Annotated in this window: 50 protein-coding genes and 3 pseudogenes (1 of these 53 running past the window's edge); 2 read left to right on the top strand and 51 right to left on the bottom strand. The window is 59.9% G+C overall.

From position 1 onward, the window contains the following. From J5Y17_RS15790 to J5Y17_RS15870, 17 genes and pseudogenes are all read right to left on the bottom strand, one after another. On the bottom strand, positions 1-899 hold the 5' portion of the coding sequence (locus J5Y17_RS15790; RefSeq protein WP_219786411.1) for a branched-chain amino acid ABC transporter permease. It extends 148 nt beyond the left edge of the window; 899 of the gene's 1,047 nt are visible here — the first part of the coding sequence; the start codon lies at positions 897-899; its stop codon lies beyond the left edge, outside the window. Positions 900-943: 44 nt separating this feature from the next. After that, entirely contained in the window at positions 944-1,825 is an 882-nt protein-coding gene (locus tag J5Y17_RS15795; RefSeq protein WP_219786413.1) for a branched-chain amino acid ABC transporter permease, read from the bottom strand. Then, positions 1,822-2,523 (bottom strand): annotated as a pseudogene (locus J5Y17_RS15800) (ABC transporter ATP-binding protein); the annotation flags it as partial. The gene J5Y17_RS15795 and the pseudogene J5Y17_RS15800, both read right to left, overlap by 4 nt. Before the next feature lie 41 nt (positions 2,524-2,564). Next, the gene (locus J5Y17_RS15805) at positions 2,565-3,323 is read right to left on the bottom strand and encodes an ABC transporter ATP-binding protein (protein ID WP_219786417.1); all 759 of its coding nucleotides are present in this window, start codon (positions 3,321-3,323) and stop codon (positions 2,565-2,567) included. Between the two features lie 5 nt (positions 3,324-3,328). Next, a complete protein-coding gene (locus tag J5Y17_RS15810; protein ID WP_219786419.1) occupies positions 3,329-4,630 on the bottom strand; it encodes an ABC transporter substrate-binding protein in 1,302 nt (433 codons plus the stop codon). Between the two features lie 179 nt (positions 4,631-4,809). Beyond that, a complete protein-coding gene (locus J5Y17_RS15815) occupies positions 4,810-5,793 on the bottom strand; it encodes an asparaginase (protein WP_219786421.1) in 984 nt (327 codons plus the stop codon). 39 nt (positions 5,794-5,832) lie between these two features. Continuing rightward, complete coding sequence (locus J5Y17_RS15820) at positions 5,833-7,026, bottom strand: PotD/PotF family extracellular solute-binding protein (protein ID WP_219786423.1); 1,194 nt, start codon at positions 7,024-7,026, stop codon at positions 5,833-5,835. Then, complete coding sequence (locus J5Y17_RS15825) at positions 7,026-8,069, bottom strand: GTP-binding protein (protein ID WP_219786426.1); 1,044 nt, start codon at positions 8,067-8,069, stop codon at positions 7,026-7,028. Before J5Y17_RS15825 ends, J5Y17_RS15820 begins: the two co-directional genes overlap by 1 nt. Then, positions 8,066-8,398, bottom strand: coding sequence for a hypothetical protein (locus J5Y17_RS15830; protein WP_219786428.1), 333 nt, complete (start codon positions 8,396-8,398; stop codon positions 8,066-8,068). The genes J5Y17_RS15825 and J5Y17_RS15830 overlap by 4 nt, the downstream gene beginning before the upstream one ends. Positions 8,399-8,474: 76 nt before the next feature. After that, positions 8,475-9,353 carry a polysaccharide deacetylase gene (locus J5Y17_RS15835; protein ID WP_219786430.1) on the bottom strand — a complete coding sequence of 293 codons (879 nt, stop codon included), beginning with the start codon at positions 9,351-9,353 and terminating at the stop codon, positions 8,475-8,477. A 23-nt stretch (positions 9,354-9,376) separates the two neighbouring features. Continuing rightward, the gene (locus J5Y17_RS15840) at positions 9,377-10,444 is read right to left on the bottom strand and encodes an ABC transporter ATP-binding protein (RefSeq protein WP_219786432.1); all 1,068 of its coding nucleotides are present in this window, start codon (positions 10,442-10,444) and stop codon (positions 9,377-9,379) included. 80 nt (positions 10,445-10,524) lie between these two features. Continuing rightward, a complete protein-coding gene (locus J5Y17_RS15845; protein ID WP_066704823.1) occupies positions 10,525-11,745 on the bottom strand; it encodes a PotD/PotF family extracellular solute-binding protein in 1,221 nt (406 codons plus the stop codon). A 77-nt stretch (positions 11,746-11,822) separates the two neighbouring features. Continuing rightward, complete coding sequence (locus J5Y17_RS15850; protein WP_219786433.1) at positions 11,823-12,575, bottom strand: SDR family NAD(P)-dependent oxidoreductase; 753 nt, start codon at positions 12,573-12,575, stop codon at positions 11,823-11,825. Between the two features lie 24 nt (positions 12,576-12,599). Next, a complete protein-coding gene (locus J5Y17_RS15855; protein ID WP_255572145.1) occupies positions 12,600-13,331 on the bottom strand; it encodes an SDR family NAD(P)-dependent oxidoreductase in 732 nt (243 codons plus the stop codon). Next, positions 13,328-14,170, bottom strand: a complete 843-nt coding sequence (locus tag J5Y17_RS15860; RefSeq protein WP_066704814.1) for an ABC transporter permease — start codon at positions 14,168-14,170, stop codon at positions 13,328-13,330. The genes J5Y17_RS15855 and J5Y17_RS15860 overlap by 4 nt, the downstream gene beginning before the upstream one ends. A gap of 3 nt (positions 14,171-14,173) precedes the next feature. After that, positions 14,174-15,085: an ABC transporter permease gene (locus tag J5Y17_RS15865; protein ID WP_219786435.1), complete on the bottom strand. Its 912-nt coding sequence runs from the start codon at positions 15,083-15,085 to the stop codon at positions 14,174-14,176. Further along, positions 15,085-16,107, bottom strand: coding sequence for an ABC transporter ATP-binding protein (locus J5Y17_RS15870; RefSeq protein ID WP_370628980.1), 1,023 nt, complete (start codon positions 16,105-16,107; stop codon positions 15,085-15,087). The genes J5Y17_RS15865 and J5Y17_RS15870 overlap by 1 nt, the downstream gene beginning before the upstream one ends. 296 nt (positions 16,108-16,403) lie before the next feature. Here J5Y17_RS15870 and J5Y17_RS15875 point away from each other — a divergent pair, with 296 nt between their 5' ends. Next, positions 16,404-17,420 carry a GntR family transcriptional regulator gene (locus J5Y17_RS15875; RefSeq protein ID WP_219786437.1) on the top strand — a complete coding sequence of 339 codons (1,017 nt, stop codon included), beginning with the start codon at positions 16,404-16,406 and terminating at the stop codon, positions 17,418-17,420. A 16-nt stretch (positions 17,421-17,436) separates the two neighbouring features. Here the strand turns inward: J5Y17_RS15875 and hypE are convergent, their stop codons facing one another. From hypE to J5Y17_RS16025, 30 genes are all read right to left on the bottom strand, one after another. After that, entirely contained in the window at positions 17,437-18,462 is a 1,026-nt protein-coding gene (gene hypE, locus J5Y17_RS15880; RefSeq protein WP_219786439.1) for a hydrogenase expression/formation protein HypE, read from the bottom strand. 57 nt (positions 18,463-18,519) lie between these two features. After that, complete coding sequence (gene hypD, locus J5Y17_RS15885) at positions 18,520-19,662, bottom strand: hydrogenase formation protein HypD (RefSeq protein WP_219786441.1); 1,143 nt, start codon at positions 19,660-19,662, stop codon at positions 18,520-18,522. Further along, positions 19,659-19,949, bottom strand: a complete 291-nt coding sequence (hypC, locus tag J5Y17_RS15890) for a HypC/HybG/HupF family hydrogenase formation chaperone (protein ID WP_219786443.1) — start codon at positions 19,947-19,949, stop codon at positions 19,659-19,661. Before hypC ends, hypD begins: the two co-directional genes overlap by 4 nt. A 3-nt stretch (positions 19,950-19,952) precedes the next feature. Continuing rightward, positions 19,953-21,443 carry a sigma-54 dependent transcriptional regulator gene (locus tag J5Y17_RS15895; protein WP_219786444.1) on the bottom strand — a complete coding sequence of 497 codons (1,491 nt, stop codon included), beginning with the start codon at positions 21,441-21,443 and terminating at the stop codon, positions 19,953-19,955. A gap of 2 nt (positions 21,444-21,445) precedes the next feature. After that, positions 21,446-22,333, bottom strand: coding sequence for a hydrogenase nickel incorporation protein HypB (gene hypB, locus J5Y17_RS15900; protein WP_219786446.1), 888 nt, complete (start codon positions 22,331-22,333; stop codon positions 21,446-21,448). Further along, positions 22,333-22,674 (bottom strand): hydrogenase maturation nickel metallochaperone HypA, encoded by a 342-nt coding sequence (hypA, locus tag J5Y17_RS15905; RefSeq protein ID WP_219786448.1) that lies wholly within the window; start codon positions 22,672-22,674, stop codon positions 22,333-22,335. Before hypA ends, hypB begins: the two co-directional genes overlap by 1 nt. After that, on the bottom strand, positions 22,667-23,536 hold the full coding sequence (locus J5Y17_RS15910; protein WP_219786450.1) for a hydrogenase expression/formation protein HupK: 870 nt from the start codon (positions 23,534-23,536) through the stop codon (positions 22,667-22,669). The genes hypA and J5Y17_RS15910 overlap by 8 nt, the downstream gene beginning before the upstream one ends. A 3-nt stretch (positions 23,537-23,539) precedes the next feature. Then, the gene (hybE, locus tag J5Y17_RS15915; RefSeq protein WP_219786451.1) at positions 23,540-24,403 is read right to left on the bottom strand and encodes a [NiFe]-hydrogenase assembly chaperone HybE; all 864 of its coding nucleotides are present in this window, start codon (positions 24,401-24,403) and stop codon (positions 23,540-23,542) included. Then, the gene (locus tag J5Y17_RS15920; RefSeq protein ID WP_219786454.1) at positions 24,400-25,239 is read right to left on the bottom strand and encodes a hydrogenase expression/formation protein; all 840 of its coding nucleotides are present in this window, start codon (positions 25,237-25,239) and stop codon (positions 24,400-24,402) included. The genes hybE and J5Y17_RS15920 overlap by 4 nt, the downstream gene beginning before the upstream one ends. A gap of 25 nt (positions 25,240-25,264) precedes the next feature. Next, complete coding sequence (locus J5Y17_RS15925) at positions 25,265-25,651, bottom strand: hydrogenase accessory protein (protein WP_219786456.1); 387 nt, start codon at positions 25,649-25,651, stop codon at positions 25,265-25,267. Continuing rightward, positions 25,648-25,968, bottom strand: a complete 321-nt coding sequence (locus J5Y17_RS15930) for a HypC/HybG/HupF family hydrogenase formation chaperone (RefSeq protein WP_219786457.1) — start codon at positions 25,966-25,968, stop codon at positions 25,648-25,650. The genes J5Y17_RS15925 and J5Y17_RS15930 overlap by 4 nt, the downstream gene beginning before the upstream one ends. A 1-nt stretch (position 25,969) precedes the next feature. After that, positions 25,970-26,578 (bottom strand): HyaD/HybD family hydrogenase maturation endopeptidase, encoded by a 609-nt coding sequence (locus tag J5Y17_RS15935; protein ID WP_219786459.1) that lies wholly within the window; start codon positions 26,576-26,578, stop codon positions 25,970-25,972. A gap of 309 nt (positions 26,579-26,887) precedes the next feature. Next, positions 26,888-27,670 carry a Ni/Fe-hydrogenase, b-type cytochrome subunit gene (gene cybH, locus J5Y17_RS15940; RefSeq protein ID WP_219786461.1) on the bottom strand — a complete coding sequence of 261 codons (783 nt, stop codon included), beginning with the start codon at positions 27,668-27,670 and terminating at the stop codon, positions 26,888-26,890. Positions 27,671-27,672: 2 nt separating this feature from the next. Further along, complete coding sequence (locus J5Y17_RS15945; RefSeq protein WP_219786463.1) at positions 27,673-27,870, bottom strand: hypothetical protein; 198 nt, start codon at positions 27,868-27,870, stop codon at positions 27,673-27,675. A 14-nt stretch (positions 27,871-27,884) separates the two neighbouring features. Further along, entirely contained in the window at positions 27,885-29,675 is a 1,791-nt protein-coding gene (locus tag J5Y17_RS15950; RefSeq protein ID WP_219786465.1) for a nickel-dependent hydrogenase large subunit, read from the bottom strand. Positions 29,676-29,678: 3 nt separating this feature from the next. After that, positions 29,679-30,812, bottom strand: coding sequence for a hydrogenase small subunit (locus tag J5Y17_RS15955; RefSeq protein ID WP_255572146.1), 1,134 nt, complete (start codon positions 30,810-30,812; stop codon positions 29,679-29,681). Positions 30,813-31,046: 234 nt separating this feature from the next. Continuing rightward, a complete protein-coding gene (gene hypF / locus J5Y17_RS15960; RefSeq protein WP_255572147.1) occupies positions 31,047-33,308 on the bottom strand; it encodes a carbamoyltransferase HypF in 2,262 nt (753 codons plus the stop codon). Between the two features lie 12 nt (positions 33,309-33,320). Then, positions 33,321-34,754: a nickel-dependent hydrogenase large subunit gene (locus J5Y17_RS15965; protein WP_219786467.1), complete on the bottom strand. Its 1,434-nt coding sequence runs from the start codon at positions 34,752-34,754 to the stop codon at positions 33,321-33,323. Beyond that, positions 34,747-35,742, bottom strand: a complete 996-nt coding sequence (locus J5Y17_RS15970) for a HupU protein (protein ID WP_219786469.1) — start codon at positions 35,740-35,742, stop codon at positions 34,747-34,749. The genes J5Y17_RS15965 and J5Y17_RS15970 overlap by 8 nt, the downstream gene beginning before the upstream one ends. Then, the gene (locus tag J5Y17_RS15975) at positions 35,739-37,070 is read right to left on the bottom strand and encodes an ATP-binding protein (RefSeq protein WP_219786471.1); all 1,332 of its coding nucleotides are present in this window, start codon (positions 37,068-37,070) and stop codon (positions 35,739-35,741) included. Before J5Y17_RS15975 ends, J5Y17_RS15970 begins: the two co-directional genes overlap by 4 nt. 223 nt (positions 37,071-37,293) lie before the next feature. Beyond that, positions 37,294-38,271, bottom strand: coding sequence for a branched-chain amino acid ABC transporter permease (locus J5Y17_RS15980; RefSeq protein WP_219786473.1), 978 nt, complete (start codon positions 38,269-38,271; stop codon positions 37,294-37,296). Between the two features lie 4 nt (positions 38,272-38,275). Beyond that, positions 38,276-39,142: a branched-chain amino acid ABC transporter permease gene (locus J5Y17_RS15985; protein ID WP_219786474.1), complete on the bottom strand. Its 867-nt coding sequence runs from the start codon at positions 39,140-39,142 to the stop codon at positions 38,276-38,278. A gap of 2 nt (positions 39,143-39,144) precedes the next feature. Beyond that, positions 39,145-39,855, bottom strand: coding sequence for an ABC transporter ATP-binding protein (locus tag J5Y17_RS15990; protein ID WP_219786476.1), 711 nt, complete (start codon positions 39,853-39,855; stop codon positions 39,145-39,147). Continuing rightward, positions 39,852-40,580, bottom strand: a complete 729-nt coding sequence (locus J5Y17_RS15995) for an ABC transporter ATP-binding protein (protein WP_219786478.1) — start codon at positions 40,578-40,580, stop codon at positions 39,852-39,854. The genes J5Y17_RS15990 and J5Y17_RS15995 overlap by 4 nt, the downstream gene beginning before the upstream one ends. A 61-nt stretch (positions 40,581-40,641) precedes the next feature. Further along, a complete protein-coding gene (locus J5Y17_RS16000; protein ID WP_219786510.1) occupies positions 40,642-41,922 on the bottom strand; it encodes an ABC transporter substrate-binding protein in 1,281 nt (426 codons plus the stop codon). A 55-nt stretch (positions 41,923-41,977) separates the two neighbouring features. After that, a complete protein-coding gene (locus J5Y17_RS16005; protein ID WP_219786480.1) occupies positions 41,978-42,745 on the bottom strand; it encodes an SDR family NAD(P)-dependent oxidoreductase in 768 nt (255 codons plus the stop codon). 18 nt (positions 42,746-42,763) lie between these two features. After that, entirely contained in the window at positions 42,764-43,801 is a 1,038-nt protein-coding gene (locus J5Y17_RS16010) for a 2,3-butanediol dehydrogenase (RefSeq protein ID WP_219786482.1), read from the bottom strand. Continuing rightward, entirely contained in the window at positions 43,798-44,331 is a 534-nt protein-coding gene (locus J5Y17_RS16015) for a 2,4'-dihydroxyacetophenone dioxygenase family protein (protein WP_219786484.1), read from the bottom strand. Before J5Y17_RS16015 ends, J5Y17_RS16010 begins: the two co-directional genes overlap by 4 nt. Before the next feature lie 19 nt (positions 44,332-44,350). Then, entirely contained in the window at positions 44,351-45,097 is a 747-nt protein-coding gene (locus J5Y17_RS16020) for a GntR family transcriptional regulator (protein ID WP_219786486.1), read from the bottom strand. Positions 45,098-45,678: 581 nt separating this feature from the next. Next, a complete protein-coding gene (locus tag J5Y17_RS16025) occupies positions 45,679-46,845 on the bottom strand; it encodes a thiolase family protein (protein WP_219786488.1) in 1,167 nt (388 codons plus the stop codon). Positions 46,846-47,085: 240 nt separating this feature from the next. On the opposite strand from J5Y17_RS16025, the gene J5Y17_RS16030 reads away from it, so the two are divergent. Next, a complete protein-coding gene (locus J5Y17_RS16030; protein WP_255572148.1) occupies positions 47,086-48,153 on the top strand; it encodes an AbrB family transcriptional regulator in 1,068 nt (355 codons plus the stop codon). On the opposite strand, the gene J5Y17_RS16035 is transcribed toward J5Y17_RS16030, so the two are convergent. From J5Y17_RS16035 to J5Y17_RS16050, 4 genes and pseudogenes are all read right to left on the bottom strand, one after another. Then, entirely contained in the window at positions 48,150-49,580 is a 1,431-nt protein-coding gene (locus tag J5Y17_RS16035) for a 3-hydroxyacyl-CoA dehydrogenase NAD-binding domain-containing protein (protein ID WP_219786492.1), read from the bottom strand. The two genes, J5Y17_RS16030 and J5Y17_RS16035, sit on opposite strands and share 4 nt — an antisense overlap. A gap of 143 nt (positions 49,581-49,723) precedes the next feature. Next, a pseudogene (locus J5Y17_RS16040) lies at positions 49,724-50,707 on the bottom strand (CaiB/BaiF CoA transferase family protein); the annotation flags it as partial. Between the two features lie 407 nt (positions 50,708-51,114). Then, complete coding sequence (locus J5Y17_RS16045; RefSeq protein WP_219786496.1) at positions 51,115-52,116, bottom strand: ABC transporter substrate-binding protein; 1,002 nt, start codon at positions 52,114-52,116, stop codon at positions 51,115-51,117. 235 nt (positions 52,117-52,351) lie between these two features. Next, positions 52,352-52,477: pseudogene (locus J5Y17_RS16050) on the bottom strand (electron transfer flavoprotein subunit alpha/FixB family protein); the annotation flags it as partial.

The following is a 52,477-nucleotide window of genomic DNA, read 5'->3' on the forward strand; positions in this document are numbered from 1 at the left end:
GCCGAAGCACCGAGCACCAGAAGATACCAGACACCGTAACCGCCCAGAAAGGTTTCGAGGAGGAAAAAAACGATGGCTCCCAAAATCGCGCCCTCGAAGGTGCCGATGCCGCCGACGATCACCATGAAAATCGTGTAGGCCATCCATTGCACGGAGAAATAGGCTTTCGGCTGAAAGCTCACATTGCCCGCGAGCCAAAGCGCACCGGCGAGGGCCGCGCCGAAAGCCGCGAAGACAAAGATCACCTGTTTGGTGCGGAACACATTGACGCCCACCGAATGCGCCGCCGCCTCGTCATCGCGGATCGCCTGAAGCGCCGCCCCGATGCGCGAGCGCAGCAAGAGGAACATGGCGGAGATGACCGCCACAGCGGAGACCAGTGCCATGAGGTAGATCACCAGATTTCGGGTCTCGGCAGGCACGGCATTGAGCGCGATGAGCGACACGCCGGTCTCGCCCTGAATGAGCGGATCGAGATTGACGAGGAGGTGAAACAGGGTGGCGAGCACCCACATGCCGATGGCGAATTCGCCCTCCTTGAGCCGCAGCATGACGAAACTCACAGGAAGCGCGATGGCACCCACGACAAGAGCCGCGACGACGAGTGAGGGAAAGACCGGTAGCCCCGCGTCCGAGAGCCGGATGGTGACATAGGCGCCAAGGCCAAAGAAGCCCTGTTGCCCGACAGAGACCTGCCCCGCATAGCCCGCCAGTGCATTCCAGGTCACGGCCAAGAGGATGTAGACAAAGAGCGCCACCGCCCGGTCCATAAAGGCCGCGCCAGTGACCGCCGGGGCCAGCGCCAAAGCGGCGACGGCGACGGCAAAGAGCAGCACGGTGATCTTGGCACGCGGGGTCCAGCGGCGGACGCGGTAGGCGGGGGTGGGTGTATCGGCCATATGCGCGAACTCCGTGGAGGCAGAAGAAAAAGGAGAGGAGAGGCTCATGCCGCAGCCCTCCGCAACTTGGGCAGACGCAGCGTGCCGAATTGCAGACGCAGGAAAAGCGCCGCGAAGAACACGAGATGCCCACCGATGAGGAAGCCCTGGGTGTGAATGGTTGCGCCCAAGGTCTGGGCGAGACCCAAGACGATGCCGCCAAAGAGCGTGCCGCGCACGGAGGTCGAGCCACCGATGACGGCCGCCTGAAAGGCAAACAAAAGCTGGGTCACACCGGCATAGGGCGTGAATGTGGTGCGCATCCCAAGCGCCGCCCCCGCAACGCCAATGGCGACAAAGGCCAGCGCCGAAGCAATCGTGCGGGCGCGCCGCGCATCGACGCCCACAAGCCCCGCCGTGTCCGGATCAGTTGCTGTGGCCCGGATCGCGCGTCCCAAAGGCGTGCGTGCGATCAACAGTGTCAGCCCGGTCAAAAGCCCGACAGCGGTCAAGAGGATATAGACCGAGATCTTGCCCACCCAGAGCCCGCCAATTTCCCAAGACGCCCAGGCGAGATCCCCCAGAGCATTGGCCAGCGTGCGCGTGTTGGCGCCCCAAATTTGAAAGATCAGATTGTCGATCACGACAGAGAGACCGAAGGTCGCCAGCACCGACAAAAGCTGTCCACCCTTTTGCACCGGCTCGAAAATCAACCGATCCACCAGCGCGCCGATCACCGCCATGATTGGCAAGACAGCCAGCACCGCAAGCCAGACATTGATCCCCAAACTGTCGGCCATCGCCAAGACGAGATAGGCCGCGAGCACGGCAAAAGAGCCATGTGCGAGGTTGATGATCCCCATGATGGAATAGAGAAACGCAAGGCCCACGGCCAAAAGCGCATAATAGCCGCCCAAGAGGACGCCCTGCAGCAGAATATCGATCATGTCATGGCTCCCATGGCAGGATTGGCATGGTCTTCAGAACCGGGCGGAAGACCGAAATAAGCACCGATGATCTCCTCGCGGGAGAGGCTGTCGGCGCGGCCCTGAAGGACGATCTCGCCCTCCAACATACAAATCACCCGATCCGCCACCGACAGGGCGCGGCCGAGGTCTTGCTCGACCACAACAACGCCCGTGCCCGAAGCGCGGAGCTCCGGCAGCACGGCATAGACGCGGTCGACGATGGCCGGAGAAAGGCCCAGTGAAACCTCATCGAGCATGATGACATCGGGGTTGCTCACCAGCGCCCGGCCAATGGCCACCGCCTGTTGTTCACCGCCCGAGAGATGCGTACATGCGGAATAACGACGCTTTTGCAGATTGTCGAAAACGTCGAAAATCCGCTCCGGCGTCCAGTCGCCGGACCGCCCGACCTGTGCTCCGAGACAGAGGTTTTCCCAGACGTTCATTTGGCTGAAAAGCTTGCGCCCCTCGGGCACCAAAGCCAGACCGCGCTGCACCCGTTTGTGGGCGTCGCATCCGGTGAGGTCCTCGCCCTTGAGCGTGACCCTGCCGCCCTGATCCAAATGCGCGCCGGCGATGGACCGCAACAGCGTGGACTTGCCCGCCCCATTGGCGCCGACCAAAGCCACCACTTCGCCGGGCGCGACGGAAAAGGACACGCCTTTGACGGCGGTCAAAAGCCCGTGGCGGGCCGTCAGATCGGAAATTTCGAGAACGCTCATGCCACCCCCTGCCCCAGATAGGCTTCCATCACCAATGGATCGCGCATCACCGCTTGCGGCTCGCCATCGGCGATGATCCGGCCCATATCCATGCAGATCAGCCGCTCGGAGACCTGCAACAACACATGAACGATGTGCTCGATCCAGACGATGGCACAGCCCGAGGCGCGGATTTCGCGGATGATCTCGACCAACACTTCGGCCTCTGCATCCGTGAGCCCGCCGCCCACCTCGTCCAACAGGATCACGCGGGGCGAAGTCGCCAAAGCACGCGCCATTTCCAGACGTTTGCGGTCCAAAAGCCCGAGCCGATCCGCCTGCGTGTTGGCCAGCGGCAACATCCGGCAAAGCTTGAGCGCGTCATATGCCAGCGCATCTGCGTCGCCATTTTCCGGCCCTCCAAAACTCGCCGCGAGACGGGCGTTCTCGAACACCGTCAGCCCCCCGAAGGGCCGCGGGATTTGATGCGTGCGCACCACGCCGCGTCGGCACATGATCTCGGCGGGCGTGCCGGTCACATCCGAACCATCCAAAAGGATCGTCCCGGTCGAGGGTGCAAAGGCCCCGGTGAGGGCGGCGAGAAAGGTCGACTTGCCCGCACCGTTGGGACCGACAATGCCCACGGCCTCTCCTGCCCTGAGATCGAAACTCACCTCAGACAGCGCATGCACCGCGCCAAAGGACTTGCCGAGATCAGACACCGAGAGAATGGGAGGCGCAGCCTGCGCCCCCTCTGTCGTGATAGACTGTGTCATCCCGCTCACCCGTTATAGGGCAACAGCGCGCCAGCCACCGGCACGTTCGGATCGGTGGCGTTTTCGGTCAGCACCTGACTGACTGGGAACTCGCTGCCCTCGACCGGCTGCCATTGCGAGCCAAGGATCGGACCATGCGCCACATTAGGCACCGGACCGGAGGTGAAATCGACCGTGCCGTTCACCGTCTCGACGTTGAGCTTTGAGATCGCTGTCGCGATGGCGTCGCGATCCATCGGCGCGCCGCTTTGATCAAGCGCGGCCAAGGCCACGTCAAACAGCGCCAAAGACGCCCCGAGTTGCAGCATCCATTGACGCCCGGTCTCGGTCTCATAGGCGGCGGCAAGTGCTTCGGCGCTGTGGCCCGTCGTGGGCGAGCTATAGGGCATGTCGCGGTGCCAATAGACGGCGGAGGCGAGTTTCGGCCCGAGCGAGCCCATCGCATCGATGTCGGATTGGAAGAGGCCAGTCTTGGCGACCTGTACGATTTTCACCTGACGGCTCAGCCCCTGTTGCGCGGATTGGCGCCAGAAGGTGGCAAAGTCGGGCGGCAGGGCGAAGGAATTGATGATCTCCACGCCATTCTCACGGAAATAGCGGATTTGCGTCGTATAATCGGAGGTAAAGCTCTCAAACGCACCCGGATCGAACACCTCGAAACCCGCAGCCTCAAGTTGCGGTGCGAGCATGGCGCGCACGGCGTTGCCATCGGCGTCGTTCGGGTAGAGCACGCCGACCTTTTTGTTGGTGTCAATCGCGTTCCACTGCGAGATATAGGCCTGCGCGAATTCATCGACGCCAAAGCCGAAGTGGTAGGAATATTTGAACGGGCTGGGCTCGCCGGGTTTCGCCCCACGGCCGAAATAGAACGCCTGCCACGGCATCACGGTCGAGACACAGGGCACGCCCGCCGCTTCGCAGGCGTCTGCCACCGGATTGATGGTCTCGGGGGTGCAGGAGGCGAGGATGATCTGGACGCCTTCGCCGTTGATCAGATCGCTTGCAAGCTGGGCCGCGCGGGCCGGATCGGATTGCGTATCACGGTCGAGAATTTCGATCTCCCGTGTTTCCCCGGCAATCGATGCGCCTTCGGCCACCGCCTTGCGCACCAGATCGAGGATAAAGGGATCGGCCTCACCAAACGCGGCAAGCGGCCCGGAGCGCGGCGAGATAAAGCCAATGCGGATCGGCGCGCCATCTGCGGCCATGAGTCCGCGTGCGGCTGTGAGCAAAGGCAAACTCGCAAGACCGGCGGTGAAGGCACGTCTGGAAACCCCGCTAAAGCGGGGGCGTTTCGAATGTGTCATGATTTCCTCCCTTAGGCGCTTGGCGCGCCTTGATTGTCCCGGGCCTCCCTGACGTGATCGCACGTCACCCGGTGCCCCCACTATGCGGGGTTTGCAGGAGGTCACATAGGAACATTCCCGGAGGATTTCACAGAGTGAAATCTTCCTAAAAAGAGGTCAGTTGAACGGCAGTGTGGTCCTCAGGCGTAAGCGGCCAAGGCCTCCGCAAGATCGGCACCGCTCAAGCCTTTGCCCAAGAGTGCTGCAAGCAACAACCGCGCTTTGACCGCCGAGAGGTCTCCCGCAAGGATCGCGCCCTTTTCCACCAAAGTGACGCCGCCGCTGTCCTTGCCATAGATCGCCTGAGTGCGGCCTTCGTGACAGCGGGACGCCACCACAACCGGACAGCCCGACGCGATAAGACGCGCGGTGACATCAGCAAAGCCTTTGGGCGCATTGCCACGACCGAAGGCAGAGAGCACGATGCCCGTTGCTCCCGCCTGCCCCGCCAGTTCCATCAGACGCGGCGTCGAGCCGAGGCCCACGCCAATCAGCTCGACATTCGGATCAAGCGCAGGGGTCTCGAGCGCCACGCGGACTTTGGCCGGGCGGGTATAGAGATGGACGATCCCGTGATCGACCTCACCGAATTTGCCGAGGCCCACGGAGCGAAACGTGTCGACCCGCGAGGTATGCGCCTTGGTCACATAGCGCGCGCCGTGGATGTCGCCCTCGAAGAGGATCACGGCACCGACGCCCGTTAGATCGGCACTGGCAGCGGCACAGATCGCGTCATGAATGTTGCGCGGACCGTCGGTGTCGGGTTGACCGGCGTGGCGCTGCGCGCCGGTGAAGACCACGGGCTTGTCGCTCTTGACCAGAAGCCAGGCGAGAAAGGCACTTTCCTCCATCGTGTCGGTGCCATGGGTGACGACAACGCCGTCCACATCCGACCCCGCCAACACCTCATCGATCCGTGCGCAAAGCCGATGAATGGTTGCCAGATCAAGCGCATAGCTGCCCGCCGCCTCGAAATTCTCGACGGTGACCGTGATGCCATCCAACGGCTGATGCAGGCTCGCAAGCAGGGTTTCACCGCTCAGCCCGGCATTGACGGCACCTGCGGTTTTATCGGCGGCGGAGGCAATGGTTCCGCCAGTGGCGATCAAGACGACATGTTTCATCGGTGTCTTTCCGTGTTCAGCAATTTCAAGAGAGCGGCCCTAGCTGGCGCGACGTTGCGCGCGGCCTTTCGCGGCGGCGAGATCGACCAACTCGCTCCAGCGACGCACGACGTAATTGTGCTCGTCCATGGTCGAGTTCCAGATCGCGATGTGATGCGCGCGGTCCTTGCGCGACCCGCCAGAACGGGTTTCGCCCGGACGGATCGCCGGACGCCCGGCCACGTCAACGAGTTCTTGCGGCGCCGGAAGACCCTCATACCAATAGTCCCATTCCGCCTCGGACATATGCGCTTTCACCCGGTCTGGCACAGACATGTAATAGCCCTGACGCGCCACAACGGACCCTGCATAGCCATCCAGATACCAGTTCAGCCATTCATAGGCCCGGTCGAGTTTGTCGTCTTTCAACAGACGCGACAGGCACATGCCGCCATGCCAGGCACGATAGCCTTCGAGCGGGCGGGCCTGGCGGACATGAATGCCGCGGCGTTTCATTTCCACAATCGTCGGCGACCAGATCGAGGCGAGCTTCAACTCGCCGTTCATAAAGCGCTCGACCGGTTCATCGGCGCGCAGCCAGAAGGGGCTGAGGTGACCGGCATGAATGAGGCTCTTGCCGTGTTCGATGAGGGCGTCGATTTCCGCCACGGACATATTGCCCATGTTTTCGAATTCCATCTGGCCCGAGGCCGACAGCGCCAGCGCCAGATCGAAGAGACCGATCGCAGGCTCATCGACCAAAGACACGCGCCCTGACCATTGCGGGTCCAAAAGCGCCGCCCAGCTTCGAATGTCGCGGTCGACGTCCAGCCCTTCGGTCTCCACCCCGAAACTGTCGAAGTTGTAGAAGGTCGGCAGCATGGAAATCTGACCGCTCGGACTGTCTGAAAGCGTCATGTCATGTTGCACGAAAAGGCGCGAAGCGGGCACATCTCCCAAGGCCTGACGCCCACTTGTCCCCATGATCCGCGACAGCTCGTCGAGATCGTCCCAATGGGTGATCCGGCGGGTGTCGATGGCCTGCACGGCACGCCAGTACCAGACAATGTCGAGGTTGTGGAAACACTGGTCGTAGATATCATAGCTGGACGGATCGAGCGCGGCGGTGCGTTGCGCGCTGTTGAAATCCATCTCGATGAATTCGAGCGGAAAGCCCAAGTCCGCCTCGGCGCGATCCTTGAGAAAGCGCCACGGTTGAATTTCCGTGGTGAGGATGCGAAGCGGCTCCGTCATCAGGCGGCGGCCCGGACCCCGGAGAGCCCCGTGAACGCGGCAAAACTGCGGCGGATTTGTTCGGGCGAGAGCCCTTCGAGAATAAAGACGATGCGCGACTGGCGCGGGCCATCCGGCCAATGCGTCATATGCGTTGGCGCGTGCACAAGATGCTGCACACCGTGAACCGCAATGGGCCTGTCTTCGCCTTCGAGCGCCAAAATACCCTTCACCCTGAAAATCCTATCACCATGCTTATGCAGCAAGAGTGTAAGCCAGGTTCCGAACATAGTCCAATCGATCTCACCCTCAATAACGAGGGAAAAGCTTGTCACGCCCAAGGCTTCGTCGTGATGCGCCGCGTTGTGATCGCTGTGAGCGTTGTGGTGATGGTGGTGGTGCCCCTCATGATCGCAGGCAGGTCCGCACTGATGCGTCTCATGCGAAACCAAAGCCGCGGCAAAGGCGGCAGGGCCAAAACCACCGAGGATGGTCTCGACCGGCTCCTCCGTGGTCATGATCCGCGCCGCCGGGTTGATCCGGGTCAAACGGTCGCGCAGGGCCTGATCCTCGCCCGGCTCAGTCAGATCGGTTTTGGTCAACACAATGCGATCCGCCGCCGCGATCTGGCGGACGGCTTCGGCGCGATGCTCGACCTGAAGCCGCGCGTTAACCGCATCGACCGTGGTCAGCACGCCGCCATTGGTGAAATGCGAGCGCAGCACCGGATGCGCGGTCAGCGTTTGCAACACAGGGTAAGGATCGGCCAGCCCCGTGGTCTCGATCACCACACGGTCAAAGGCGATCTCGCTGCGGGCGCGCAGGCTGTCGAGATTGGACAGGGCGTCAGCCACCTCGCCACGCACGGTGCAACAAATACAGCCGGATTTGAGCAAGACGACGTTGTCATCGATCCGGTCGAGCAGGTGGTGATCCAGCCCCACCTCACCGAATTCGTTGATCAACACCGCCGCCCCCGCCATCGACGGGTCTTGCAACAGGCGTTGCAACAGCGTGGTTTTGCCGGAGCCCAGAAACCCGGTGAGCAGAATAACAGGTGTCATGCGTCACCTCGCGCTTCCATCCAGGAAATCAAAGCATCATCAAGCGGATCAAAGTCGCGACCCGCGAGGGCTTCGGCCTCGGGCCAGAGATGCGACAGCGCCTCAAAGACGCTCGAGGCCCCGGTCGGAGAGGTCACGACATAGGACCGCCCCTGCCAGACATCGAGTTTGACGCGACGGTAAGAGAGAATGTCATTCGCGGCTTTCAAGCGGCGCGCGGCCTCGGCCCGACGGGCGGGCATATCGTGGTTGCGTGTGTAGACGCCCGGCCGCGCAATCGCGTTGGTCCAGTGATCGTCACACCCGAGAATACCGCACAGGGAACACATGGTCCGCTCCTCTCAAATCCGTCGAAAAAGACGGACGGCACAGGGGTGGCCGTCCGCCCAGTGAACCCACGAGGAGTCAGCCGCGTGGGAATTTCGCGTCGTAATTGTCCGCCATCTCGTTCATGGTGACAAATTTGACGCCCTCATGCGAGGCCATGTGCTTGAACAGACGTTCGAGCATCAAAAGCACCTGCGGACGACCGGAGACGTCAGGGTGGATGGTGATCGGAAAGACCGCGTAATCCATGTTTTCATAGACCCAGTCGAACTGGTCCTGCCACATCTGCTCGATGTCGCGCGGGTTCACAAAGCCATGCGAGTTCGGCGATTTCTTGATGAACATCATCGGCGGCAGATCGTCGAGATACCAGTTGGCCGGGATCTCGATCAGATCGGTTTCCTCGCCACGCTCCAAGGGCTTCATCCAGTCTTCCGGCTTGCCCGCGTAGTCGATCTTGGTCCAGCTGTCGCCCACGCGCACGCGGTAGGGTTCGAAATCTTTGTGCATCAGCGAGTGGTCATACTTGATGCCTTTTTTCAAAAGCAGCTCGTTGGACACCGGCGAGAATTCCCACCACGGTGCCACATAACCGGTCGGACGTTTGCCGGACAGCTCGGTGATCAGATCGATACATTTGTCCAGAACGGCCTCTTCCTGTTCCGGGGTCATGGCGATCGGGTTTTCGTGGCTGTAGCCGTGGATGCCGATCTCGTGGCCGCGTTTGGCGACCTCTTTCATCTGCTCCGGGAAGGTTTCGGCGGAGTGACCGGGGATGAACCAGGTGGTTTTGATGCCGAGCTTGTCGAAGAGATCGAGCAGACGGATCGAACCGACTTCGCCCGCGAACATGCCGCGGGAAATATCGTCCGGGCTGTCTTCGCCGCCGTAGGAACCGAGCCAGCCGGCCACGGCGTCCACATCAATCCCGAAACCGACGAGAATTTCTTTTGCCATTGGATAAGTCTCCTGTTGGATAATTAAGCGTGAATGAGGGTGATGGAGGCCGGGTCGATCCCGAGAGTGACCGGCGCCCCAAGCGTCAGGGCGCGCACTTCGGGGCGATCCGCACTGACTTCGACGGCGACGTCGCGCTCGCCCGGCAGGCGGACCTTGAGATGCCCGACCGCGCCGACGAGATGACGTTCGGCCAGAACGCCGTCGATGCGAATCTCGTCCGGCGTGTGCAGCGGCGCGATGCGGAAGGCTTCGGCAGGAACGACCGCGAGAGTCTCATCGCCCTGGCCCACGCCTTTCATCATGCCGTAGGGGGTTTCGATCATCCCGAAGCCGGTGCCCGCCGCGCCTTTGGCCGTGCCTTCGAACACCGTGTTCGAACCGATGAAATCCGCGACAAAGGGCGTTTGGGGGCGGCGATACAGCTCGCGCGGGGCAGAGATTTGTTCGACCACACCGTTTGACATGACGACGACACGGTCCGACAGGCCCAAAGCTTCGGATTGCGCGTGGGTCACGAAGATAAAGGTGATGCCCAGCTCGCGCTGCAACAGTTTCAATTCGTTCTGGATGATCCGGCGCAGGTTGGCGTCGAGCGCGCCCAGAGGCTCGTCGAGCAACAGAATTTCGGGTTCAACCACAAGGCCCCGCGCCAGAGCGATCCGCTGACGCTGACCGCCCGACAGTTTGTCGGCCTTGCGATCCGCGAATTGCTCCAGATCGAACATGTCGAGGATGCGATCCACCTTGCGGTTCCGCTCGGCCTTGGGCGTGCCTTTGACGTCGAGGCCAAAGGCGACATTCTCGCGCACCGTCATATGCGGAAAAAGCGCGTAGTTTTGGAAAATCATCGAGGTCGGACGTTTTTCCGGCGGGATATGGGTCACGTTCTGACCCATCATCATGACCTCGCCATTGGTGATGTCCTCGAACCCGGCGATCATCCGCAGCGTGGTGGATTTGCCGCAGCCAGACGGGCCGAGAAAGGCCACGAATTCGCCCTTTTCCACCTTCAGATCGAAGTCGGAAACAGCAACGGTGCCATCGGAATAGGTTTTGCCGACGGAAATCAGCTCGAGATCGTAGATCATGCGATCAGCTTTCGTGTTTGAAGTGCAGGACATGGGCGGGCGGCCCTGAAGAGGGGAAGAGGGCCGCCCGCCTGCTCGGATCAGGCGTTCAGGAATTCGTCCCAACGCATGATCAGATGGTCGTATTCATCCGGCCACTGGTGCCAGTAAGCGACGTTGGACGCGCGCTCTTCGAGAGAGCCGCCATCGCGCAGATCGCCCGGGTTGATGCCGCGCTCGGCTTCGCCTTTCCACGGCGCCCCTTCGTACCAGAAGGCATAGGCGTCGGGATCCATCGCCTCTTTGATGTTGGTCGAGGGCGAGTAGTAACCCTGTTCGGTGACCGCGATACCCGGCTCGCCCGACAGCCAGAAGTTGGCATAGGCGATGACGGCTTCGCGGTTCGGCGTGCCTTTGAGCATCGACGGCCCGATCGCCCAGCCGCGCGTGCCTTCTTTCGGCGTCGCGTATTTGGCGGGTTTACCTTGGGCTTTGACGGCCATGACGGCGGGCTGCCATGCGTCGCAGACGACCATTTCGCCGGAGGCCATCAGGTTGACGAGCTCGCCAAAGTCGCCCCAAAGCGCACGGAACTGACCGTCTTTCTTTTTGGAGATCAGGAACTTCGCGGCTTCGTCGATCTCGTCCATCGTCGGGTTGCCGGGGTTCTTGGCTTCCAACAGACCGAGCGAATTCATGGCGAGGATGGCCTGACCGATGGCGATGAGCGGGTCGACGTTCAGACCGGATTTGCCCTTCCACTTCTCATCGAACAGCGCAGTCCAGGTGTTGGCTTCCTCGTCGGTGAGGACCTCTGGGTTATAACCGATGGAGTCAAAGTTGTAGACGGCCGGCACCATGTAGAGCTGGGTTTTGGCGTCATCCGCCCAAATCTGACCAGAGATTTGCGCGCGCGCATCCCATTTCGGATTGGTGGTGGTGAAGGTGTCGCGGATCGAGGCCCAGTTCGGCAGATCAGCGGCGGGGATGGGTTCGACGTTGTCTGTCGCGATCAGCGCCGGAAGACGTTCGCCGATGATTTCCCAGCAGTCGTAATCAGACGAACCGGAGAGGATTTTGGTCTGCGCATCCGGGTAGGTGGACGGCGTGCCGGAGGTGGTGCCGACGCCGGACGCGGCTTTGAACATCTCGAGGATACGGTCTTGCACGGTGGTCGAGAGACCTGTGGTGCGCAATTCCTGCTCCGAGAGATTGGCGGCATAGGCCATACGCGACCACGGGTGCAGACCCGAGCCGAGGGCAGCAGCGCCCGCGGCGGCCCCGTATTTCAAAAAGCTACGGCGATTGGGTGTCAAAGTCATGGTGTCTTTCCCTGTTGATATTGACGTGGTGACATTGAGTGAAGTGCGGGGGCGTTCGTCGCCCCTCGTTGGCGACCTCAGTAGCGGCCGGGGGTCAGCCCCCCGTCCACAGTGATGACCTGACCGGTGAGGTAAGAAGCATCGGAGGAGGCGAGAAATGTGATGACGTTGGCGATCTCGGCAGGCTCGCCCAGACGCTTCATCGGAATGTAGGGCGAGGCGATCTCGGCCGCGTCTGGACCGAGGCTGTGGCCGGGATTGAGCAATTGCGCGGTGCGGATATAGCCGGGGGCGACACCGTTGACGCGAATGCCCTTGGCGGCGAATTCAACGGCGAGGCCGCGAATGAGACCGATCACACCGGATTTGGCGGTGGAGTAATGCACATGCTCGTCCCAACCGTAGTTGGTGCCCATGATCGAGGAAAGGCAGATGATCGAGGCCCCCTCTTTCATCGCCGGAAGCGCCGGGCGGATCACCCGCATCATGCCGTAGAGATCGACGTCGAGCGTTTCGTGCCAGGTCTCATCGGTCATTTCCGCCATCGGCACGCGCAGGGCAATACCGGCGTTGGCGACGATCACGTCGATGCCGCCGAAGCGTTCGTTAAGACCGCCAACCAGCGCATCCGCCGCCTCGGTCGAGCGCACGTTCAGCGCGTGAAACTCGGCGCTTCCGCCCGCGGCTTCGATCTCGGCGACGACCGCTTGGCCTTTGTCTTCGAGCACATCGGTGACGATCACATGATCGCCCTTGGCCGCGAACGCGAGAGCGGCTGCGCGACCGATGCCAATGCCCGCACCGGTGACGAGAACAATACGTTTATCCATTTGAGAGCTTTCCATTTTCTGGGATCACAACATGACATCGCCGGAGTTCGGCCCGAGCGTTTGCCCGACGAACAGAGCGGCATCGTCAGAGACGAGGAAGGAGACGACACCGCCGATTTCCGCCGGAGAGCCAAAACGCCCGAGCGGAAGGTCCGCGCGTTTCGCGGTCTTCCACTCCTCGGAAAGCGCCTCGACGAGCGGCGTGTTGATCGGTCCGGGCGCCACGGCATTGACGCGCACGCCCTGGGTCGAGACCTCGCGGGCCAGCGATTTCGTCATGCCGATCACGGCGGCCTTGGCACCGGCGTAATGGACCAGTTCCACCCCACCGATTTGACCGAGCTGCGAGGCGATATTGACAATATGCCCCTGCCCCTTTGCCAGCATCGCGGGCAGGCAAGCACGGGTGCAAAGGTAGTTGCCCCGCACATGCACGGCGAAGATTTTGTCGAACATGGCAGGCTCGATCTCGGTGAACCGCGCCTGATGGCCAAAGCCCGCGTTGTTGACCAAAATCTCCGGCGCGCCGAAATCTTCGGTGATCAGATCAACCATCTCGGTGACGGCGGCCTCATCGCTGACATCGGCGGCATAGGCGCCTGCGACACCGCCGGCTGCGTGGATTTTCTCGACGGTCGCCTTGGCGGCCTCAAGCGAGAGATCGTTGACAGCAACCGTGTGACCATCGGCGGCAAGGCGGAGTGCGATGGCCGCACCGATGCCGGAGCCTGCGCCCGTGACGAGAGCAATCATCATGCGTCCTCCTGACCGGAATAACGGGAGGCCTTCGAGGTGAAGCGTTTCATCAAGAGGCCGTAGATCACCAGAAGCGTGAAGCTGAACAGCGTGGTCAGCACCCCGAAGGCGAAGATGTTGGGATAAATCTCCACCGAGAACGTCCCGTAGATCGCCAGCGGCAGCGTCAGATCGCGACCGGCCGTAAAGAGCGTGCGGGCGAATTCATCATAGCTGAGCGTAAAGGAGAACAGCATGGCCGAGAGCACACCGGGGAAGATGATCGGGAAGGTCACGCGGCGGAAGGTCTGTGCCGGGCTTACACCCAAGGAGAGCGAGGCTTCTTCAACGGTGCGGTCGAACCGGTTGAAGATGGCCAGCATCACAAGGAAGGCGAAGGGATAGGTGTAGACCACATGCAGCACGAAAGAGGTGCCCCACCACGCCCGGGCAATGCCCAGAGTGTTGGACAAAAGCGCCATGCCAAGCCCCACCAGAACGCCGGGCACCATCATGCCAAGGATGATCAGGTAGAATGCCGGACCCGACCCCTTGAACCGGGTGCGGAAGGCTTCGGCGCTCATGACGCCCAGAACGGTCGAGACCACGGTGGTCATGAAGGCCAGCACGATCGAGCGCAGCAGGCTATCGCCCACCGGAAGCTGCGAGACGCGGGAGGTTTCGGCAAAGCCCAAGAGGTGCTCGTACCAGTAGACGGACCATTCGCGGATCGGGAATTGCGGACCGCCATCGGCGCTTTGGAACGACAGGATCGTGAGAACGATCATCGGCCCATAAAGGAACAGCAGAAAGAGGACGGTATAAAGGGCGAGCGTCGGACGCAGGATACGGGATTCCATGGCTCACATTTCCTTTCGCAGATCGACGAGACGCAGCGCGAGCGCGATCACGGCGGTGATGATGATGGTGAGAACCACACCGGCGACGGCGGCGAAGGCCCATTTGAGAGAGCCCACCTGGCTCACGATGATGTTGCCCAAGAGGTTGGTCTTACGGCCCGACAGCGAGGCGGCTGTAGCAAACTCGCCCAGCACCATGACGGATACAAAGATCGACCCAACCATGACCCCCGGCAGCGAAAGCGGCAGGATGATGCGGCGGAAAATCGTCCCGAAAGAGGCGCCGAGATCACGCGCGGCCTCGATCACGGAGATGTCGATCCGGCCTAGCATGAAGGTGATCGGCCCGACCATGAACACGCAGTAAATCTGAGTCATGCCAACAAGGACGGAGAATTCGGAGAACAGCAAAAAGGTCAGCGGTTCAGAGATGATCCCGAGTTTCATCAGGATCATGTTGATCGCGCCTTCGGTGCCCAACATCGGACGCCATGCGATGACGCGGATCAGGAACGAGGTCCAGAACGGGATCACACAGGCGACCAAGAGCGCGGTCTGAAGCGTCTTGTTGCGCACGAAAAGCCCGATGAACAAAGCCACCGGATAGCCAACGACGATGGTCGCAATCAGAACGATGAGCCAAATCCGCAGCGTGGTCCAGATCGCGCCCAGATAGGTCGCGGAACTCAGGAACCGCTCCCAGCTGGCCGTGGTCAGGGTCGAGTTCACGGAGAAGGTGGTCTGGGTCCAGAAGGACACATAGATCACCATGGCCATGGGCAGGACCATGAAGAGGGTCATCCACAAAAGCCCCGGCGACAAAAGCGCGATGGCGCGGCGACGGTCCTTTTTCTCGCGAAGCTCAGCGGGGGAATGGGTGGTGGTGGACGGGGTGTCCGTCGTGAGGGCAGTCATCAGGCGGCTCCGTGGAATTGGCGCAGGGCATCGGCTGCGAAATGAAGGTCATAGCCTTGGCCTTCGACCAGATCGGGAAGGCGCGGCTGGCTGAGGTGATCGACGACCTGCAAGAGGGTGCCGTCTGCGGCGCGGAAGAATGACAAGGCGGTCGGCCCGTTGAATTCGCCGGTGAGATAGGTGGCGTGCAACGCTGGGCGCTCGGTCGGGGCGGCCCCTGGGTCGCTCACATCGATCTGATCGAACCGCACCGCGATCGGTCCCTGCCCCAAGTCATGGTTACAAAGACTGGCGTCGAAAATGTTCCAGGCATTGAGGTGGCGCGCGGCCTCGGCATTGCCGGGATGGCTGAACAACATGTCCGGCGCGTCGGATTGCATGATCCGCCCATTGGCGAGCACGGCAACCTGATCACCCATGGTGAGCGCTTCGGTCTCGGACCCTGTGACATGCAAGAAGCTGACGCCAAGCCGTTCGCGGATCGCCTTCAACTCGTCACACATCCGCGAGCGCAGGTTGGCGTCAAGCGCGCCGAGCGGCTCGTCGAGCAGAACGATCCGCGGCTCACACACCAAAGTGCGGGCCAGAGCGACGCGTTGTCTTTGACCGCCGGAAATCGCGCTCACACCGCGATGACCAAAGCCGGTCAGACCGACCAACTCCAGAGCGGCTTCGGTGCGATCCTTGATCTCGGTCTCATTGGTCAAGGGCGCATGAGCGCGATGCCGCAGACCGAAAGCGACGTTCTCCGCCACGGTCAGATGCGGAAACAACGCGAAGTTCTGAAACACGAACCCGATGTCACGCAGATGCGAAGGCTGGCCGTCGATGCGCTCACCGTGCAGAGAGATCGTCCCCTGATCCGGCTCTTCGAACCCCGCGATGAGACGCAACAACGTCGTCTTGCCTGCCCCGGACGCCCCCAACAGGGCCATGTAGGTGTTTTCCGGAACGACGAAGTCCACGCCATCCAAGGCCGTCGCACCGCCATATCGGCGACTTACCTGATTGAGAGTCAGCACTGAATATTCCCCGCGTCGAGTTTTTCGATTTTTTTGATACAAACATCATTTCACTCGAGTCGGCAAAGTAAAAAATGACTTTTGCATTCCAAAAATCATTATTTACACGCATCACGCGACAGGAATTTCAGATTTTTGCTCCAAAATTAGACAATTTAGCTAATTTTTTGATCAGGAGATAAATTTGAAAATCCAGCCTCCAGAACTTATTGATTTTCTGTATTCAAAAACAAATTGCTTCCAACCATTCCAGCAGCCACCTATTGTCAGGAGAAGATTCTCGAAAAGAGGCCATGATGACCGTTACCGAAGCCACGTCCCGCAGCAGCGACGACAGTGACAAGCGCGCGCCTCTTTTCGAACTGGCGGCAGAACTCATTCGCAACAATATCGCCCAGGGCTACCTCTATCCCGGCCTCGTTCTTCAAGAGAGCGCGCTGTCGGAGCGCCTCGACATGTCGCGGGCAACGGTCAAGCGCGCTTTGGAGATCATCGAAGACGAAGGCGGCGTAGAGCGTTTTTCTGGACGGGGCTTCGTGGTCTCTAACCCCTTGTCTGGAGAGCAAAATATCCCGAAGCGCGAGGACCTGCGGCAGATCGAGCTCGACCTGACCACCCTCGACGGCAGCGCCGGAAAGCCGAGCTGGCTGCGGGTCTATGATGATGTCGCCTATTACGTCACACGCTGTCCGGTGTTCGGCGGCTACCGTATCTTTGAGGCACAGATGGCGGAAGAATACGGGGTGTCACGCACCATCGTTCGCGATGTGTTGGGACGTCTTCAGGAGCGTGGCCTGATCCACAAAAGCCGCACTTCGCGGTGGATCGTCGAGCCGCTGACCTCAAAGAAGATCAAAGACAAATACGAATTGCGCGGCATTTTAGAGGTGGCGGCGCTGTCTTCGGCGAAACTCCCGACAGAGCAGCTGCGCGAATTGGCCGATGAAATTCGCGCCCTCTCCGCGCAAACCGCGCCGACGCCCGCGCAATGGTTCTCGCTGGATCGGCGTTTTTTCGAAATGGTGGTGCTAACCACGCCGAACGAAGATCTGGCGAATTACGCCTCCAACAACCGGCTGGCGCTAGAGGCCTGTCAGGCTGCGTTCTTCTCGCTGGGCCTGCCGCCCGACACGCAATCCATCCTCGAGCTGGGCCAAGTGATCGAACTGGCGCTCGCGGGATCCATCAAAGCGGCGGAAAGCATGTTGGCGATGCACTTAAAAAAGGCCCGCGACCGCACGATTGCACAACTCAAGATTACCGCGATCCTGCCACCGCCGTCCGATTTTCCATCTTACCTACAATTTACGTGAGATGTCGCAGCTTCCGTCAACAAATGCGCGGCAACTGCTCCCCGACCAACATATCGACGATGCGCCCCCCACCGAAAAGGGTCCGCATCGTCACTCGTGGCCCCACTCCGGCAACTTTCGCCTGACCAATGGCCACTGCACCTTCGCCTTCCGGGACCGATCGCATGGCAGACAGCGCGGCGTCGACCTCCTCGGGCGCGACGAACACCACCAGTGTGCCTTCGTTGGCGAGATAAAGCGGATCAAGTCCGAGGATTTCACACATGCCTTTGACTTCCGGCCGGATCGGCAGGGTGTCTTCGGAGATTTCGATAGCGACATCGGCCTCTTCCGCGATCTCGTTCAGAGTAGAGGCAAGGCCACCACGCGTCGCATCCCGCGCACACCGCAGAGAGGGGCAAGCCGCCGAGACCGCCGCCATCAGGTGACCGAGGCTCGCACAATCGGATTGAATGTCGGCGCTAAGCGCCATGTCCCCCCGCGCCGCCAAAATCGCCGCACCATGATCGCCCAGCACGTGGTTCACAATGGCCACATCCCCCGGCTGCACATGCGTCGCACCCAGATCGAGACCGGGCGGGATGACCCCCACGCCGGAGGTCGTGACAAAGACCTTATCCGCAGAACCGCGCCCGACGACTTTCGTGTCGCCCGTAACGATCTTGACCCCGGCCTTGTCGGCCTCCTCTTTCATCGCGGAGACGATGCGGCGCAACAGATCAATGTCGGTGCCCTCCTCAATGATGAAGGCCGCTGACAACCACAGAGGCGTCGCGCCGCCGACGGCCAGATCGTTCACTGTGCCACAGACCGCGATCTTGCCGATGTTGCCGCCGGGAAATTCGACCGGATCCACCACGAAGCTGTCTGTCGTGAACGCAAGCCGCGCGCCCGGCTGTTGCAGAGCGTCCGTCATAAGGCGTGCCTGATCCTCAGAGCTCTCGGGCTCGAAGACGGAGGTGAACACCTCGCCGATCAGATCGCGCATCGCTTTGCCGCCGCCCCCATGGGCGAGCGTGACGTGTTGATCTCTGAGTGCCATGTCTTTGTCTTTCTTCTTGGCTCAAATACTCATTTCACGACTTCCGCCGCGCGGGTCTTATTCCGCAGCTTCCGCCGCGCGGGCCCCACCATATTGATAATAAGCCGCGCAAGCGCCTTCGGAGCTGACCATCAAAGCACCCAATGGCATTTCGGGCGTGCAACCTTTGCCAAATTGCGGGCATCCCGTCGGCTTGAGCCGACCCGTCATCACCGCCCCACAGGCGCAGCCCTCAGGCTCTTGCACCGAGCGCTGGCCCGCCGCATAGCCGATGCCGAATTTCTCCTCGGCATCAAATGCACGGTATTTTTCACGGATTTTTAGGCCGGAATGATCAATTTCCCCCAGACCACGCCACTCAAACGAGGGCCGCATTTCATAGACATCCTCAATCGCAGCGATAGACACCGGGTTGCCGTGTTCCGGCACAACCCGCGCGTATTGGTTTTCGACCTCCGCCCGTCCGTCGCGGATTTGTTCCAGCACCATCATCACCGATTGCAAAAGATCGAGCGGCTCAAAACCGGCGACCACGATGGGTTTGCCGTAGTCCTCCGCGATGAAATCATAAGGATGCGTGCCGATCACCATGGACACATGGCCCGGCCCGACAAAACCGTCGAGCATCATATGCGGGTCATCCAGAAGCGCCTTGATCGGCGGCGGGACCGTGATGTGATTGCAGAAGACCGAGAAATTGGTGAGGTTCTCGCGCGCCGCCTGCTGGATCGAGAGGGCCGTCGAGGGCGTCGTGGTCTCGAAACCTAGCCCAAAGAACACCACTTCGCGATCCGGGTTGCGGCGCGCCAGTTCCAGCGCGTCCAAAGGAGAATAGACCATGCGAATGTCAGCGCCGGCGGCTTTGGCCTGCATCAGCGATTTCTTCTGTCCGGGCACACGCATCGCGTCCCCGAAGGTGGTGAAAATTACCTCCGGGCGTTCGGCAATCTCGACACATTCATCGACCCGTGCCATCGGCAGAACACAGACAGGACAGCCCGGACCGTGAATGAACTCGACCCCCTCGGGTGTCAGCTTGTCGAGGCCATAGCGAAAGATCGCATGGGTATGTCCACCGCAAATCTCCATGATGTAGACCGGCTTTTCCTTGGTCGCACCGATCTCATCCGTCAGCTCGGCAATCCGTGCCAAAAGCGCTTTTGCGGCTTTCGGATCCCGAAATTCTTCTGCGTATTTCATGCCCCTGCCTCCAAAGCCCGATCCCCTGCGGCCATAGCCTCATGCGCCTCTTGGGTTTCCCCCAGATCATGAAGCGCTTTCAAGGTGGCTGCGGCCTCATCTTCGTCGATGATCGCCATCGCGAAACCAACGTGGATCAAGGCCCATTTGCCAATCAACGCCTCAATGGCCCCGGTCAGAACCGGCGCGATGTTGACCTCGCGTTTGACGCCAGACACATCCGCCAAGGCCATCAGGCGCGTCTCATCAGTGATCTTGACGATCTGTCCCGGAATTCCCAGACACATGGCTTACTCCTCCTCACCCGATGTCGGCTCAGAACTGCGTTTCGGGTCGACCAACCCGTATCGTTCAATTTTGGCTCGCAGCCCGACGCGTGACAGCCCCAGCTCATTGGCGGCGCGGCTCTTGTTCCATTTCAAACGCGTCAGCGTCTCACGCAGAATGCGCATTTCGATTTGCTCGACTCGGTCTTTCAGCGTGCCGGTTCCGATCAAAACCCGGTCGACGGATGTTTCCGTTTCCGCATCGGACACAGGGCTCGCCTGCAGGATATGACGCGAGATCAGTTCCGGTCCCAAAAGCGCATCCTGCGAAAAGATCAACATCCGCACCATCTCGTTCTCAAGCTCGCGCATGTTGCCGGGCCAGTCGTATTCCGACAGGAATTGTAGCGCATCGTCCGAGAGACCGCTGACTGGTTTGCCATGTTTCTCGGCCATTTCGAACAAAAGGGTTTGCGCCAAAATCGCAAGATCCCCGACACGGTCACGCAGCGGCGGCACGGTCAACCCCGCCTTTGACAAGGCATAGTAAAGCTCGGAATTAAAGCGGCCTTCCGCGACCTCGATCCGCAGATCGCGCTCCGTTCCCGCCAAAAGCCGCACTTGAGAATGCCGCAACTCATGACCACCCACGGGACGAAACGCCCCATCGCGCACCGCCCGCAAGAGCAAAAGTTGCAAGCGTGGCGACAGGTTGGAGACGCCGGAGAGATAGAGCGTGCCCCTGTCCACCTTTTGGAACAACCCCGTCTTGTTGCTGGTCAGCCCGGGCAAGGCGCCGCGCCGCGCGCCGAAAAGTTCGATCTCCAGAATGTCGTCATCGACGGAGGAGCAATCGAATTCGAAATAGGGTTTCTCTGAGCGCAGGGAACTATAATGCATCGCGCGGGCCAGCTGACCTTTGCCCGTGCCGTTTTCGCCGGTGATCACCACGGGCACATCGAAGGTCGCGAATTGGCGCGCCTGTTCGATGACGGCATTCATCGGCGAATTGACCGCGCGCAGAACCGCCTCGAACCCGAGCCCCTCGCGCAGGGCTTTGCGCTGTTCCTCGATTTTCGCTTCCACAGAACGCGACAGATACCGCATTTCCAAGGACATGCGATCATGGTCGCGCGTCAAACGGAACAGGTCCGTCGCGTTTTTGGCCACCATCATCAGATGATCCGGGTGCCATGGTTTCGTCAGGAACTGATAGATCCCCGCATCGTTGATCGCAGAGATCATGTCGCCGGTTTCCGTGTAGCCCGTGATGATGATCCGCACCGTCTCGGGCCAGTGTTCCCGCACTTCGGTCAGAAACTCGACGCCGGTCGTGCCGGGCATGCGATGATCACAAAAGATCACCTGCACGAAATGCTCTTGCATCAGGCCACGCGCCTCTTCGGCACTCATGGCGGTCAGGCATTCGAAGTCGTCTTCGAGCGCCATGCGCATGGCGGCGAGGCTGTGTTCCTCGTCGTCAACCAAAAGGATCGTGGGCAACGGGTCCGACATGATCAGCCCTGCGCGACCGATGCTGCGGCCGGCTTTGCCGCAAGACGATCACGCAGCCATTGGACCCAAGCCTCCATGCCTTCGCCGGTCTTGGCCGAGATGCGCAGAATTTCGATGCCCGGATTAACACGCCGCAAGTTGGCCTCGTAGAGATCGAGATCGACATCGCAATAGGGAGCAAGATCGACCTTATTGAGCAGCGCGATCTCGGAGACGGTAAACATGTCGGGGTATTTCAGGGGCTTGTCTTCGCCCTCGGTCACCGAAATCACCGCCACTTTGCAATCTTCGCCCAAATCGAACCCGGCGGGGCAGACGAGATTGCCGACGTTCTCGATAAAGAGCATGGCGTTTTGACCCAGCGACAGATGCTCCATCGCGTGCCCGACCATATGCCCGTCGAGATGACAGCCCTTGCCGGTGTTGACCTGAACCGCCTTGGCGCCTGTCGCGCGGATGCGTTCGGCATCGTTGGCGGTTTGCTGATCGCCCTCGATGACGGCCAAAGGTTGGTCACCCAGCATCTCGATGGTCTTGCACAACAGCGTGGTTTTGCCTGAGCCCGGAGAGGAGACGAGGTTGATCGCAAAGCTGCCCAGAGCGGAGAGAGCCGCGCGGTTTGCCTCGGCGTAGCGGTCGTTCTTCGCGAGAATGTCCGTCTCGATCTCGATCAGCCGCTCTTGCGACATGCCCGGCACTTCGACGCCCGCAGGCCCCTGTCCGAAATGCATGTCATCACCGTGATGGTGGTGATGGTGGTCATGAGCGTGGCTGTGGCCATGGTTGTGGCTATGGTTGTGATCATGGGGGTGGTCATGATGATGACCGTGATCATGATGGTGACCGTGGCCCTCCACACTCGCCGTTCCGCATCCGCATACAGTACACATCAGAGCACCTCCAAGTCCTTGATCCTCATTTCGTCGCCCCCGATGGGCATCAGCTTGCCCCCGCCACAGATCGGGCAGAGGTCGAGCCGGTTCTCGATTTCAACCTGCTTCATACAGTCGTAGCACATCGCAGCCCCTGGCAGGTCGATCATCTCCAAGATCGCGCCTTCGGCGACAGAGCCGCGCATCACCACCTCAAAGGCAAACTCAAGTGCGGGCTTTTCCACCCCTGCGAATTTGCCGATCTCGACGCGCACGGTTTTCACGCCGCTGAATTTGTTTTTCACGGCAGCATCCTCGATCACCGAACGAATGCCTTCGCAAAGCGACATCTCATGCATGCCTCCGTCCTCCGCTCAAGGTCACGGGGCTGCACGGGTCGAGCACATCGACCACAAGCGGCGCCAGCGCGTGTTTCGCCTCGGGCAGGCTGGCCAAAGACTGCGCCATAATCCCACCCGGTGCCATCATGTGATCGGTCGGCGTGACGCGTTCGAGCTGCGTGACGACACCCGCCTCGACCTGCGCCCGCATCGCATAGGCGCCGCGTGAGGCGGGGACGACGACCCACCCTTGGGCGAGTCTCTTGGGCGCGGGCATATCGCCGTGCGCAGAGGCCGCGAGATCCACCATCCGCGCCACGGCCCGCCACAAGGGACCGCGACCCTGCGACGTCTCAAGGGCCAGCATCAGCGGATGCGTGGACTGCCGCGCCGCCACGGAGTTTTCGCAGGCGCCGGCCTGCGTCACGTATTGATCGGTCACAGCCCCGACCTGCGCGGTGGCCTCTCCGGGGTCGAAAAGCCCTCTGAGGCGGCGCAAAACAGCCCCGAGGCCCTTGTCACTTTGAAGAAATGCGTCGAACTCCACGGAGGTCTCAGGAAGGCGTGCTGGCAACAGAGCGTCAGCCCCCTGAGCGATGGGCAGCGGGTCCAGCCCGAGGTGTCGAGGCAAGATGACCCCCAGGCGCACCAGATGATCGCGCGCAAAATCCTGTGCCAAAGTGGCCGTCATATCCCCCCTGACCGGCAGGCCCAGCGCCATGTTCACGGCGAGCTCCTGAGCGCTCCGGCACAGGTTGAACACCCGAGGCACCAAGGCCGCCACCTCTTCGACAGGCTTGCCGATCACGAGCTTGGCCACCGGCAAAGCTGGGGGCAGCGTCGCGCGCAAATCGCCTGTGTCGAACGCGGTGACAGACATAGTTTATTCGGTCTCCTCGGTGGCAATCACGTCTTTGGGCTCTGATGTTTCGCTCAGCCCGGCGGTCAAAATCTGACGGCGCGTCGGCGCGTCGGACATCACCTCTGCACGGCTTTCACGCTCAGCCGCCTCGCGTTCAGCCGCCTCGGCTGCGGCCAACTCCTCTTCGCGTGCCGCCCGGATGTCCGCGCTGCGATCCGTCTCAGCCCGGTGTTCTTCCTGAAACAGGGCGACCATCACCGCGTTGCCAACGTCAACGGCCTGTGCCTGTGTTTTGAAATCCCCCATGGGAGAGAACAGGGAGCAGGCCTTATATCCGCCCGTTTGCTCGCGCGTGTTGTGGATGAATTCATAGTCCCCGGAGGGAAAAGACAAGACCTCTTTTTCGCCCGCCTTGAGGCCATCCCAATCCTCGCCTTCGCCCGGCAAGAGGACGAGATTCATGAACCACGGCGAAATCAGAACGCCCAAGGGCCGCCCCTCATATTCCATGAACCCCACGGCCTGCACATGCAGCACCTTGTTGACGATCGGAACGTCGCGCATCTTGGCGTGCCAAACCTCGGTGAAATCGCGGACCAAAGCCTCGGTGCGCCGCGCCAGCCGGGCCGCGGCCTGCATCGCGTCCGAGCCGGGGTCTTCGGAGACGAGAAATTGTTCCTTGGGCGCATCGCAATTGGGGCATTTCCAATCGTCTGGCAAGGCGAGAAACGGGGTGCCGGGGAGCACTTGCCGCGTGTCGTCCCCCTCTGCCGGATCGTAGGGCGTCCAGCAGATTTTGCACTCCATGATCGCCTGATCGGAGATTTTATCATTGGCCCCGAGAAAGGACCCCTCGAACCCGATTGTCGCCCCAGCCCCGTTCATTGGATGGCCTCCAACACTTCGCGAAGACGCTCGCCGCTGTCGATCAAGTCCTCATTGGCCGCCAGCGCCACTTCGGGCATCTCGGTGACCTCGAACGTGTCGAGAATGAGCGTGTCCATCGAATTAAAGAACTGCACGCGCCAAACATGCGGCAAGGCCGTCGCTGTCACCCGGCAATTGCCGTAGCCCCGCGACAAGATGTCGGTCGCGCCCTGCCCCAAAGCGACGTCGAGCCAAACAAGGTCTTCTTCGGTATGAGGCAAAAGCGTCAGGTTGATCACATGTGCGTCCGCGCCGGGCACATAGGCTTTGGATTTGTCCTCAAGCTCGACCAGAAGCGGCGGCGCGTTGACCACTGCCGGATTGCGCGGCGCATCTGCGCCCTGCCCGGCCCGCATCGGTTTGAAAGCCGAGGTTCGCGCAATGCGCGGCACGCTCCCGACTTCGATCGCATCAAGCCCCGCAGCCTGAAGCATCCAGACACCGGCGAAGACGCTTTCCTGAACCTTGATCGACGGCAGGCCCCGCACTTTCATCGCTACCTCGCCCGACCCCATCGTTTCCGCGATCAGGGCGCGGTTCGGCGCATCGAGTTTCGAGAGATCGAAAGGTTCGACATCGACGCCCTCGGCCACCTGAACGCAGGCCTCGGACAGACAGGCAAGCAGATCAAGCGCTGGCTTCAGCTCATCGCTGAGCTCCACTTCCGGATAATGCGTCGTATAGGTCCGCATATCCTGAGGCATCTGCATGTATTCAAGCTCGGTCCCATCCTCTTCGGGCGGCTGCGATCCGGGACCATATCCCATGGGCGGCAATTGGAAGTTATTGACCATCTGTGTCTCCCTCAGGCTCTCTGGCTCAGGCGGTTTCTGGTGTCGGCATCGCGAGGATTTGCGCGATGCGGCTCATGTAATCGTCCCAATCCCTCACCTTGGGAATGCCCGCGAGAAAGACGCCTTCGCGGTAGAACAACAGAGACGGGGTTTTCAGCACGCGGGTCGCCTCGCGCAGCTTTGCCTCAATCGGATCGGCGACGACGGCACAGTCGAACTTGCCCTGAAAGGTCAGTTTAAGCTCCGGCAGGATCACCGCCACATCGGCCGTTTCCAGATTGCGTTTCGCGTCTCCCGGAATGAACAGGACATGCACGCCCGGACGGTTGGTGAAGTCGGCGACATCGTGGTCCGTCTCCAAAAGCGGCCAGCCCATCTCCGTGGTCAGGCGATCAATCAACGGGTGGCTCATGCGGTGGTCTCCCCTTTGGCGAGTGCGGCCTGCAGATGCGGCGGCAATTGTGGTTCACGGTTGTCGAGATCGGCGAAAGCATCGCCCAGATCACGTCCTTCCATCAGGGCGGCCAATCCGCCCAGAGCCTTTTGAATTTTGAGGGCTTCCTCTTCCGAAATCACCTCGCGAGCGGTTCCGAGAAAGGTCAGAACCCAGGTGCCCGGTTCGACCGGCCCCGTGAGGGCGAGATCGATCAGGTGTTTCTGCTTGCCGTCAAACGCGGTCGCGGCAAGGTCCTCGCGAAAGAGGATTTGCATGGGAACACCGACGCACATGTCAGACGCCTTGCGGCAAGAAACGGTCGTCTCCGACACGACAGGCCTCGTCCTCGGAGGGGCGCCCCTCTTCGTAGGCCCCGCGCAGGATCGACGGATCGGCGAGATCATTGCTCTCGGTCCGGCCTTCGCGCACCTCGATGCCGAGCGCGCGCAGTTTTTCGACCGCGATGGCGAGCGCGGGGGCGATCTGGGCAGCGACGACATCGCGAAGGCCGCCACCATAATCTTCAAGCTCTTCGGGCTGACAGCCGATCAGGATCAGTTTCTCTGGACAATAGCCCATGAGTTGGGCCGTCGCGATGACATCCTGGAACCCCGTCTGGTGCAGGGACATTTTCTTGGCGCCCATAAAAGCCGGAACCTCGTCGTCTTCGACGATTTTCAACGTGCCCGGCGTCAGGCCGTAATCCACGGCGTCGAACACCAAAAGCGTGTCGACCTCTTCGAGAAACGGCAAAAGGTAGAGACCCTGCGTGCCGCCATCGAGCAGCCGCACCTCCGGCCCGAACGCATAGCTTTCCGCCAGAGTTTCGACGCAGCGCACGCCGAACCCTTCGTCCGCCCAAAGGACATTTCCGATCCCAAGAACAAGAACCTTAGCAGTCATCTGCTCTTCCTCCCGTCACATCCACAGCTTTCGTCGCGCGTTTTGCGTCTTTCAAAAGGTGGATGGTTTATTTCCGATATTTGCGTTCACCGATCATAGGCTTTCTGATTTTCACCTTCACCGAATTTTCGGAATACAATGGAATACCGTTAAGCCATGAAAAACACTTGAAAATTTCACCTACTCGGCTCCCCCGGCCAAAAATGAGTGACATTTAACTTTCCACCTTTAGTAAAAAATGGAAACCATAAATACACAAAAGGCGGAGCATTGCTCCGCCTTTCCCGAATGTTCGCCTGACTCGCCCCCTCACTCGGGGCGCGTGTCCTTGAACGTCCGCGTGCCTGAAATCATCGTCGAGACCATGGACTGGCGCGACAGGATGTCTTCGCGGATGGCGGCGTAGATGTGGATGATCATGAAGACCACGATGAACCACATGCCGAGGTGATGCACCGAATGCACGATCTGGCTGTTGCCAAAGAGCGTAAGGACCCAGCCTGCGGCATGATCCGCAAAGCTACCCTGCCCCGTGCCTTCGGAATAAAGCGCCCATCCGGTCAGGATCATAAAAGTCAGCCCGAGCGTCATGAAAAAGAACATCGCCGTCTGCGCCAGAGGGTTGTGGCCCACATATTTCTTCGGCTCTTTCTCAAGGAAGGCGTACCATTTCAGCTCGAACACAACCTCCTGCCACCAGCGTTTTTTCCAGACCGGAAGATAGAACAGCTGTTTGGCGTGATGGTTGCCCACAAACGCCCAATAGATGCGCCCGAAAAAACCCACCGTGACGATCATACCCGCCGCGAAATGCCCGAAACGGATGTAGCCCATGACGAATTGATGCGTGGCTTCGGCGATCTGCATCGACGGCAGAGGCGAGGCGATGAACCAACCGGTGATACAGAGAATGGTGATCGCCAGCGCATTGACCCAGTGCCAAACCCGAACCGGCCATTCATAGACGAAAACCGAGGTCTGATTGCGGATGCTCTCGATATCCTCGTCCCGTGCGTCCCCGGTCAGCCGCGAGGCCTCCATCGGCAGCGGCATGTTGGGGTTCGGATGGTGAATGGAGTCATGATCCGCCATCGTCACTCCTCCTTGCGCTTGGACGCCCGCGCTTTCACCGTGTTGACGATCAGCCAAACGACCACGGCCGCCACGCCGACCATCACAATATGCGCCTCCGTGTGGCCCTCAGCTCCCGGCAGAGTGGCGTGGCCCTCATGGGCCAGCGCAGGGGCGGCCAGCGCCGCGGTGATGGATGCGATTGCAAAACCAAGTTTCATGATATTTTCCTCCCTTAACGCACTTTGACCGTGGTCAGCTCATCGCCATCCGGCGACATGACGTGGGTCGAACAGGCCAGACACGGGTCGAAGCTGTGCAATGTGCGCAGAATTTCCACGGGCTCCTCCGGACGCTCCATCGGCGTGTCCAAAAGCGAGGCCTCGAAGGCGCCGATATTGCCCGCCGTGTCGCGGGGGCTGCCGTTCCAAGTGGTCGGCACGACGCATTGATAGTTCTCGATGCGACCGTCCTTGATCTTGATCCAATGGCCAAGAGCCCCACGCGGCGCTTCGGTCATGCCGACGCCTTTCGCTTCGGTGGGCCAAGTGCTTGGATCCCATTTCTCCACATTCGCCGTCGAGCTGTCGCCGTTCTTGATGTTGGTCACCAGCTTGTCGAAGAAGTGCTGCTGCAGACGCGAGCAATACTCGGATTCGAGCGCGCGTGCCGCGGTGCGGCCCAGCGTCGAGAACAGCGCATCGAACGGCAGATCCATCGTGCGCAACAGGCCGTCGACCTGCCCTTTGATGTCCTCGTGGCCCTTGGCATAGCCGATGATGTAGCGCGCGAGCGGCCCCACCTCCATCGCATGGCCTTTCCAACGCGGCGCCTTGATCCAGCTGTATTTCGCGGCCTCGTCCAGCTCCTGAATATTGGTGCGCGTGCCTTTGGCATTCGGCCCAAGCTCGTATTTCGGCTCTGTGATCCCGTCCCAAGGATGCAGCCCCTTGCCCGGTTCGCCATAGGTGTACCAGCTGTGGTCCACAAATTCCTGAACCTGCTCCGGATCGCGCGGGTCGACATCGTAAACGGTCGAGAGATCGCCATTGATGATCGCGCCGCGCGGCATGTGCAGCTGTTCGGCGGAGAAGTCATTCGGGTGCTCGGGAATATCGCCGTAGGCCAGACAGGCTTTCGACGCGAGACCGCCGCCATAGAGCCAGTTGCGATAAAAGCCGCCGATCGCGATGACATCCGGGATATAGACGTTGCGGTTGAATTCGAGCGTCTGCTGGATGATCGACTGAACCATGTTCAGCCGTTCCATATTGATCGCGCCGACACCGCCGACCCCATCGACATTGATCGGGCACGGCACGCCGCCCACCAACCAGTTCGGATGCGGGTTCTTGCCGCCAAAGATCGTGTGGACCTTGACGATTTCCTTCTGAAGATCAAGCGCCTCCAGATAGTGGGTCGTCGCCATCAGATCCGCTTCGGGCGGCAGTTTATAGGCCGGGTTGTCCCAATAACCATTCTTGAAAAGGCCAAGCTGACCGCTTTCAATGAATTTTTTCAGGCGGTTCTGCACGTCGCGGAAGTACCCCGGGGAGGAGAGAGGGTGCGACGGAGAAACCGCCTGCTGCAGCTCGGAGGTGGTTTTCGGGTCCGCCTTGAGGGCATTCACCGGGTTCACCCAGTCCAGAGCATGCAGATGGTAAAAGTGCACGATGTGATCGTGGATTTGCAGCGCGAGCTGCATGAGGTTGCGGATCGAGTTGGCGTTGTCCGGGATCATGATGCCCAGAGCATCCTCCACCGCACGCACAGAGGTCAGTGCGTGTGTGCCGGTGCAGACACCGCAAATGCGCTCGGTAAAGGCCCAAGCGTCGCGCGGATCGCGGCCTTTGAGGATCACTTCGAGACCGCGCCACATGGTGCCTGTGGAGACCGCGTTGCGGATCACGCCATTCTCATCGACGTTCACCTCACAGCGCATGTGACCTTCGATCCGGGTCACCGGGTCGACAACGATCCGCTGGCCGGAATTGTCGATGTTGAAACCGTTGGGAGTGCTGACCATGGTTTACGCCTCCTCTTTCTTTTTATTGTCTTGGACTTTGCGTTGCGCCGTTTTTAGCGCGGATACGGCGGCATGGGCGGCGACACCTGCGCCCACCACACCGGCGGCGGCGAGACCCACCTTGTCGGCATTGGCTTCGACGCCGAATTGCGTGAGATCGGTCACCCGGTCATAGAAAGACCCCTGATCCCAGAACCCGTCCTCGGAACAACCAATACAGCCGTGACCCGATTGAATCGGGAAGGACACGCCTTCGTTCCAGCGCACGGTCGAACAGGCGTTGTAGGTGGTCGGGCCCTTGCAGCCCATTTTGTATAGGCAGTAGCCCTTGCGCGCGTTTTCGTCGTCCCAGGCTTCGACAAACTGACCGGCATCGAAATGTGGCCGACGATAGCACTTGTCATGAATCCGCTGGGAGTAAAACATCGCCGGCCGCCCCTGGCGGTCGAGTGTCGGAAGTCGATCGAAGGTCAGCATATAGGTGATCACGCCGGTCATGACCTCGGCAATCGGCGGACAGCCCGGCACTTTGATGATCGGCTTGTCGGTGATGACCTTATGGACTGGCGTGGCGCGCGTCGGGTTCGGTTTCGCAGCCTGAACACAGCCATAGGACGCACAGGCCCCCCAGCTGATGATCGCTTTCGCGTGTTTGGCGGCATGGGTGAGCTGATCGACAAAGGGCTTGCCGCCGATGATGCAATACATCCCGTCCTCATTGAGCGGCGGATTGCCCTCCACTGCAAGGATGTAGTTGCCTTTATATTTCTCGATGGTCTCTTCCAGCGCCGCTTCGGCCTGATGCCCGGCGGCGGCCATCAGCGTGTCGTCGTAATCCAGAGAGATCATCGACAGCACCACGTCTTTCGCGAGCGGATGCGCGGAGCGGATGAAACTTTCAGAGCAACAGGTGCATTCCAACCCGTGGACCCAGATCACCGGCGTGCGCGGCTTGGTCTCCATCGCATGCGCGATCTTCGGCACAAAGGCGGGCGACAGGCCCAGAGCGGCCGCGGTCAGCGAACAATATTTCATAAAGGACCGGCGCGTGATCCCTTGTCGGCGCATGACGTCGTAAAACGTCTCGATCTGAGCCGCGGTCTTTTCCGTGGTCCCGGTCTCCGAAAAATCGGTCAAAATGCGTCCCTCCCTCGGCGAGTGATTGGGCCTTATGGCCACTTGCGAATGCGATGGCATACAATGCCTCGATCCTCAGTCTCGCCGGGAGAGGGGTGCAAAACAAACAGAGCGCGACAAACTGTCGTGTCTTATTTTTTGATTAGATTCAAAAAGATGCCAAAAGGGAGAACTGACATGGCGGGAAGCGTCTAACCGCCAGAACGCCGAAGCGGAAAGGAGCTTACCGCCCCTTCAAAGACGCCGTGCTGCGGCAACAAGAGCCTGTCCAAGCGCCAGACCACCGTCATTGGCGGGGGTTTTGGTGTGGATCAGAACGGGGGTGTTTGGCAGGGCGTCGCCCAACGACTTGAGTGTCAGGTCCAAGAGCAAAGCATTCTGGAAACATCCCCCCGACAAAGCCACCGCCTGCGCTCCCGTTCCGGCCATGGCCGAGAGCACAGCCCCCTCAAAGCACCGCACGAGCCACAGGTGAAATGCGAAGGCCAAATCGGCAACGCGAGCGCCCGCGTCGCGCTTGGCGACAAAATACCGGATCATCTCAGAGGGATCGAGCGCTCCACCCACCATCGACGCGACCGGCACCCCAATCGCAAGACTGTATCGCGACAAACCACCGGAGGTCCGCGCCAAGGCCTCAAGCCGCATTGCGGCCTCGCCCTCATAGCTTTGACGATCGACGCACATCCCAAGAATGGCCGCGACCGCATCAAAAAGACGCCCAACGCTCGACGACATCGGGCAATTCACGCCCTTTTCGACCGCCATCCGCGCCATCGCCAGAGGTTTGTCGGAAAATGCCTCATCGGCCCAATCTGACAGCCCCGCCTGATCCAGCCGCGCCAGAGCATTGCGCCACGGCTCTTTCGCCGCCATATCGCCCCCGATCAAGGGCGCGGGTTTGAGCCAAGCCTTGCGCTCTAATCCACGATAATCGCCAAGTAGGATTTCGCCGCCCCAGACCGTGCCATCGGTGCCAAACCCCGTGCCATCCAGAATAACGCCAACCACCTTGCCGCCCTCCAAAGGCCAGCCATTCTCGCCCAAACAGGCCGTCAGATGCGCGTGGTGGTGCTGCACCTCTTCGACCGGCAGACCTTTGGTTTGCGCATGGATCGAGGCGCGAAACCCCGGATGGAGATCACAGGCCACGACCTCCGGATGATGATCGAAAAGTTCGGCATAATCCGCGTCAGCCTTGAGAAACGCCTCGAAACACAGCGCATCGTCGAGATCGCCAAGGTGTTGCCCCAAAAGCGCCTGCCCGTCCTTGATCAGGCAAATCGCGCCCTTCATCTGGCCCCCATAGGCGGCAATCTGTGGCGCGGCCTCAAAGCCTTTGGGCAAGAGCAAGGTCCCCGGCACCCGCCCACGGGCACGACGCAGGACCATTGGCCCGTGTGGGGTGATCCGCTCGACCGAGTCGTCCATCCGCCGGGCGATGTCGCGATCATGCATCAAAAAAGCATCGGCAAAGTCGGATAGCTTGTCCAAGGCTTCCACGTTGCCGATCACCTGCGGCTCTCCGGACAGGTTGCCCGAGGTCATCACCAAAGGCCCGCCCACCGCCGCAATCAACAGGTGATGCAACGGTGTGTAGGGCAACATCCAACCCAATGTGTTCTGCCCCGGCGCGATCCCATCGGGCATCTGCCGCGCGGTCAGCAAGACGATGGGCGCCGCCGGATCGCGCAAGAGCGCCTCTTCAGACACGCTCACCTCACACCAGTCGCGGATCATGTCCATGGTGCCCATGAGAGCAAAGGGCTTGGCCGGTCGATGCTTGCGCTGCCTGAGCCGCACAACCGCCTCGGCGTTCCGCGCGTCACAGGCCAGATGAAACCCACCCAAGCCCTTCACCGCGATGACGTCTCCATTGCACAGCAAGCGGGCCGCCCGAGCAAGCGGCTCTCCTTCGCCTTTTGGCTCAAGCCACAGCTGAGGCCCGCAGTCCGGGCAAGCCACCGGCTGGGCGTGAAAGCGGCGATCTTCGGGGGTGTCGTATTCCGCGCGACAAGCCGCGCACATCTCGAAAGGCGCCATGGTCGTGTTTCCGCGATCATAGGGCAGCCGTTCGACGATGGTGAACCGCGGACCGCAATGGGTGCAGTTGGTGAACGCATATCCGGCCCGGCGCTCCTTGAGATCAAAGACCTCTTGACGACAGGCCTCGCAGGTCGCCGCATCGGGCGTCACACGGGTGCGGGCGGCGCCGGCTTGGGAGGCCACAATTTCGAACCCCTCCGCCGCGCCTTGAATGTCACGACACTCGACCGCGTCGATCCGCGCCAACGGCGGCATTTCTGCGCGCAACCGCTCTTCAAAGCCTTTCGCCTCACCGAACAGGCGGATCAGCACACCTTCGGCATCGTTGCGCACATCTCCGGTCAGCCCCATGTCACGCGCCAGCCGCCAGACGAAGGGCCGAAAGCCCACGCCCTGCACCTGACCGCGCACCCGGATCTCAAGGCCGGTATCATCTCCTTTGGGCTTCAAAGACTTACATCCTCAATGAACCGTGCAGACCATGCAGGGGTCAAAGGAGCGCACGATATGCTGCACCGAAATGGGCGTGTCCTCGCCCGCGCGAACCGGCGCGCCGACCAGAGCCGCCTCGACGGGTCCCGGCACGCCTCTTTCGTCTCGCGGCGAGAAATTCCACGTCGTCGGCGCGATGATCTGATACGAGGTCACACGCCCGCCCTCGACACGCATCCAATGCCCCAACGCGCCACGCGCCGCTTCGACCAGACCGACGCCTTCGCCGTCGCTCGGCAGTTTGACATGGCGCATAAACGGCGCGCGCGGATCGATGGAGGCCAGAAGGCGCTCCATCTCGACCTGTGTCCGGGCCAGTTCCAAAACGCGGCCCAGAACGCGCGCCCGCACGGAGCCCTCCCGCGCCAGCGCCTTTGCCAAAGGATGGCCATCAATCGCCTGCCGCGAGAGCGCGCCGGTTTCATAGGTCAGCCCGGCAAGACGCGGCGCCTTGCACCAGCTATAGGCCTCATCGCGCATCTCTTCATCCGGGCGGGTCATGCCGTTCGACGGATGTGCCGCCTCGCCCAGCATCCAGCTGTGCGAAATCTCCTCGACGATCTGCTCGGGATGCAAGGGGCCGGAGGTGCCGTCCACAAGCGTGCCACGTTCAAACACCGGGCCGCTGGGCGAGGGATAGGCCCCAAAAGAGAGATAGCGCCCGGACGCAAGCCCTGAGCCTTCGAGCGACAAATCCTGCGCAATGTTCAAAAACAGAGCGATATCGCCGGTCTCCCACCCGCTCACCTGATCGAGGGTCTCCAACTCCAGAAACCGTTCCAACGGCGCGCCGAACATCACCTCTTCGAGATAGCTGCGAAAGGCGGCGAGATCGGCCGACAGGCGGACCTTGTCACGGGCAGAGGGCGCGCGCGTCACGCCTCCCGGCTGGATCGCCAAGGTGTGCGGCCACTTGCCGCCCAAAAGCCCCACAATATGCAACAGCCCGGCGCGGGCCTCGGTCGCGCGTTTCAGCGCCGATCCTTTGGCCGCCGTAAAGCGGTCCAACGCGCGCCCGTGCCAAGGCCGGTCGGCATACACAGGGCGCGCGAAATCCGGCATAAAGAAGAGATTGAAATGCATGAGATGGTCGGACACGTTTTCGACCATATGCAAAAGCTGGGCGACCTTCGCGCCTTCCGGACTGGGCGTTTTGCCCGCAAAATCCGCAAGCGCCATCGCGGCCGCCATGGATTGACTGATCGAGCAAATGCCACAGATGCGCGGCACGATGGTGAGCGCATCCATCGGACCTTTGCCCTCCATGATGCGTTCAAACCCGCGAAACAGCGGCGAATTGGCATAGGCCGCCGCGACCCGGCCATCCTGCACGTCGAGACGAAGCTCAAGATCGCCCTCAACACGATTGAAAGGGCCAACCAGAAGGGTCGTGTTGTCAGTCATTCTTGCGGCTCTTCACTGAGGGAGGAACGAGGATACGGTCGGCGGTCGCGTTCCGCGCGACACGCTCAGGGGTCGCACGTTTCGACAAAGAGGCCAGCGCCATGAACCAGGCTTTCGGCATATCGGTCGGCAGGCCCACGGGGATGCCCGCGAATTTCGGGGTCTCGGTAAAGCCATGCCCCGGCTCTTCGAATTCTGGCGCCGTGCAGTTGATGCAAGGGTAGCCCGCCCGCGTGCAGCTGCCTTCGCCGTTCCAAAGTCGGATGTTGCAATCACCCACTGCCTGCGTGCCAATACAGCCGAGATGCTCCATCATACAGCCCATCTGGCTCAACTCCTCAGCCGAGGCTTTGTATTCGTAGAATTCGTTCTTAGTGCAGGCATGGTGCACCAGATTATCTGCGAAAAAGCGCGGTCTGGCGTAGCTGTCGAGATCCTCCGCGCCCAAGGCGTCGCTGGCCAAAAGCATCAAAGTTTCGGTCACCCAATCGGGATGGGTCGGACAGCCGGAGATATTGATCACGGGCAGACCCGCGCGGGACCGAAACGTCGCGGGCAAGGCCGCGCCGCTGTGGCGCCCGTCGTATTGCACGCCCGTGGCATCGGACGGATTGTCCCCTGCAGAGGTCACACCGCCATAGGTCGCACAGGTGCCGACAGCCACCACATGAGCGGCTTTCGGAGCGAGGCTTTGCACCCAATCGAGCATCGAACGCCCGGTGCCCCCGAGCATGTGGTAGCGCCCTGTGCCTTTCGGCCCATGAATGATCGAGCCTTCGATGCAGAGAATGTCGAGCGTCTGAGACCCGTCCTCAATGGCCTGCAACAGATCACGCACCTCCGCCCCGCTCGCCTCAGAGAGCGACGGGTGCCACAGGAACTCAAGCCCTGCAGCATCAAAAAGGTCCATGAGGTTGGGACTTTCGGCACAGAGCAGCGACATGGTGCAGCCACCGCAGCCCCCCGATTGCAGCCAGAGGATATTCAACGCTGATCCCCTCTCTTGAGCGCGAGGCGGAAACAGGCGCCTTGGGAGATCCCCTGCACATAGCTGAGCGTCCCGCCATGTTCTTCGACGATCTTTTGAGAAATCGAAAGACCGAGCCCCGTGCCACGCCCCACCGCTTTCGTGGTGAAGAACGGGTCGAAAATCGCGGCACGCAGGTCTTCGGGCACGCCCGGCCCGTTGTCGCAGACCTGCATGACGGCCATCTCGCCTTCGTAAGACAGCCGAACCTGAATCTCCGGAGCCTCGATGGCCTCCATCGCGTCGGCGGCGTTCTGAACCAGATTCATGATCACCTGCTGAACATGGCCCGAACGCCCCAGCGCCATGCAGGTGCTTTCGCCCGTCACTGTGATTTTCATCTGACGCTTCAGGCCGCGCTGCACCCATTGCGCGCCGATCTTGGCGGTTTGCGTCAAATCGAAGGGCGCCACCTCTCCCGATCCTTCGGCGGACAGTCGGCGCAGGTCTTCGACGATGTCGCGCACCCGCTCGGCCCCGTCCCGCGCACCCTCGATGGCGACACGCAGGTTTTTCAGATCACGTTCGAGTTTGAGTTCCGCGCGCAAGGCGACAAGCTCTTCGCGGCTCGCGCCCGATTGCACCTGCTCGAAATAGGACTCAAAGCGGTCGAGGTATTTTTGCAGGCTATGGGTGTTGGCATAGACAAAGGAAATCGGGTTGTTCAACTCATGCGCCACGCCCGCAAGCAACCGCCCCAGAGAAGCCAGCTTTTCAGTGCGCACCAATTGGGTCTGCGCCTGTTTCAACTCTTCATGGCTGCTTTCAAGTTCACGATAGGCCTGACGCAATTCGCCGAGCGGCCGACCGGTCAGGATAAACCCGCTGATCCGTTTGCGCCGGTCCAGCCGAGGCGCGACGCGAAAGTCCACCGGGCTCGCCCCATTCAAGGTTTCGAGATCGACTTCAAAGGTCTGTTCCACCTTTTCACGCGCGACTTCGGACATGGCCGCACTCATGCGATCACGCATCTCGCCCTCAAAGAACCCCACGACGGGCCGCCCGATCAACGCGTCCTTATCGCCACCAATGGCGGCACAAAAGGATTGGCTGAGATCGGCGATGAACCCGTCCTTGTCCGTCACGACGAGATAATCGGAGATCGAGGTCATGATCGACCGCAGGAAGCTGCGCAGCGTGGAAAGTTCTGTATTTCTGGCTTCCAGCTGTTCCTGATAATCGACCAACTCGGCATAGGTCTTGTCCACGGCGTCGAGCACATCGACCCACGCCGCGTCATCGAAGCCGGGCTTTAGCTCATCACCCAGTCGAGAGGAAATATTCGTCATCTGATCGCCTCCGGTGCCTAAGCGTGTCAGGCAAGACACTGGGACGCAATAGGAAATGCCGCCCGGCTTTGGCGCATATGGCAAATGAGACAATCCGGCGCGGGCATTCCATGAACGCCCTGTCGCCAAAGGGGGAGCATTCGGTCATCGCAAAAGACCAAAATGCACCCCCAACTCTTTGTCGGTCAGTCTTCGTCTCGGGAAGGGGCTTGGGATAGAGAACTCAAGCCTCCTCCAACTCCTGTGTCTTGGCCTTTTTCAATTTCCAGCGCTGCACCAGCACCGCGATGCCGCCGGGTTCGAAGAGCATCATCCCAATCGCAGCTGCGCCGAGGATGATCATATAGATCGGCCCGTAACCCGAGAGGTTCTCCCGAAGAAGCACAAAGAGCACGGCGCCAATGATCGGCCCGATGATCCGCCCCATGCCGCCGATCACGACCATGAAGATGATGAACACCGTCCAGTCGGTCAAGCTGAAAGAGCCGCTCGGATTCACCCGCAGTTTTTGCAGCGTATTCACAGCGCCGAGAAGCGACAGGAACGCGCCGGAGACCACAAAGAGCATCGCCTTAACCGCATTCGGATTGACGCCGAGCGCCATGGCCGCCGTTTCATTGTCCCGCATCGCGCGGAGCGAATAGCCACGGCGCGAGTGCATCACGAGGATGATCAGAAAGATCACGAGAACCAGAATGGCAAAGCTGAGCCAGTAAATGTTCTCAACGCGCGACGAGGTGCTGGCCCCGAAGGCCTTTACAATCTGCGGACGCAAGCTGATGCCAGAGCCGCCGCCAAAGCCCGGAAGTTTGCCGGCCACCAACATGAAGACCTCCGCCAGCACCCAACTGCCGATGGCAAAATAGGCAACGCGCATGCGGCTCAGGATTGCAAAGACCGGAAGCGACAGCAACGCACCGAAAGGCAGTGTCAGCGCCATGCTCAGGAACGGGTTCAGCCCCAGATGCGTCGTCAGGCCAAAGAAGGCGTAGCCCCCAGCACCGACAAAGGCGTGCTGACCGATCGAGACAACGCCGCCGAACCCGGCCAACAGGTTCCACAACTGAGCGACGGACATGATGATAAACAGATCGGTCAAATAGCGCATGGTGCCATTGTCCACGAAGAACGGGAGCGGAACCATGACAGCCACGGAAAGACCAAGGACTGCAAGAGGAAGCTTTTGGGATCCAGAAGTCATGATGTCACCCGTCATTTTTGGGGAAGAGGCCGCGCGGACGCAGGATGAGAAGGATCAGAAAGACCAAATGGCCGGACAGCACCTGCCATGAGGCATCGATCTGCGCGCCCAACATCTGCGCAATGCCAATGATGACCCCGCCAACCAAGGTGCCCCACATGGAGCCAAGACCACCGATCACGATGGCTTCGAAGGCGGTCAACAGGCGCGTCGGACCGCTGGCCGGATCAAAGTTCCCGCGCACGGACATGAGCATCGCCGCGATGGCAACGGTCACCATCACGATGACAAAGGCCTTTCGAAACACCGCACGCGTATCCAGCCCCAGCATGGCGGCGTTCGCCTCGTTGTCCGACACCGCCCGCAGGGCGCGCCCGAAAGAGGTGCGGTAGATCATCAACTGCAACCCTCCGATGAGGGCCACGGCGGCCCCGAAGATCAACAGAGAGAAGACCCCCACATGCAGATCGGGAAGGATTTCAACGCTGGCTTGTTCCAAACGCCCGATGCTGAGTTTTTGCGGGTCGGCGCCAAATCCGAGCAGCATCAAGTTCTGCAAGATGATCGACAGACCGAAGGCGACAAGAAGCGGGATCAGCGGATCGTGCCGCGGCACGAATTCGAAAAGTCCCCGCTGGAGAAACCACCCCGCACCCGCCGCAAGAAGCAGCACCGCAGGCGCGGCCACGACGATGGAAACCCCGAAAAAATCGGTCACCGTCAGACCGACGTAGGCCAAGAGGACGATCAAATCGCCATGCGCGATATTCACGATCCGCATCACGCCAAACACCAGGCTCAGGCCCAGCGCGTAGAGCGCGAAGAGGCCGCCCAAAAGCGTGCCCTGCACAAGAGTATTTACCAGTTCCACGTCTATCTCCCAAAATAAGCTTGCGCGACACGCGTCTCATCCGCCTCATCGGAGGCCCCGGACAACGACACATGGCCTTCGAGCAGGCAGTAGTACCGGTCGGAAATTTCCAACGCTTTGCGCATGGCCTGTTCGACCACGAGGATCGCCAAACCTTCGGACGCAAGTTTGATCAGCTGCTCGTAGAGGCGCCCGATGATGGTCGGGGCGAGGCCGAGGCTGATCTCGTCGCACAAAAGCACACGCGGGTTGGTCATCAACGCGCGCGCGATCGCAATCATCTGCTGCTGGCCGCCCGAGAGCATCGTCCCGGAAATGTGGCGTTTGGGAACGAGGTCCGGGAACAGCTCATAGATGTGATCAAGCGTCCACGGGTCTTTGCCGTGGAGCTGACCCAATTGCCCGCCCAAAAGGATATTCTCTTCGACGCTCAGCGACGGAAAAATACGCCGGCCCTCCGGCACGAGACCGATCCCGGCATGAACGATGTCCGGCGGCGTCAGGCCCAAAAGCTCGCGCCCGTCGAGTGTGATGCTGCCTGTCGCCTCACCTTCGGTGCCACAGATGCCCCGGATCAGCGAACTTTTCCCCGCCCCGTTCGCCCCGATGACGGAGACGATTTCACCGGCGTCGATGTCGATGTCCATGCCGTGCAAGGCGGCGAACTGGCCGTAGTTCAGATGAAGATCCCGAATGCTTAACAACGCGCTCATACTTCCGCCTCCGCTCCGAAATAGAGGCGGCGCACTTCGGCGTTCTCCAAAACCTCATCAATCTGCCCCCGCACGACAATCTGCTTGTCGGCGAGCACTGCGACTTCGTCGACAAACCGCGTGAGCGCATGGACGACGTGTTCGATCCAGATCACGGCCGTGTCGCGCCGCACGACCTTTTGCAAAATGTCGAGAAGGGTGTCGCATTCCGCCTCGGTCAATCCGCCCGCAATCTCATCGAGCAACAAAAGCTTGGGCTTCATCGCCGCCGCTTTCGCCAGCTCCAGACGTTTGAGGTCCAACAAGGCCAAAGACTTGGCCAACTTGTCCCGGTGATCCCCGAGCCCGGTCATCTCCAGAATGTCATGCGCGCGATCACGCGCCTCATGCAGCCCTAAGCCCGCGCCAGATGTGCATCCGACAATCACGTTTTCAGCGACAGTCATGTCGCCAAACGGCTGTGGAATTTGAAAGGTGCGCCCGATGCCGCGCCGACAAGCGTTCCAAGGTTTCATTTGCACCAGATTGTGGCCTTCGTAGAGCATCTCACCGCCGGTCGGACGGTGCAGGCCGGAAATCAGGTTGAACATCGTGCTCTTGCCCGCACCATTTGGGCCGAGAATGCCCAGACGGGCCCCTGGCTCAAGCGTGAGGCTGACATCATTGAAGACCTCGATGCCGCCAAAGGCTTTCGAGACCCCTCGAAGTTCGAGAAGTGGTTTCAAGATTTTCTCCATCGCGTTGGAAAGAGGCCCCTCAACCCGCCCTGCGGATTGAGGGAGAGACTCAATACGTCAAAGGCTGCACTTCGCCTTGAACGGGAACCTCTGGCGCAAACTCATTGTCGCAAATGACCAGATTCAGCGGGAACTTGTCGCCTTTGACCCATTGACCACCCGCAGTCGGCGTCATGCTCGTATTCGGGAGCGGACCCGTCTGGAAGTTGATCGGCCCCACGACGGACACCATATCGGTCTCGTTGAAGGCGGCCTGGATCGACGCCGGATCGTCGAGATCCTGCACCCGCTTGAGACCATCGAAAATCACTTCGAACAGCGAGTGGCGATAGGCGAGCGGCATCGACCATTGGCGCCCGGAAGCCGCCTCATACTCATCCGCCAACTCCTGAGAACTCTGCCCAGTCATGGTCGAGGCATAGGGATAGCTCGGCGCCCACCAGACCTCGGTGATCAGCCCTTCGGCACGCGCCCCAAAGGGTTCGATCGCGGCCGGGAATTGAACAGTCTTCCCGGCATAGACCAATTTCGGCTGGAATTTCTGCTGGGCGGCCTCGTTCCAGAAAGTCGTGAATTCGGGCGGCGGAATGACACCGTAGATCAAATCGACGCCGTCGGCCTTGAACTGTGAGACCGCTGCGGCATAGGAACTCAGCGGCATGTCAAACCGGCCCGGATCCGACAGGCCATAACCGAGGCTTTCGAACAGCGGTGGATAGCTTTGCGCGAAGGCATTGCCGTCGCCATCGTTCGGCCAGAGCGCGCCGACCATCTTGTCGGACGCGATTTGCCCGAACATGTTGAGGTTCGTGCCCGCCGATTGCGTGCCGGAAAAGAAGAAATGGTTCGTCCATTCAAAGCCGACGTCGGGATCGCCCCCGCGCGCTTGGAAATAAGGTTCAAGCGGCGTGTCGTTGGTGACACAGGGCACGCCATTCAACTCGCACATATCCGAAACCGGTACGGTGGTTTCGGGGGTCGCGGCGGCGATCATCAGATCGACGCCCTCGTCGAGGATCAGTTCGGCCGCGACTTCGGACGCTCTGTTCGGGTTCGACTGGCTGTCCCGCAAAAGAATTTCAAAAGGGATCTGGCGCCCGTCGATGGTCAGTTGACCGCCGGTCGCCTTTTGCACCTGTCCGAGCACGAAATCGACGTGCTCCGAGAAAAAGGCCAAAGGCCCGGTCTGCGGCATGACCATGCCGATCTTGATGGTCCGCTCCGCTGCAAAGGCTGGGCTGTAAAGACCCACTGCTGCCGCAGAGGCCGCCCCTGCTTTCAGAAATCCTCTTCGATTTAGGTGAGCTATGTTGTGCGTTTTCTTATTCATAGTTTTCTCCTCTCTTGGTCTCCCGGTCTCCTCCGGCCGGGAATTCCGTATTCAATCAAGCAACCGAGTAGCCTCCATCCACGGGGATACTGACGCCAGTGATGAATTTTGATGCGTCGGAGGCCAGAAAGACCGCCACACCGGCAAGATCTTCGGGTTCTCCCCAACGGGCGGCTGGTGTGCGTGCCAACACCCGTTCGTTCAGGCCTTCCATCTCACGACGCCCTTGCGCGCCGAGGCCCGTATTGATCCACCCGGGCAAGATCGCATTGACTTGAATGTCTTGTTCGGCCCAGGCCACGGCGAGGCTCTTGGTCAGCTGCACCACGCCCCCTTTGCTGGCGGCATAGGCGGGGACTTCGCCCGCACCGAAAATCGAATACATGGAGCCGATATTGATGATCTTTCCACCGCCATCGCGCAGGCTGTCATAGGCCAGCTTGGAGAGATGGAAGACGCTGCGAAGGTTCACGGCGACGTTGAGATCCCATTGCTCCATGGTCATCTCTTCGGGCCGACAATGAATGCCGATGCCCGCGTTGTTCACCAGAATGTCCAGCCGCCCGAAGCGCTCAAGCGTCTTGGCCATCAGGGCCTCGGCCTGCTCGGTTGACGTCACATCGACGGCCAGCCCCATCGTTTCCGATGACGTTTCGGTCGCCAATCTCTGTGCCACGGCCTCCGCTTCGGCGCCATTCAGGTCCGCGATGACCACATTCGCACCTGCACGGGCCAGCGCTGTCGCGATCCCCAAACCGATGCCCGACGCACCGCCGGTGACCACCGCGACACGTCCCGTCACGTCAAAAAGTGTGCTTTGCATAGTTCCTCCTGTTCGGTTTCAGCCGTTCGGCTGTACCAAAATCTTGATTTCTTCCGGTCGCCCCCAAAGCGCCTCGAAGCCGTCCTCCACGGCTCTGTCCAACGGCACCTTTCGGGTGACGATCTGCGCAGGCGCGAACCGGCCCATCGCGATGTGGTCCATAAGATCCGGGTAGCAGTCACGATACCCGAGCGTCGTCAACAGGCTCACTTCCCGATTGACCATGTCGAAGAGGTTCATCTGGGCCGTCTCAACGAATAGGCCCGCGAGAATAACTTTGCCGCCTTTCCGCGTCGCCGTGAGCGCGGCATCCAGCGCCGATTGCACGCCCACCGCCTCGAACACCACGTCAAAGTGATTGGGCGCAAGGGTCTCGTCGCGCGGTGAGAACGCCCTGTCCGCCCCCAATGCCAATGCCTTGGCACAACGGGCCTCGGACATGTCGGTCGCCACGATCTCGGACGCGCCGAACAGTTTTAGGAGCTGGACCAGCAGAAGACCAATCGGCCCTGCCCCAACCACAGCACAGCGTGCGCCGTAGACTTCGCCCGCGCGGTTGATCGCGTGGCGCGCGACCGCAGCCGGCTCGAGGAGCGCGGCGTCCTCGAAGGACACCCCGTCCGGCAATCTGTGCAACATATAGGCGGGAATGACGGCTTCTTGCGCCATGCCGCCATGCCCCATCAGCCCCGCAAAGCCCCAATCGTCGCAGAGATGGTAGTCCCCGCGCGCGCAAGCCGTGCAGACACCGCACCGATATTCCGGCTCGACCGCAACGCGATCACCGAGAGCGACAGACTGCACATCAGACCCGACCTCAATGACGGTTCCGCAAAACTCATGTCCGATCACAAGCGGCGCCTTCACGCCGGAGAGACGGTGCGGCGTTACCGTCGGGATGGCCTGCGGCCCCTGCGCATATTCATGCAGGTCACTTCCGCAAATCCCGCAATAGGCCACGGACAAACGCACCTCATCCGGTGCAAGCGGAGGACGCTCACGCGCCTCCACCCGCAAATCCCGCCGCCCATGCCATTGAAGGGCGAGATGGCTCACCGGATGAGGCCATCAATGTAATCTGCGCCGATCCCGATTTTCTCGTAATGATCGCGGCACATTTTCAGGTAATCGTGGACATCCATGTAGCCGTCAACTTCACCGTCTTCGTCGAGCCAAAGGAGCGGCCCCTTCACGATGAAAAATGCGCGCATCGGATCCGGATGGTCATAGGCCACAAGCGTGTGACCCTCGCCCGGAGACTCGTAGATGAAATCCCCTGCCGTCGCGGTCCAGTCGTGCTCAAGATAGCCCCACTTGCCGCTGATCGTGTATGCGAACACTTCATGCGGGTGATAGTGACGGTTCACGAGCCCTGCCTCTTTCGCCATCAGGATATCGCACCATTTGTTCTGGCTCGGAGAAATCCAGAGGGGCCGGGAAGAAACGGTGTCGGTGAAAGGCACGAAATATTTTTCGTCCGCGTCAGCGACATTGCTCATATAGACATCGCGACCGGCGTCCGGTTTGAACACCTCTGCGATGGGTTTGATTTCTTTCCAAAACTCGTTCACTGCAGCTTCAGGCATTTTTCCTCCAATTTTGCTTTTATTCTGCGGCAACCACGGAAATCCCGAGGCCCCCGATGAACTTGTGAAATGGCATCTGGCGGTATTCGGGCCCCAGCCCGAGAACCTCCTGCACATGTTCGATGCCGCGCAACGCTTTTTGACTGTGCGTGCGCATCAGCAATTCGGCCGCCATCGCATCTCCCGAGAGCAATGCGGCCAGGACGCTCTGATGCTCCGCCAACCCGGATTGCACGGTCTGAATGGCAAAGTCGCGATCCGACGCGAAAACCACGCGGTTGATCTGGACGGGCATATAGGCAAGCGTCTCGATCGACCGAAAAAGGCTTTCGTTTTTGGACGCAGTAACGATCGTGTCGTGAAAAACCCGGTTCGCAGCCGAATGGTTTTTGAGAAAATCGTCCGACAGCTCAACGTGCCGCGCGAGCCTGCCGTAGTCCTTGAGACTTTGCTGGAGCGTGTCACGCACGTCCCCATCCAAACCTTCACGCGCCACCATACCTGCGGCGGCGCCTTCAAGGACCGAGCGCACAACATTTGCGCCCCACACATCTTCGACGGTGATGCCGCGCACGGTGTATCCCCGATTGCTCTGGCCAATGACCAGATTTTGAGACGCCAACTGCAAAAGAGCGGCCCTGACCGGCGTCCGCGACACTCCCAATGCCTCGCACACCTTCAGTTCCGTCAGCCTCTCTCCAGCGTCGAATACGCCGTTAAGGATCATGCTGCGCAATTTGCTATATACGGTTTTCTCTTGGCTCATATGTATACAATGAATTGATTCCGAGCGCCGATCAACGCTATTTTTTAACATGATCATCAATTTTTTAGTGAAATTTGGCGATATATCCTATTTATCCGCAATTATTGTATACATTCAGAGCGGGTAAAAGCGCAGCATTTTGAGGAGAACGAGAGCATTTTCCGCCGCGACACCGACGACGGAAGCACAAGGAGAGGGATGTCAGGACACGCCTCAACACAGCGAACCGGAGTACGGAAGGTAATCGCAGAAGGCGAAGAGTCCGCTCAGGGCAAGTTTTTCTGACAATGCAGAGGCACGATCGGGGATCCTCTGTATTTGAGCCCCCGAAATGACTTCAGAACCGACGGAACGTCGGAGAGACTCCAAAACAAATCTGTATGAGAAATTGAGCCCTGGACGGGTAGCGAAGGTATCAGACCGCTTTACAACCGTCTCGGCACAGCCAGTATCACTGCGGTTAAAACCGCAGAAAGACCACGCCACTCAGCACGTGCGGCGGCGTGGTCCTACTTGATTTTGTCATGACTATCGAGCCCCTCAAAAACAGGGCCGTCAGCTCAGAACAGCCCCATTTCGGACTAGCGGGCCTCAGACGTCAGGACCATCGTAATATGGGACGACAACAAGCCGCCTTCGCCATGAACGAGCGCAGCATTGGCATTTTCGACCTGCCGCCCGTCAGCTTCTCCACGCAATTGTCGCACGGCCTCCACGATACTCATCAGCCCGCCGACGGCTCCCGCATGCGCATGGCTTAGCATACCACCGTGGGTGTTGATTGGCAGAGTCCCCCCGACAGCAGCATGACCCTCAGCGAAGAACGCCCCCCCTTCCCCGCGCGGAGCCAGCCCGGTTTCCTCCAACTCGATGATCGGCACGATGCTAAAGCAATCGTAGAGCATCGCCAAATCCATATCCTCCGGTCCCAGCCCCGCCATAGAGTAAGCGCGCTTGCTCGACTCTTCCGCTCCGAAATCGCTCAGGCTCGGTGCGGATGTCAGGTGTTCATGCGTGTGACATTCGCCGATGCCAGCCAACCACGCGGCCTTGCCCTGCAGGTCGGCGGCGCGTTCGGGCGTCGTGACAATAAAGGCCCCGCCCGCATCTGAGATCAGACAACAATCCAGCATGTTCAGCGGGTCGGAGATCGGTTTCGACGTCAGCACATCCTCAACGGTGATCGGCGTTTTCATATGGGCATTCGGATGCAGGAGCGCATGGTTGCGAGTGTTGACCGCAACGGCGGCCATTTGCTCACGCGTGGTTCCGTATTTGTGCATGTACGCATGCGCGACCAAAGCGTAGAGCGACGGAATGCCGATGCCGTAGGGCGCCTCGAAATAGGGGTGCCCCACCGCGGTAAGCGTACTCACCGTATCATCCCGGCTCATACCTGTGGCGCGGTTCTCCCCCGCACAGACCAAGACATAATTGGCAGCCCCTGTCGCAACCGCTTGCGCGGCATGATGCAACATCGCCGCAGGGGAACCGCCTCCGACAACAATGGACGCACAGTAAGTCGGCGCAATTCCCAAATACTCGGCCAAGACAGATCCAAGCATGAAATATGGCTCGGTAAAGGAATAGGCCGTCAAGAGCCCATCAATATCCGACGGCTTAAGCCCCGCATCCTTGATCGCACGCCGCGCGGCCTGCGCGTTCAAACCCAGTCCCGACATATGGGGCATTCGGCCGATGTCACTTTCCCCCACCCCGACGATGACCGCTTGATTTCTCAGAGACATTCCAGCTCCCCTATCTCAAAATAGCATTCCAACATGGCAACTGTCCCAGACAGCGCTGTCAGAAACTCACGCACGCAAACCATGTGCCAACACGGAGACAGGGTCTGGATTTCGCGCAAACTTGCTATCTGCCGACCGATATTCGCGAGAAGGGTAAAGAATGAGTGCGGCCACAAAAAACGGCGCGAAAATTGCGTCGAAGGTTAGACTGCGAGAAAAAGGGCCAAAAGGATGAAACGAATGAGGACACGGTTGAGAAATTGGGCGTTCCTTGCAGGACTATATGCAGTCGCAGCCGCCGGAGGATATCTGTTCTCTCGCTTCAACCTTCCGTTGCCCTGGATGATCGGGCCGATGATTGTGACGGCCCTCCTGACCTTCACAGGCCTTTCGACGATTGTGGTACCAGTCAGCACGCGCCCTTATGGTCAAGCCACCGTCGCAAGCCAAGTCGCCCTGTTCTTCACACCGAGCGCTTTTCAGGCTCTCGTGATGAATGTCCCTCTGCTTGTCGGGATGGCCCTACTGATCTGTGTCGTCGCGTTTTTCGTCGGCTTCGTGCTCTCGAAGTTCGCACGAATTCCACTCGCCAACGCCCTCATCGCAGTCTTGCCAACGAGCCCTGTTGAAGCGGCGACAACAGCCGAACATCATGGCTTTGACCCCGCACCGATCATTCTGGCTCAAATCATTCGGATCTCGACTGTAGTGATCGCCGTTCCGATGATCATCTACCTCCTATATGGGCATTCGGACCAGAATGTCCGGCGCATTGCCACCGACAGCAGCCTGATCGAAATCGTGACACTCGCTCTTCTCGCATGGGTTGGGGTTATCGCCTTCAAACGCCTGAAGATTTCGAACCCCTATTTCATGGGGCCATTGGCATTGGTTGCGTTTCTCAATGTCGTCGGCGTTCCATTGACGCCCTTCCCGTCTTGGATTTTACAGATCGCACAGATCATTCTTGGAACATGGCTTGGCTCGACTTTCCGGAGGAGCCTCTTCACCTCAGCAAAAAGCTACACCAAAGTTGCCGTCCTCTGCTCCATGCTGTTCGTTGCGACCTGTGGCCTCACGGGCGCGATGGTTGCGTATCTTTTTGATCTTCCTTTGTCGCTGATGCTTTTGGCGAGCGCGCCCGGCGGGGTCACAGAGATGGCCTTGACCGCGAAAGTTCTCGGGATAGACGTCTCTCTTATCACAGCGTTCCACCTGACCCGCCTCTTTATCATCATGCCCAACATCACATGGGTCATAGCCGCCGTTGCGCGGCGGAGCGACAGACACGCCGATGGGGACGATTAGAGTTCACCGGCCCATTGGCGCAGCAAAATAGACGCGCGATAGCGGGGATCACCCGTTGCTGCGTGAAGCGTATCGAGCACTTGCAACACGCGCTTCAAACCAATCTCTCGCGCCCAGGCCAACGGCCCCCTAGGGTAATTCACGCCATAACGCATTGCATCATCGACACCGCGTTCGTCTGCAACACCCTGTAGAACAGCATCGCACGCCTCGTTGGCCAACATGGCAACCGTGCGCAAAACGACCAGCCCCGGCCAGTCTTTCAGACGGACGGGTACGAGCCCGTGCTGCGCCACCGTCGCTTCAAAGGAATTTACAGCCTCTTGGGAGACCTGTTGCGAACATGCATACGCAATTCGCTTGGCTTTGTCTGGCTCATCCGTCAGGTCGAACACAATGACAGGCCTGCCAATTTCGCGACTTACGGCTTCGGCTGTACGCCCATCACTGAGAGTGACGTGAAGCCCGGAGACGTCAGCACTTCCACGCAAGTCCAAACCTTCAAGCACAGGCATATCCTGAGCCGGCGTCGCAACAGGTTCCCTCTCCGCTTCTCCGTCCCCCGAATAGTCATAGAAACCGCGCCCGCTCTTGCGCCCGAGGCGGCCCGAGTTGACGAGCTCTTGCTGCACAAGGGAGGGACGAAACCTCGGGTCCTGAAAATACGCGTTGTAGACGCTCAGACTGACCGAATAATTCACATCGTTGCCAATCAAGTCCATCAAAGCAAACGGTCCCATCCGAAACCCTCCGCCTTCCGTCATAAGTGCATCCAGCAAAGCCACATCCGCGACTTGTTCCTCGAGAAGTCTCAGAGGCTCAGCATAGTAGGCTCTCGCCACACGATTGACGATGAACCCAGGTGTAGATTTTGCATGAACGGGAATTTTGCCCCAGGCATGAGCCGTATCGAAGACGTCTTCTGCAACACTCGCTACGGTCTCAATCCCGGAAACAACCTCGACCAGCTTCATAATCGGAGCCGGATTGAAAAAATGCATGCCGACGACGCGCTCCGGACGCGCCAGCCCGCAGGCGATGGATGTGATCGAGATCGATGAGGTGTTCGTTGCAAGAATGGCGTCCGGAGACACAAGAGCCTCAAGCGTCGCGAACAATCCCCTTTTGATCTCCAGATCTTCGACGATGGCTTCCACGACCAAGGCGGCCTCTTTCAGGTCCTCAATCTGCCCCGTAGGTGTGATGCGCAGCATCAACTGATCCAAGTCATCTTGCGAGAGCTTCCCACGCGCCACCAGTTTTTCGAGACCTTCTCCGATCCGGGTTTTGCCGGATTTTGCCGCCTCGGCATTGGCATCGAACAGAACAACCGCATGCCCCGCCTGCGCCGCGAGCTGAGCGATCCCCGCGCCCATCGTCCCGGCCCCCACGATACCGATCGTTGCAGATGAAGAGATCGCAGTCATCTTCGGCTCCTCCAATTTTATTTGCTTTTCAAGTGTGCTGAGCGATCTCAGGTCTCGCGCTCGAGTCCGGACAAGATTTCTTCCGTGTGCTCTCCAAGCCGTGGCGGTGCAGAATGCGGCGCACAGGGAATGCCGTCGAATTGGATACCCAGTCCGATTTGCGGCACCTGCCCGCCATGCCCGTCATCCATGACGTAGAAAAGGCCCCGTTCCCTTAAAGCGCCATCGTGCGCGACGTCGTCGACCTTGTTGATGGGACCCGCAGGAATGCGCGCCTCAGCGAAAAGCGCGAGCCAAGCGTCACGCGGTTTTTGACGTAAAATCTCCTGAATGGAGGCCACGATCTTCTCGCGGTGCACCCGCCGCGCCGAATTGCTGCCGAATTCAGGACGCTCGCCATATTCCACATCATCCAGCGCCTGCCAAAACCGTTTCCAAATCGCATCAGACCCAAGCCCAAGCGTGATTGGATGGTCCGCAGTCTCGAAAGCCTGATAAATCGCAATGACACTGTCGGTCCCACCAGAGCGCTCAGGCACCTCACCCGACCCGAGATAGGACGAGATGCGGCAAGACAAAAAGCGTGTCATGCTTTCGACGAGGCTAACGTCAATAGAATGCCCCTTGCCACTGCGCATCCGATCAAAGAGGGCGGCGATGGTCGCAAGGGCGGCATCTTGCCCGGCGAGCATGTCGGCCGCCGGAGCACCGACCTTTTGCGGAGGACCATCCGCCATCCCCGTGATATCCATGACCCCGGAATATCCTTCCGCAATGAGATCGTAACAGGTCATCTCGGAACGGGCTCCATTGAGGCCGAAGCCTGTGATCGAAACAAAGATGATATCCTCTCGCAGGGCGCGGACCGCCGCCTCATCCAGACCGAGCTTGCGCTGGACGTCCAAGGGTTGATTGGTCACGAAAACATCCGCACTGGAAATCAGACGCTCCATATCGGCACGCCCCTCTCTACTCCGGATATCCAGAACGACACTTTTCTTGTTGCGGTTCACAGCAGTAAACCAGAGCGCCTGCTCGTTGAGAAACGGAGGCCCCCAGTGACGGGCGTCGTCTCCAGACGGGCGCTCCACCTTGATCACTTCGGCGCCGAAATCCGAAAGAAGCATCGTCCCATAGGGCCCCGCAACAGAGGTGGTAAGATCAACGATACGCACCCCGGAGAGAAAACTCAGAGCACCCGCCCCTTTTAAGGCGTGCAACCTTTGGTACGGCAAACCAAAATCGGGGCTGTTTGTTTCTTGTTTCACGAGCGCTTCCTCTTTTTCCTCAAGAGGTGATCTCGCAACTTTCGTGCCAGAATGCTTAGCACAGCCACCGCAGAGCCCAGACGCCTTCGGATCATTCAAAAAATCATTATAATTAAGATACTTACACGGAAATAACACATACCGCTCAACGATCCGCCCAGTTCAGAAAAACTTGCGCTCACTACAAAAAAGGGGCCGCTGCGTCACCCGCTGCGGCCCCTATGCGCGCCTCCATTTTTGACTTTATGGAGACACTTGGAGGATACTTATTCGAGGAATGCCCCATCGATCATCGCGGGATCCATTGGGTTATCGGTTTCAAACGCGTTGGTGAATTCAACCACTTCGACAAGAGCCTCTTTCGTGATCTGGACGCTCTCCGGTGCGCCCGAAGCGAATTCCGCCCAAATGTCATCAAAGAGCCCTTTGTCGACATCGGCATAGTACGTCTCATGAACCTTGTCGCGTGCGGCCGCGCTCGCCTCCGGGTCACGGATCAAGGTCACCGCATGCCCAAAAGCATTCACAAGTTTCTGCGCAGTTTCCGGGTTGTCCTTGACCCAGTCGCCACGAGCGGTCGCCACGATATACAAAAACCCGTCGAGATCTTCGACTTCACCCGCGCCGGTGTTGAAAGCGAACACAGCACCGCGTTCGCGCACAGCAATCTGTGGAGCCGGAGCCGAAAGTGAGAGGCCGTCAATACGCCCTTCTTCGAGGGCAGCCTGATACACACCGATATCCCGACCCAGATACACAATCGTCAGATCCTTGTCGGGGTTCAGCCCTGCTTCTTTCGCGAAGTGACGAATGATATGGTCGCCGCCTCCCGGACCGGACGTCGCGATCCGCGCCCCTTTCAAGGCTGCAAGCATCTCTTCGTAGCTGCTCTCCGCTGTCACGCCCTGTTTCTCAGCCCACTCTTTGGAATAGACTATGCTACTGCTGTACTGCGTCACGAGGCCTGCGATCATTTGCAGATCAAGACCCTCTTTGCGGGCGTAGAGCACACTGGTCGTCGAACCGATCGCGATATCGGCACTGCGCCCGACCACTGCAGCAACGGTTTTGGAACCGGAGCCAGTGCGAATGATTTCCGCATCCAGACCCTCTTCTTCAAAAGCACCACTTGTGATCGCAGTAAACAACGGGATGAAAGCAAAGCTTTCCGTCGAATGTGCAATGCGGACAGTATCCTGAGCACCAGCCTGCGGGGCGCTCAAAGCGACCCAGGCAATAGCAGCAAGTTTAATAAGATGACGAAGCATCTTCTCCTCCTCTGTTTCAGTTCACTGAGACATCTCCCCGTATGTCTCTATATTCTCTTAGTTCTTTGCGTGACCAGCCTCGGAAACCGAGGCCGGTCCTTGAACGTCTTTGTGATCATGAACGCCCATAAGGATATGCACCGCAATATCTGTGCCATCTCGCGGCGCAGGTTTTACAACCCTCTGCACAACATCCAATCTTTTGCTGTTGCGAGGCGCCTGTTTCAAAGCTTTCTCAAAGCTTTTCAGTCAATTCTGGGACTGCGTCGAAGAGGTCTGCGACGAGGCCGAAGTCGGCGACCTGGAAGATCGGGGCTTCTTCGTCCTTGTTGATCGCGACGATCACTTTCGAGTCCTTCAT

It is taken from the genome of Celeribacter sp. PS-C1 (genome assembly GCF_019429625.1).
Classification (GTDB): Bacteria; Pseudomonadota; Alphaproteobacteria; order Rhodobacterales; family Rhodobacteraceae; genus Celeribacter.

What these genes read in the sequence shown, in the direction of transcription:
- J5Y17_RS15795 (WP_219786413.1), bottom strand. Translation starts at nt 1,825, where the DNA reads ATGATCGATATTCTGCTGCAGGGCGTCCTCTTGGGCGGCTATTATGCG.
- J5Y17_RS15805 (WP_219786417.1), bottom strand. Translation starts at nt 3,323, where the DNA reads ATGACACAGTCTATCACGACAGAGGGGGCGCAGGCTGCGCCTCCCATT.
- J5Y17_RS15810 (WP_219786419.1), bottom strand. Translation starts at nt 4,630, where the DNA reads ATGACACATTCGAAACGCCCCCGCTTTAGCGGGGTTTCCAGACGTGCC.
- J5Y17_RS15815 (WP_219786421.1), bottom strand. Translation starts at nt 5,793, where the DNA reads ATGAAACATGTCGTCTTGATCGCCACTGGCGGAACCATTGCCTCCGCC.
- J5Y17_RS15820 (WP_219786423.1), bottom strand. Translation starts at nt 7,026, where the DNA reads ATGACGGAGCCGCTTCGCATCCTCACCACGGAAATTCAACCGTGGCGC.
- J5Y17_RS15825 (WP_219786426.1), bottom strand. Translation starts at nt 8,069, where the DNA reads ATGACACCTGTTATTCTGCTCACCGGGTTTCTGGGCTCCGGCAAAACC.
- J5Y17_RS15830 (WP_219786428.1), bottom strand. Translation starts at nt 8,398, where the DNA reads ATGTGTTCCCTGTGCGGTATTCTCGGGTGTGACGATCACTGGACCAAC.
- J5Y17_RS15835 (WP_219786430.1), bottom strand. Translation starts at nt 9,353, where the DNA reads ATGGCAAAAGAAATTCTCGTCGGTTTCGGGATTGATGTGGACGCCGTG.
- J5Y17_RS15840 (WP_219786432.1), bottom strand. Translation starts at nt 10,444, where the DNA reads ATGATCTACGATCTCGAGCTGATTTCCGTCGGCAAAACCTATTCCGAT.
- J5Y17_RS15845 (WP_066704823.1), bottom strand. Translation starts at nt 11,745, where the DNA reads ATGACTTTGACACCCAATCGCCGTAGCTTTTTGAAATACGGGGCCGCC.
- J5Y17_RS15850 (WP_219786433.1), bottom strand. Translation starts at nt 12,575, where the DNA reads ATGGATAAACGTATTGTTCTCGTCACCGGTGCGGGCATTGGCATCGGT.
- J5Y17_RS15855 (WP_255572145.1), bottom strand. Translation starts at nt 13,331, where the DNA reads ATGATGATTGCTCTCGTCACGGGCGCAGGCTCCGGCATCGGTGCGGCC.
- J5Y17_RS15860 (WP_066704814.1), bottom strand. Translation starts at nt 14,170, where the DNA reads ATGGAATCCCGTATCCTGCGTCCGACGCTCGCCCTTTATACCGTCCTC.
- J5Y17_RS15865 (WP_219786435.1), bottom strand. Translation starts at nt 15,085, where the DNA reads ATGACTGCCCTCACGACGGACACCCCGTCCACCACCACCCATTCCCCC.
- J5Y17_RS15875 (WP_219786437.1), top strand. Translation starts at nt 16,404, where the DNA reads ATGACCGTTACCGAAGCCACGTCCCGCAGCAGCGACGACAGTGACAAG.
- hypE (WP_219786439.1), bottom strand. Translation starts at nt 18,462, where the DNA reads ATGGCACTCAGAGATCAACACGTCACGCTCGCCCATGGGGGCGGCGGC.
- hypD (WP_219786441.1), bottom strand. Translation starts at nt 19,662, where the DNA reads ATGAAATACGCAGAAGAATTTCGGGATCCGAAAGCCGCAAAAGCGCTT.
- hypC (WP_219786443.1), bottom strand. Translation starts at nt 19,949, where the DNA reads ATGTGTCTGGGAATTCCGGGACAGATCGTCAAGATCACTGATGAGACG.
- J5Y17_RS15895 (WP_219786444.1), bottom strand. Translation starts at nt 21,443, where the DNA reads ATGTCGGACCCGTTGCCCACGATCCTTTTGGTTGACGACGAGGAACAC.
- hypB (WP_219786446.1), bottom strand. Translation starts at nt 22,333, where the DNA reads ATGTGTACTGTATGCGGATGCGGAACGGCGAGTGTGGAGGGCCACGGT.
- hypA (WP_219786448.1), bottom strand. Translation starts at nt 22,674, where the DNA reads ATGCATGAGATGTCGCTTTGCGAAGGCATTCGTTCGGTGATCGAGGAT.
- J5Y17_RS15910 (WP_219786450.1), bottom strand. Translation starts at nt 23,536, where the DNA reads ATGTCTGTCACCGCGTTCGACACAGGCGATTTGCGCGCGACGCTGCCC.
- hybE (WP_219786451.1), bottom strand. Translation starts at nt 24,403, where the DNA reads ATGAACGGGGCTGGGGCGACAATCGGGTTCGAGGGGTCCTTTCTCGGG.
- J5Y17_RS15920 (WP_219786454.1), bottom strand. Translation starts at nt 25,239, where the DNA reads ATGGTCAATAACTTCCAATTGCCGCCCATGGGATATGGTCCCGGATCG.
- J5Y17_RS15925 (WP_219786456.1), bottom strand. Translation starts at nt 25,651, where the DNA reads ATGAGCCACCCGTTGATTGATCGCCTGACCACGGAGATGGGCTGGCCG.
- J5Y17_RS15930 (WP_219786457.1), bottom strand. Translation starts at nt 25,968, where the DNA reads ATGTGCGTCGGTGTTCCCATGCAAATCCTCTTTCGCGAGGACCTTGCC.
- J5Y17_RS15935 (WP_219786459.1), bottom strand. Translation starts at nt 26,578, where the DNA reads ATGACTGCTAAGGTTCTTGTTCTTGGGATCGGAAATGTCCTTTGGGCG.
- cybH (WP_219786461.1), bottom strand. Translation starts at nt 27,670, where the DNA reads ATGGCGGATCATGACTCCATTCACCATCCGAACCCCAACATGCCGCTG.
- J5Y17_RS15945 (WP_219786463.1), bottom strand. Translation starts at nt 27,870, where the DNA reads ATGAAACTTGGTTTTGCAATCGCATCCATCACCGCGGCGCTGGCCGCC.
- J5Y17_RS15950 (WP_219786465.1), bottom strand. Translation starts at nt 29,675, where the DNA reads ATGGTCAGCACTCCCAACGGTTTCAACATCGACAATTCCGGCCAGCGG.
- J5Y17_RS15965 (WP_219786467.1), bottom strand. Translation starts at nt 34,754, where the DNA reads ATGACTGACAACACGACCCTTCTGGTTGGCCCTTTCAATCGTGTTGAG.
- J5Y17_RS15975 (WP_219786471.1), bottom strand. Translation starts at nt 37,070, where the DNA reads ATGACGAATATTTCCTCTCGACTGGGTGATGAGCTAAAGCCCGGCTTC.
- J5Y17_RS15980 (WP_219786473.1), bottom strand. Translation starts at nt 38,271, where the DNA reads ATGACTTCTGGATCCCAAAAGCTTCCTCTTGCAGTCCTTGGTCTTTCC.
- J5Y17_RS15990 (WP_219786476.1), bottom strand. Translation starts at nt 39,855, where the DNA reads ATGAGCGCGTTGTTAAGCATTCGGGATCTTCATCTGAACTACGGCCAG.
- J5Y17_RS16000 (WP_219786510.1), bottom strand. Translation starts at nt 41,922, where the DNA reads ATGAATAAGAAAACGCACAACATAGCTCACCTAAATCGAAGAGGATTT.
- J5Y17_RS16005 (WP_219786480.1), bottom strand. Translation starts at nt 42,745, where the DNA reads ATGCAAAGCACACTTTTTGACGTGACGGGACGTGTCGCGGTGGTCACC.
- J5Y17_RS16015 (WP_219786484.1), bottom strand. Translation starts at nt 44,331, where the DNA reads ATGCCTGAAGCTGCAGTGAACGAGTTTTGGAAAGAAATCAAACCCATC.
- J5Y17_RS16020 (WP_219786486.1), bottom strand. Translation starts at nt 45,097, where the DNA reads ATGAGCCAAGAGAAAACCGTATATAGCAAATTGCGCAGCATGATCCTT.
- J5Y17_RS16025 (WP_219786488.1), bottom strand. Translation starts at nt 46,845, where the DNA reads ATGTCTCTGAGAAATCAAGCGGTCATCGTCGGGGTGGGGGAAAGTGAC.
- J5Y17_RS16030 (WP_255572148.1), top strand. Translation starts at nt 47,086, where the DNA reads ATGAGGACACGGTTGAGAAATTGGGCGTTCCTTGCAGGACTATATGCA.
- J5Y17_RS16035 (WP_219786492.1), bottom strand. Translation starts at nt 49,580, where the DNA reads ATGACTGCGATCTCTTCATCTGCAACGATCGGTATCGTGGGGGCCGGG.
- J5Y17_RS16045 (WP_219786496.1), bottom strand. Translation starts at nt 52,116, where the DNA reads ATGCTTCGTCATCTTATTAAACTTGCTGCTATTGCCTGGGTCGCTTTG.